The sequence below is a fragment of the Polaromonas sp. YR568 genome, from assembly GCF_943369675.1.
Taxonomy (GTDB): Bacteria; Pseudomonadota; Gammaproteobacteria; order Burkholderiales; family Burkholderiaceae_C; genus Polaromonas.
In genome coordinates this window covers 1-45,962 of sequence record NZ_CALROB020000042.1, presented here as the reverse complement: position 1 = coordinate 45,962, position 45,962 = coordinate 1, and the positions used below count along the sequence as shown (strand labels likewise).

Below are 45,962 nucleotides of genomic sequence, written 5' to 3'. Positions count from 1 at the left end.
GTTTAGCGAGACCCCGCCTGAACCGAGCACCGCAGGTTGCCCCGGAGCGAAGCGCAGGGGACGCAGGAGCCAGGGTCGCCTTTTCTTTGCTTACTTTCTTTTGGCGAAGCAAAAGAAAGTGAGTTGCCGCCGGGCAACCCCCGGCCAGCCGCCCTCAGCAAAGAGCAAGGCGCGCAAGCCGGCGCAAGACCCGGCCCTACCCCCTCAGCTCAACCCAAAAAACACTCCCCCGCCCCGCCCGGGAAGCCAACCCAATCGGATGCCCCAGCGCCTCGCTGAGCCGAGAAACAATCGCCAACCCCAAGCCAAACCCCTCTTCCGTCCCCTGCAAGGGAATCCGGTAAAACTCCTGGAAGATCGCCTGCTGGTGTTCCTTGGCGATGCCCACGCCGGTGTCCCAGATTTCAATGCAGGGTACGCCGCGCCGCCGGCGCACGGCCATCAGCACGCCGCCGCGGTGTGTGTTGCGCAGCGCGTTTGAGAGAAGGTTGCCCACCAGCCGCTGCAGCAGCACCGGGTCCGACCGGATCTGCCCGGTGGCGCCGCGCACCCTGAGGCGCAGGCTGCGCTCACGGGCGAAGGGCGCGTACTGCGCTTCCAGGTCCTGCAGCAGCACGGCCAGGTCGACCTCCTGCGGGTTGACCCGGAGCGGGTCGGCTTCCAGCCCGGCCAGGTCGAACAGGGAGTTGAACAAGTCGTTGACGGCCTTGGTGGAGCGCACGATCTTGGGCGTGATCTGCTCGACGAATTCGGGCTCGGCGGCCAGCCAGCCGGCGTACAGGTCCAGGGCGTGCACGGGCTGGCGCAGGTCGTGGGCGGCGCTGGCGATGAAGCGGTTCTTGATCTCCACCGCCTCCAGCGCGGCGCGGCTCTGCTCGGTCAGCGACTTGATCAGCGTGGAGTTGTCGTACTGCAGCTCCAGGTTGACGCGCTGCACCTCGTGAAAGCGCTGGCCCGAAACGCGGATCACGGCCCAGTAAATCACCACCAGCGCCAGCATGCCGTAGGTGTTGAAGGTCGAAGGCAGGCCGCCCTCCTTCACCAGCTCGTACAGCAGCGCGATCACGACCGATATCCCCAGGCCGTTCACATAACTCCTGAAGCAGGGCAGCCAGGACGAAAACGTGCCCACCGCGAAGCCGGCCATGCCGACCAGCACGACCATGCAGAGGAACTGGTCGTAAATGGGCGCCTTGAGGAAATAGATGAACATGGACGCGCCCCAGGCCATGGCGCTGGCCGGCCAGGTCCAGCCGTAACGCGCCATGAAGGCGCGCAGCGGCGGGCCGCTGACGCCGACCAGGTTGCGCTGGTAAATGCTGATGACCCCGTAGCGCGACAGGGTCACGACGGCGGTCGCCGTCGCCCAGAGGCCCAGGGCCAGCGGGTCCACGTGGCGGTAAAGAATCGCCACCATCACCACCAGCAGCACCAGCGCCGAATGCAGGGCCGGCCGGGCATAACGCATGAAGGTGTGGATCAGCCGCATCTCCACCCACTCCTCGCGGGAGAAGTCCGCAACGCTCTGGGGGGGCCGGATCGTTGGGGAGGCGTTCATGGGGGCGAGTTTACGTCCCCCTGCCGCGCGGCTTCCTGACACGGCGCGCGGGTGTTGCGCGGGGTGGACGAAACCGGTGCCCGGGCCTGCCCGATTGCGTACACTGGGCAATTCCCCGAGGGCCAGGAGCCCGGACTCCCGCCGTGCAGGATGGCGCCGCACGGCAGGGGCATAAAAAATGCAGGATCCGCACATGCAACGCAATGGACAGGCCGAACTCGCCCCCGCGAGCCCGGCGGCACACGCCGCCCGGCGCACGGCGCTGGCCGTGCCGGCCTTGCACAACCCCGCCAACCCGGCCCGGCTGGCGCTGCTGGCCGCGCTGCTGGCCTTTGTCTACGCCATCCTGTCCACGCCGGCCGCCTACACCTCGCGACCCGACACGCTGGCCGCCATCATCTGGCCCGCGCCGGCCCTGGCCGCGGCGCTGCTGTGGAACCTGCCCTACCGCCAGTGGCCGCTGTTCCTCGTCGCGGTCTTCCTGTCCATGATGCTGGTCGGCGACGCCGACCCGCTGTCGGTGAAGGCCGATGCGGCCTTCGCGCTGCTCAATGTCTTCGAGGTGGCGCTGTTCGCCTTCCTGGGCCGGCGCCTGGTCTGCGAAAGAGGCGACATCGACACCACACGCAAGCTGGCGCGCTTCATGTTCTTCCTGCCGCTGCTGGCCACCAGCGTGGTGGCGGCCCTGGGCGCCACGATAGGCGCGCTGACCAAACACACCAGCTGGCTGGAAGAGTGGCGCGTGATCCTGCTCGGCAACGGGCTGGCCGTGCTGGTGTTGCTGCCGGCCCTGCTGGCCTGGTGCTCGCGCCAGGCCCGGGCTTCGGCGCCGCCCACCGACAGGCCGGGCACGGCCCTCGCCGCGGCCGCGCTGGCCGCCGTGCTGATGGCCGCCTCGGCGCTGGTGCCGGGCTTCCCGGCCGAGGTGCTGCGTGTGCTGCTGGCGCTGGTCATGGTGTGGGCGGCCATCAGCGGCGGCCTGCGCGCGGCCTCGCTGGGCGTGCTGGTGGCGGCGAGCGCCGGCATAGGCCTGGCCATCGCGGGCTACGGCCCCTACAGCGCGGCGCGCGGCGGCGATGAAGGCACCTGGGAATTGCAGGTGGACCTCGCGGGCCTGGCCGTGCTGTCCTTCTTCGTTGGCATCGCGATGAACGAACGGCAAAAACTCAACCTGCGGCTGGAGCGCGCCCGGCGCTTTGAAACCATGGGCTTCCTCACCGGCGGCATCGCCCACGACTTCAACAACATCCTGGGCGCCGTCGGCGGTTATGCAGAGCTCGCGGTGGAGCGCGAAAAATCCGGCCTGCCGGTGCGCGCCCCGCTGGGCGAAGTGGCCGCCGCCGTGGCGCGCGGCAAGGACCTGACCGAGCAGATTTTGCTGGCCGGCCGCCAGGGCGCGCGCACGCGCCAGGCCACCGACCTGCGCGACCTGGTCTCCGAAGCCGTGGCGCTGGTGACACCGCTGCTGCCGCCCGGTGTGCGGCTGGGGGTGGAGGTGCCGACGGCGCCCGTGCCGGTGCTGGTGCACCGCGGGCAGCTGACGCGTGCCATCCTGAACCTGCTGCGCAACGCCTCGCAGGCCGCGGCAAGCCGGGTCGAGCTGCGCCTGGCGACATCGGCCGGCGGCGAACCCGCCGGTTATGCGCGCGAAGCCGACACCGGCGTCGGCGACACGCTCAGCGACCACTGCGCCTGGCTCGACGTGCTGGACGACGGCGGCGGCGTCGCGCCCGCGCACGTGCACCAGCTCTTCGACCCCTTCTTTTCCTCGCGCTCCTCGCAGGGCGGCAAGGGCCACGGCAAAGGCCACGGCACCGGCCTGGGCCTGGCCATCGTCGCCGGTGTGGCGGCCGACCACGCCGGCGGCGTGGCGGTGTGGACAGGCCGCGGCGAGCGCACGCGCTTTTGCCTGATGCTCCCGCTGCTGACCGCGCAGGAAGCCGCGCAACTGCCGCTGATCGCGCCGCCCGCGCCGCTGGGCCGGGGCGAAACCGTGCTGGTCGTGGCGCAGGATGAAGCGGCGCGCGAACGCACCGAAGACACGCTGGCCGCGCTGGGCTTTGAGCCCGCGGGCTACGGCCCCGCTGATGCCGCCGGCGGCCCGCAAGGCCTGGGCGAACATGCGCAGCTGCTGGTGTGGCTGGACTCGTCCGGCGCGCAAGGCGCGCCCGACAGCCTGCTGGCCGCGCTGCGCGCCAGCGACCCCGGCCTGCCGCTGGTGCGCTGCACCGGCGCGGCCCCCGGCAAGGGCCGGGAAGCTGTCATCACGCATGAAGCCGGCGTGGTTACCATCACCGGGCCCTTTGACGGCGCGGCCTTGCGCCAGGCCGTCAAAATGGCCGCCGGCCTGTCCGACGCCCCGCCGGCCCGGCCCGGCGGCGATGTTGATGTCCATCCTGATGAAGAAGGCAGGCAGCCATGACGCAGACCCAACCCCAATCCATCCTGGTCGTCGACGACGACGACGCCCTGCGCAAGCTCCTGATCGACTACCTGGGCGGCCACGGCCTCTCGGTGGACGGCGTGGGCACGGCGACCGAAGCGGTGCAGGCCGTTTCCAACAAGGCCTACAGCCTGGTGCTGCTGGACCTGAACCTGCCCGACGGCGACGGCATAGACCTGGCGCGCAAATGGCGCGCCGAGGCCAACATCTCCATCATCTGCCTGACCGGCCGGCTGGAAGAAGCCGACCGCGTCATGGGCCTGGAGCTGGGTGCCGACGACTACATCACCAAGCCTTTTTCGCTGCGCGAAGTGCTGGCCCGCATACGCGCGGTGACGCGCCGCGCCTCGGGCGCGCCTGCCGGTGAGCCGGCCGGCGAGCGCCCCACCCACAGCAGCGTGCAGGTGCCCGTCACGCGCGGCAAACACCCGCGCGCCTACCGCTTCGCAGCCTGGGGGCTCAACCTCAACACGCGGCGGCTGACCTCGCCCGAAGGCAAGCCGGTGTCGCTGACGAATGCCGAGTTCAACCTGCTGGCCGTCTTCCTCGGAACGCCCGGGCGCATCATTTCGCGCGAGCAGTTGCTCGAACGCACGCGCGCCTTCGACGACATCTACGACCGCGCCATCGACGTGCAGATCCTGCGGCTGCGCCGCAAGCTCGAGGCCGACGCGAAAAACCCCAAGCTGCTGTGCACCGAGCGCGGCGTCGGTTATTTCCTGAACGCCGAGGTGGAAGCGCTGTGGGAGTGAGCCTCCCGCGCCTTCTTCCATTTTTCCGCGGCCCCTACCGCATTTCTTTTGTGACGCCCTATGACCACTGACCTGATCACCGAACTCGGCAAGCAGCCCATAGACGGGCCGCTGCCCGCCGGCAACGAGGTGCGCGAAGAGCCCGCCTTCGAATTGCTGGAAGCCGAATTGGCCAAGCTCGCCAGCCCGGTGCACAGCGCGACCATGGACTGGCACAAGGTCACGCAGTGGTCGACCGAATTGCTCTCCACCAAAGGCAAGGACCTGCTGGTGGCCAGCTACCTGACGGGTGGCCTGCTGGAAACCCGCGGCCTCTACGGCCTGGCCGACGGCTTGCAGGTGCTGGCCGACATGCTGCAGACCTACTGGGACACGCTCTACCCCGGGCTCAAGCGCATGCGCGGACGCCGCAACGCGGTGCAGTGGCTGGTCGACCGCGTGCAGCAGCGCGCCACCGAAACCGACTGGGGCGCCCTGCCGCCGCAAGAGGCCGAACTGGTCGCGCGCCTGGTGGCCAGCCTGGCGGCCATCGACGCGGTGCTGGTGGACAAGGACAGCGAAGCGCCGTCCATTCGCGCACTGCAAAGCCTGGTCAACAACCTGACGGTGATCGAAGACACGCCGGCGCCCGCGCAGGCACCCGCGGCGGCCAGCGCCGCGCCCGCCGCCGACAGTACGGCCGCCCCGCCGGCCACGCTGCTGCTGGACTCCGCCGACAACGTCGAACGCGCGCTCGAAGAAGCCTGCACGCGCCTGGGCAGCCTGGCCGAATGGTTCCTGGCCAACGACAGCAGCAACCCGCTGTCCTACCGGCTGAACCGCACGGCCGCCTGGTCGGCACTGGAAGCCCTGCCGCCCGCCGACGGCGGCCAGACCCGCTTGCCGCCGCCCATCTCGCAACTCACCGATGCGCTGGCCCGATTGAAAGACAGCCAGTCCGACGCCGAACTCGTGGCCTTCGCCGAAGCCCAGCTGGTCAACTTCCCCTTCTGGCTGGACCTCAACGGCATCTGCGCCGCCGCGCTGGGCCGCATGGGCAGCGGCTTCGCGGCCGCGCGCCAGGAAGTCTGCAACGAAACGGCCCGCCTGCTGGCGCGCCTGCCCGGCCTGGAAAAATTGTCCTTCTCCAGCGGCATGCCCTTCGCCGCCGGCGACACGCTGGACTGGCTCGCCACACTGATGCCCGGCATCGCCGCGGGCAGCGCGCCTGCGGCAGCCGGAGGCCGCACCAGCGATGCCGTCACCGCCGCCATCGGCAATGCCCGCGCACTGGCGGCCAACGACGACCTCGCCAGCGCCGCAGCCTGCCTGCAGGAGCAACTCGCGCTGCAACCCACGGCGCGCGACCAGCTGCTGCTGCAAATCCGTTTGTGCGAGCTGCTGCTGAAGCACCGCCCCGGCGCCGCCCTCACAGCTTTCGCGCAAGCGGTGGTGCAAGCCATAGACCGCCACCAGTTAGGCGCGTGGGACCCGGCCATGGCGCTGGACGGCCTGCAGGTGGCTTACGGCGTGATGGCCCGCAACGAGGAAGACCGCGGCGCGGCGGACGCGCTGCTGGCGCGCATTGTGGCGCTGGATGCGGCCACCGCGGTCAAGCTCGTGACCTGAGCGGGGCGACTCCTACCGAGCCGGTGTGGCCGCCGGCGTCCCCTGCACCTGCGCCGCGGCCAGTTCCTTGAACATGGCCTGCGTGTCCTGCGGTTTGTGCGGGGTCAGCCGCGTGTCCCAGCACACGCCTATCTGCTTGGGCAGCGAGACTTCGATGGCGGGCACGCTGGTGGCATTGGAGAGCTTGGCCTGGAGGCCGCGCTCTTCGCGGGCGAATTGCGCGTCTTGCAGGCGCTGCTTGTCGGCGGTTTTTTCCTTGTCCAGGCGCTCCAGCTGCTCGAGCTGCTGCGCGCCCTTGAGGATGGCGTCCTGGCCTTCGAAGTTGTAGCGCAGGCCGATCTGGCGCACGCCCAGGGCGTCCAAGCGGGCGCGGGCGGCGGGGAATTCGTCGACGTTGAACTGGCGCGCGCCGTCGCGGAAATCCTGCAGGAAACGCACGACGCCGCCGGCGCCGGGGTATTTCTTGGTGAGCACCACGTCTTCGATCTTGATCTGCAGCGTGACGTCGCCGCACTGGCGGTCGGCCACGGGGAAGCTGTCGGTGACGGGGAAGTTGTAGTTGTTGAGCACGCGCGCGCCGGTGGCGCACTGGATGGACAGCACGCTGACAAAGGGCTTGGCCTTGGCGCCGGGGTTGACGCTGGTGGGCTGCGCGGTGATGGTGAGCTGGTGGACCTGGGCCTTGATGGCATCGGCCTTTTGTTTGATGTCGGCCAGCAGGCGGTCGAGCTGCGCCAGCGCCTGTTGCGACTGCAGCTGCTCTTTCTGGCCGGCGAGCTTGTCGGTCTGGTCCTGGAGGTCTGCGCGCTGCTGCGTCACGAGCTGCTCGACGCGCTTGCCGGCCGCATCATTGAGCATGGGCAAAAACTGCCGCGTGAAGGGCACGCTGTAGCCCAGGGTCTGCACGATGGCAAAGCGGTTGGCGTCGCGCTGCAGGAAGGGCTTGGCCGGGCCGTCGGCAAAGGCCCAGACCGTCCCCTTGGCGCCGTAGAGCTGGTCCAGCATGGCCGTCATGTTGGGCGCGGTCTGCAGCGGCCAATCCACCTTGGAGGCCCATTCGCTCTGCAGGCTGCAGGAAGCCTGCTCTTCGGTGTAGGCCAGCACAAAACGCAGCGGCCCGCCCATGAGCTGCCAGACGATTTCGTCGTTGGGGTTGTTGTAGCCCACCTGGCGGCGCAGCTGCACCAGGCTGTCGGCCGTGGACTGCAGGGCCGAGGCCTTGACGGCCGGGTCGGTCGAGAAGCTGTGGAAGTCGACGGCCGCCTGGTAGGCCTTGCCGGGGCCGACCACCACGTCGGTGGCCACGGCGTTGAGGTCCTTGAAGAACTTTTGCAGCGTGGCCGCGGCGCCCAGGTTGTTCTTGAGGGTGGTCTGGCCCTGGCCGGCGGAGCCCGAGAGGACTTCCTTCATGGCCTTGCCGCCCACGTTGTTGATGGCGCCCACCACGTTGAGCGCGTCGCCTGCGGTGCCGCTGCGGGCCGCCTGCTTGCGCAGCTCGGCCAGCTCGCGCGACAGCTGCAGCCAGCTCGGCAGCTGGGACGCGGGCTGGTTGCCGAACTCGTCGTTGAGGCGGTCCATCACGCGGAAATAAGGGCTGCGCGCGCTGGTGATCAGGCCCATGGCCGAGCGCCATTCGACCTCGCCGGACAGCGTGCGTTCGGTGCCGGGGAAAGCCGCGGCGAACTTCTGCCAGGGCTGCAGGCGGTTGTCCTTGTACCAGACCTCGAAGGCGCTGCGGTGCGCCAAAAACTTGGGGCCGTCGTCTATGCTTTTTTCCATCTCGACGAGGAAGGCGTCGATCTCGCGTTTGCCGGCCAGGGTGAAGGCGGCGGGCACCACGGGTAACTCCGGTGCAGCCGCGGCGCCACGCGCCTGGCTGGTGCCGCCCCAGAACTCCTGCACGGTGACGGGCTTGATCAGCGGGTTGCTGTCGGGCAGGCCGCCCAGCCAGGTGAGCGCCGGGTCGTGCAAGGCCAGCTGGTTGAACAGCTGCTGCTCAAAGCGCAGGCGCACCGCCACGTAAGGGTCGCCGGGCGCCGACCAGGCGATGTTGGAGATGTAGAGATTGTTCAGGCGCGCGTAGAGCTCGGGCGTGTAGCGCGAGATGTGCTGGCGCTGCGGCATGGCCAGCAGCGCCTCGCGGTCGGCGCCGCGCTGGTGCGCCTGCAGCAGGTTGATGTAGCGCACCAGGTTGCGCATCTGGCGCGGGAACTCCTTGTTGGGGTCGTTCTGCAGGATGCGTTCGGAATCTTCCTGGTAGTTGGCGTCGGTGATCGGCAGGATGTATTTGCGGAAGTTGTCGGTGAAGCTACTTTTCAGGCGCAGTTCCAGGTCGTCGATGTTGGTGGTCTCCACCATCCACTGGCTTTTCCAGTTGTCGTTGCGGCGCTCGATGACGGAGATGGTTTCGGACAGGCGTTCCAGCGTGGCCGCGTCGTCCTCGAGCTTGCCGGTGAACTGGGTGTTGAGCCGGTCTTTTTCCTGCAGCAGCGACAGCGTCTGCATGTTGTCCATGAAGCCGATGGTGATGAAGATGCCCGCCGCGGCGCTGAGCAGCACCCAGGCCAGCAGCCCGAGGTTTTGCGTGGCGGTGCGCCAGGGGTTGCGCAGCGAGGCCGGCAGCGAGATGTTGCGGTCCTGCGGCAGCACGCGGCCGAAGAAGTCGTGCAGGAACAGCCCGGCGTTCGAGCTGGAGTGCCGGGGCACGGGCGGCAGCACCTGGCCCAGCAGGGTGGAGACGGCGCCGCCCTCCTGCAGGCCGCTGCTGAAAAACAGGCCCCGCAGGAACGGGGTCTCCAGATACGCGCTGTCGCCGAAGCAGGCGCGCAGGAACACTTCCAGGCCGGGCTTGAGCTGGTTCAGCTCGTTGGGGAACAGCAGCAGCTCGGGCGCTACCGGCGTGCCGCGCGCCACCAGCACCGTGCGCAGCACCTGAAGGCGATCGTGGATGTTGCCGAAGGCCTTGTCGAGGAAGGGGTTCTGGGCGGGCTCGCCGCTGTCGGGTTCGGCCAGGTAGCCCATGGCCTGCTCGAGCGAGTTTTCGCTCAGCTGGCGCGCCCACTCTTCCATGCCGTAGAGGCGGTCGCACTGCGTGACCAGCACATAGACGGGGAAGCGCTTGCCGAAGAGGCGTATCAATTGCTCGATGCGCTCGCGCACCACGCGGCCTTCTTCGAGCAGGTCGTCTTTTTCCGGGTGGGCCAGGCGCTCGGTGCTGATGGCCAGCACCAGGCCGTTGAGGCCTTCCTTGCCGCGGTACTTGGCCAGCAGGTCCAGGCCCAGTTCCCATTCGCTGCGGTCCTGCTCGAGGTCGGCCGCTTCGACGTAACGCCCGGCGCAGTCGATGATGACGGCGCGGTCGAAGTACCACCAGTCGTAGTTCGCGGTCTGCTCGATGCGCGCGCTCTGGCTGACCTTCTGGATCGACGAGGACAGGCGCGTGCGCGTCAGCGCCGTGGTCTTGCCGGTGCCGGAGCGGCCCACGATCATGTACCAGGGCAGCACATAAAGCGGGTTGCCGAAGCGCTTGAGGCTGGAGGCGCGCAGCGTGGCCGCGGCCGTCTTCCATTTGCGGATCAGCACCGCGCGCGGCGAAGCCTGCCTGGCGGCCTTGTCCTGGTTGGCCGAGGACACCTGCGCCATGAGGCTGCGCGAGCGGTAGACCAGCACCAGCCGGATGATGAAACGCGCCAGCAGGTAAAAGCCCAGCACGCCGAAGAACACCGCCAGGGCAGCCCACAGCGGCCAGTCCATGTAGAGGGCCAGGCCCCAGCTCAGCAGCGCCAGCAGCGTGAGGACCAGCAGCCACAGCAGGAATGTGCGCAAGGCTTTCATTTGATCTGCGCCATGATGGAACTGGCCGTCTGCCAGATGATCAGGTGGTAGATGCCGTAGAGCACGGCCAGCACGATCAGCGGCGCCAGCAGCACGCTGAGCGTCAGCGAGGAAATGCGCCAGCGCCAGCGGCCCTCGGCCTGCTGCTTGCCGCGCGTGAGGCTGGCATAGGCCTGCGGAAACATCACCTTGCCCGAATCGCCGTACAGGCCCTCGCCTTCGTGCACCAGCTGTTGCAGGCAGGCCTGCTTGATGTCTTCCAGCGTCTTGGGATTGCGGTCATGGCCGTAGCGCCCGGCAAACCCCATGCTCAGGCAGAAGAAATAGACCTCGCGCACCGCGAGCTGCTGCGCGCCCAGGGCTTCCAGCCGCGTGAAAAATTCGACGCCGGCGCTGGACACGTTGAAATAGCGTTTTTGCAGCAGCAGGCGCTTCCATTCCTCGGCGCCCTGCCAGGCAGTGGCCAGCAGGATTTCGTCGGCCCAGGCGACGACGGCGAACATGCCGTTCATCGTGTCCACCTCGGCGATGCCGGCTTCCTGGGCCTTGCGGCGCGCGTCGGCCAGCAGGCTGTCGAGCTGGTCCTTGACGGACGCCGCGCTTCCCGAGGGCTGGCCCTGTACATGGCGCACGAAGGCCATGAAGGGAATGAAACAGTCAACAAGGCGCACGTTATCTCCGCAACACGACAATTTCGGCCTTGAGGTCGGCCGGCGCATCCATCCAGTACAGCGCAATGGAGCCCTCGCGCTCCACCATTTCCCATTGCTGGCTCATCTGCTCGATACGGAAGTAGTAGGAGTATGACCTGCGCGGCAGCCCCTGCGGCGCCGCCGCCATGTGGATCAGCTCCAGCCCCGGCAGCGCGTGGGAGATCAGCCCCGGCATTTCGTCGGTGGCGGCCAGGCGCGCGTCGCGCTGCACCGAGTCGACCACCCACTCCATGTCTTTTTCGGTGCGTATCACCAGGTAGAAGCGGTTGCGCTGGCCGAAGAAATTGCGCGGCAGCTGGCCCACGTGGTAGTCGCCCTGCTGTTGCAGGATGGCCAGGAACTCGGGGCCCACGGTGATTTCGTTGAGCAGGTGGCTGACCATGCTGCGCACGCGCTCGAAGCACTTGCCCAGGTCGCTGTGGTCGTAGGGCGGCAGGCCGGGCGTGCCGTCTTCGGCCTCGCCGAGCATGTTGAAGCGCTCCGAAAAAGAACTCAGTTCGCCGATCAGCTGGCGCATGGCGCCGTAGGCCAGCCAGGGATGCACCTGGCGCGTCTCGGTCAGGTGGAACAGGTAGGGGCTGGCGCGGTTCAGTGAGCGCAGCGCCAGCAGGAACACCATGTAGCTCGCGTCGAACTCGGCCTTCTGCATCTCGCGCGGGCTTTTGTATTCCTGCAGCTGGCGCGCGCGGCCGGTCAGCTCGTCGCGGATGTCTTTCACCAGGCGCAGCAGCACGTTGGAACCGGAAATCGCATAGCAGGGCGGGATGAAACTCTCGGACACCTTGATGGCGTCGCCGTCGCGCACCAGGCGCGCAATGGGGATCAGGCTGTAGTCCTGCAGCTTGTCGATCTCGCCCTCGAAGAACACCTTGACCACGTGCAACAGCGTGCGCACCTGGGCGGCCGGGCCGTCCGAATACAGGTCGGGCACTTCGGGCGGGTTGGCCAGCGTGGCGTAGCGGGTGCCCGCGCCGCCGGCTTCCGTCAGGTCGGCCGCGATGGTCACGTTGTTTTCGGTGGCGCTGAGCTTTTTGAGGCCCAGGTAGACGGTGAAGGGCTTGTCGCCTTCGACCCAGTCGGCGTCGAAGGGCCTGGCCTTGATGACGGCGTTGCCCGGGTATTCGATGTAGCTGCGGTCGGGGAACAGCAGGCGCGCGGCCTGTACTTCCACCGTGCGGTTGGTGGCGGCCGCGGCGACGAGTTCGAGCTCGCCCACGCCCCAGAAATGCGGCAGGCCGGACTCCTGCAGGGGCTTGTGCTGGAACTGGTTGTGCAGGTCAGCCATCTGGAAATGCTGGGACTGCAGGAACATGCCCTGGTGCCAGTAAATGCCTTGTTTTTCTTCCATGTGCTGCCTGCTGTCCTTATTTGTCCAGTTTTTTCACTGCGCTGCCGGCGTTCATTGCATCGTTGAGCGAATCCGGCGTCAGTTTGATCTCCCGGCCCCCGCCGTCGAGCGGAACCGCCTCACTGGCTTTTTTCCCCAGGTCCCGGTTCAGCCGCTCGGCATTGAGCAGCTCGTCCGGGCCGAAATTCAGGCGCAGCGCCAGGGTCGCCGGGGCCGCCTTGTAGGTTTTGCTGACCATGCCCTCGCTCTCGACCGTCAGCGGCACCTCGAACAGGCGCGCGCTGCGCGCCGCTTCCATCTGGTAATAACCGGCCGTGACGCCCACGAATTTCGCCTTCTGCGCCCGGTCCAGCTGCAGGATGGAATGTTGGCCCGGCGCCACGACGTAGCGCGCGAAATGCACAAACCCCTCACCGCCCTTGCCGCTTTCCAGCGATTTTCCCACCAGCGCCGTGTCGGCGATCAATTTATAGAAGGCTGCGGAATCTTCCATCTGGTAAACACCGAGGACCAGCGTATGGGCCTCGCCGCCGTATTCATTGAGCCGGTTGTCGGCCTCGACCTCCACCAGGATGGCATTGCGCGCGAATTCCCAGGCGATTTCGGCCACGGCTTCCTTGCGCGTGTTGCCGCCCATGAGGGAATTGGCGGTGGCGCAGCCCGACAGGGCCGCCGCCGCCATGCCGGCGGCCAGGCAGGCGCTCACCACCCGCCATGCGCGCACCCCCTGGGACCTTTGTTCAACCAAGTTTTGCCTGCTCGTAATTAAAGGTAATTTTGGTGAATTCATTCGGGAAGATGATAATAAGCCATGCAAATTGGAGCGGCAATTTACCCGGGGCTTGCCTGCATCGCGCTGGCGCTGCCGGCCCTGCCCGCCCTGGGCCAAAGCGCTCCCGTTACTCCGCCTGCTCCCGCCACGGCCACATCCGTACCCGCGCCCGACGACGCCCTGGCCGGTATCGAACTGCCTCCCCCGCCCACGCTGGCGCCGGTGCTCTATGCCTACGCCACGCTGGGCAGCACCCGCACCGTTGAAAACACCTGCTGGCAGGTACTGATCCCCGAACGCCAATACCTGATCCGCCAGGACAACGCCAAACCCTGGCTGCTGCGCAATGCCGTGCCCCTGATAGGCGCGGCCATGGGCGGCTTCACCGGCGGGTTCCTGCTCAAGCGCCACGCCACCGCCGAGGTCTATAAACGCTGGGCCGTGCCTGTCATCGTCGGCAGTGGCGGCGCCGGCTTTGTGCTGGGCCCGGGCGGCGTGACCGGCGCGGTCGTGGGCGGCGCCATCGGCGACAAACTCGGCAAACAGAAAGCGCCCATCACCGCCGTCAGCATGCTGGGCGGCGCGCTGGCCGGCAAGGCGCTGTGGGACATGGTGTTCCCGCCGGCCGTGCCGCCGGCGCCCGGCAACGATCCCGACGACGACATCCCGGTGGAAGTCTTCCTGCGCGACAAAACTTGCGGCAAGCGGCTGCAGACCGCCCACAGCCAGTCGGTCTACCGCGTCGGCTACCGCTTCAACAACGAGGAGCGCGTCGCCGAACTGCCCTACGACCCGGGCGAAGCCCTGCTGGTCAGCGCGGGCGGAGAGATCACCGGCCCGGCCCGCAAACGGCTCGACTGAGCGCCACTCCGGGCCTGGACTGTCCAGGTTCACACCAGCCTCAGGAGGGTGGCTTCCGCATCCGCTTCCTCGGCATAGGGCATGAACAGAATCGAGTCAGGGCAACCCTTGACCTTCACGAAGTAGGAGCTGTTGGCGTCCACCTGGTTGCGCACCGCCCATGCGGTGTATTCGTTGCCGGCGACTTCCAGCTTCAGCCCCTCCTGGGCGAACTCCAGCGTGGTTTTTTCCGGCAGCATGGCCTTGGGACCCACGGCCTGGAACTGGATCTCGGCGCCGCCGCCCTGCACGCCGAACACCACGCCCGGCCACACACCGGCTACCGGGCCGATCTCGAACCACTGGCCCAGGCGTTCGTTGCCCAGCACGTCGAGGCGGAATTCGGCCGCCGCCGCCTTGCCCGGCACATTGGCCTTGGCCACGATTTTGGCGGGCCAGCTCGCGCCCGACTCCAGCAGCCGCTCGGCCTGCGCCATCAGCGCCGGCAGCGGGGCCTCTTCCGGCGGGACGGAGTTCCACAGCGTGAGGAGGGGAAAGTTGCCGCCGCGCGCACTGCGCAGGGCCGAGGCCATCAACGACAGGCCGTAGCGCACCGAGGGCTTTTTCACCTCATCGCCGTCGACCAGCACCAGCCAGGCGTCGGCCTTGGCCTCCAGCATGGCGTCCAGCGCGATGCGCCAGGCCAGCTTGTCGGGCTGGTCGGCCCAGAAGTGGCCCTTGCATTGCAGGCCGTAGCGCTTGAGCACCGCGGTCACGGCGGCGACGCGGGGCTGGTCTTCCTTGAGGGCGGTGATCCAGACGGTTTTCATGGGCATCCTGTTCGGGCTTTAGGGTTGGTGCTCGGCGCGGATACGGCACATGGCGGTCAGGGCGCCAGTATCAGCACCTTGAGCTGGCTGGGCACCAGGCTGACGCCGGGGCAATTGGTGGAGTTCTGCAGGTTCATGCTGGTCATGCGGGTGGCCACCAAGCCCCCCACCAGCACCGTGAAGGCCCCCGTCATGGGCATCGACGGCGCCATCACCGTGCCGGAGGCAACACCGGTCATGAGGCCGGCGTTGTCTCCGTTGGTCAGGGGAATGATGGTGCCCATGTTGTGCGCGGGCGTGCCGCCGTAAAGCACGTTATAGGCGGCCGGGACACCCATCATGCCGGTGGCGATATTGGGATAAGGCAGGGGCGTGGGAATGGGGCCGGCGGGCGACGGAATCGGCGTCAGGCAGACGTCCGGAAAACCCATGTTCATCCCGCCCATTTGTGTGTTGGCAAACATAAAAACTCCTATCCCAGGTGGATTTGTCCGCCGTCCACCTTGACCAGCTCGTCGGCCGTCATCAAGGTGTATTTGGCGTGCAGTTGCAGGCTGGTTTCCGCCTGGTAATCGATCTGCCGAGCCTTGACCTGGTCGAGCTCATCGACATGGCGGTAAGACCGGCTGACGCGTTGGTGGAAACGTTCGAGGATCGAATCGAAGGTCTTGCCCACCGTCTTGACGCGGTCCACACAACTGCGCCAGGCATCACCGACCAGTGAGAGGTCCTGGATCGTGACCTCGCCCTGCAGGGCTTCAACCTTGAGTTTTCCGCCTTGCAGGCCGATCTCCCCCGGCGATTGCAGGCTGATGCCGTCACGCGCCGTCACATTGAGCCTCCCGCTCGCCGCGCGGATCTCGGTGTTGGCGGGCAGGTTCAGCGTGGCGCCCTGGGCCTGCGCGCGCTCCAGCACCGCCAGCACGTAGTCGGCGCCTTCCGTGTCGGTGACCAGCAGGACCTTGTCGCCGACGGACGGCTCAAGCAGGCAGCTCGCGGCGCGGCTGGCGCGGTACACCGCGGCCTCGGTGTGCACGACGAATTGCTCGCCGGCCTCAGTGACGGTGCCATATTGCTGGAAGATGGCCACAAGCTTGGGTTGAATCGCAAGATTTCTCATTGAACACCTCTATGAAATAAATAACATGGTTTTCGTGAACACGGCCGCCGCGTCATGCCGCTCGGCCCCAGTCTTCCGCTTCCGCGAGTTCGGGGTCTGTGCCCAAGGAAGACTCGCGGTTGGCGTTAGTCCATACCGATTTTTCTTCCTGGATGCGGTGAAAGACGGCACGAAAAAGCTGGGTTTTGGAAAGATTCGCCGAAGACAGGTCGGCATGCGAAAAATCGCTGTAGGTCAAATCGGCGCCCTCAAAAACGGCGCCGCGGCAGACGGCTTTGACGAACTGTGCCTGGTACAGGTCGCAGCCCGAAAAATTGGCGCCGGAGACATCAGCCTCCATAAAAATGGCTTGGCGCAGTTGCGCGCCCAGGAGAAAAGTCCCCGCCAATTTAGCGTTTGGGAAGATCGCGTTGCCGGCCCTGCAGTTGTGCAACATGGCGCCGCTGAGGTCGGCATCCTTGAAGTTGCACTGCGTGAGGTCGGATCCGGAGAAGTCGACCTTGGACAGGTCGGCCCCGATGAACTGCGTAGCCTGCAATTGCATTCCCCTGAGCTTCAGGCCCGACATGCGCGACCTGACAAAAATCGTGTTCGAGCAAACCGCGCCCTCCAGCAGGCTTTGCGACAGGTCGACCTCCACCAGCGTGGTCTGCTTGAGCTGGGCGCCGGCGAAGCTCGCGTCCGGCAGCGTGGATTTCAGGATGGCTGCCCGGTCCAGGTTGGCGTTGGAAAAGACGGCTTGGGTCAAGTTGCATTCGATCAGCTTGGTGATGGTCATGTTGGCGCGTGAGAAGTCCGCGCCCGTGAAATCGCCGCGTATAAAACTTGCGCTTGCCAGGTAGCAGTCGTTGAGCTTCGCCCCCGCCAGCGTGGAGTCCACGATGTTGGTCATGTGCAGGTGCGCGCCACCGAAATCGGCGTTGTTGAAGCTGCAATTCAGGAAGGTGCTTTCATCCAGCCTGGCGCCCTGGAGATTGGCGCCGTCGAAGGAAATCTTCTCGAAGATGCCGCCCGACAAATCGGCGCCGGAAAAATCCAGGCCGCGGCAGTCGGCGCCCTGCGCCACTTCACCGCCCTGGATCAGCTCAAGCAATTCGGTTTTTGTCATGATTTTTCAGTGCCCTTGAGTAGGGTTTTTTTCATGTTGGCCCGCTCAAAGACGGTCTTGTCGTCGCGCACCACACGCAGCATGTCGGCCATAAAAAGACTGGCGCCCAGGAATACCGCGCCCGGCAGCTTCGCTTTCTGCAAGGTCGCCCGGCGCAAATTGGCGCCGGACAGGTCCGCCCCTGACAGGTCCGCCTTGGCCAGCCGCAGGTTCGCGGCATCGACCTGCCTGAGGTTGGCATGGGCAAGCCGCGTTTCGGAGAGGTCGGCACCGGTCAGGTTGGCGCCAGCGAAGACGCTGCCGCTCAAATCGGTTCCCCTGAGGTTGGCCTTCATGAGCTTGGCGCCGGTGAAATTGGCTTTGTCCAGCCGGCTGTCCTTCACCACACGCAGGTTCTCGAGGTCGGCGCCGGAGAAATTGACGCCGCTCCCGGCCGCCGTGAGGAAGACCGCCTGGCCGAGCCGCGCGCCGCTGAAGTCGGCGCCGTCGAGCTGGCATTGCAGAAAAATCGCCTTGCTCAAGTCGGCGCCGGCGAATTGCAGGCCGGTCAGGTCCATGTCGGGCATGGCGTCCGGGTTGCCGGGGTTCCCTGGGTCGGGCTTCAGGTCGACCTGGATGAACTTCGCGCCGGCAGCGGAAACACCCGACATATTGGCGCCCGCCAGCCTGGCGCCCAGCAGGTCGCAGCCGGCCAGATTGGCCCGGCTGAAATTCGCTTTGGAGAGATCGGCCCCGGCCAGCACCGCGCCGGAAAAATTGACCTCGGAGGCATCCACCCCGGCCAGTTTCGAAAACCCGAGGTTGGCGCCCGAGAAATTGGCCTGCGCCAGCTTCGCGCCGCCAAAGCACCCCCGGGCCAGCACGGCCTGCGAGAAGTTGGCGCCGCCCAGGTCCGCGCCGGAAAAATCAACGCCCTCCATCAAGGCTTCCGAAAAATCGGCACCCGCCAGCTTCAGCCCGGAAAAATCCGCACCCGTCAGGTCGCGTCCCTTGAAGCTTTCCCCACGGTCCATCGCCGCCTGGATGTCCTGCCTGAGTTGGGCCACATCGCTTTCGGCCAAAGCCGGCGCCTCGGCATGCAAGTGGGCATTCTTGCGGTAGCCGTCCATCATGGCGGTATCCGCCGCCTGGAGTTTCTTGGGCAGCTCCGGGTCCGCCAGCTGCTTTTCCAGGTCTGGGCTGGTCAAATTCTGGGCTTTCAATTCGGCCTGCGTGTCCAGCAGCTGCTGCATGGTTTTTTTGGCAATGGGCTCGGGCGGCCCGCTGCCTTTTCGCCGCGCCGCGGCCACCACCTCGTCGTAATCGAGTTTTTGCTGCTTGCACACTTCGCGCAGCTGGGCTTCGGCTTCGGCCTTTTTCGCCAGCCCTTCCCGCCTGGCCTTCTCCAGCTCCCTCTCCATCTCGGCCTTGAAGGCCGGTATTTCTTCCAGCCTGGGCACGGGGGGATCGGGCGGTATGCTCATCGCCAGGGCACGGTCCATGTCTGTTAAATCCGGCGGCGGCAAGGCATGGGCCTGGTGAATTTCAATCAGTTCCGCCCGGAGTTTCGCGATCTTTTCCTTGCTTTCCGCCAATGTCTTTTCCGCCTTGCGGCGCAGGTTCTGGCGATGCAGACCCTTGGACCTGACCAGCGTGTCCATGCCGTCGTCTTCGGCCGCGGCATCGCCCTCGCTGTTGCTCTCGGGCATGGGAGGCAACAAGGGGCCGTCATTCAGGGCATGCACCGCCCCCTGTTTTTTGTCCAGGCGCAGGGCCAGCAGGTCCTTGTAATACGCCAGGGGCCGGGGCGCCGCGGCTTCTTCCGCACCGATGAGAAGATTGAGGACGTCAGCGCCGTCATCCGTGGTGATTTCCAGCACGCCGCGGAACAGCAAAATGCCCCGCTCCTGGCCGGGGAAGAGCACCAGGGTCTCCGCGCGGGTCAGGATCTCCTCCACCTCTTCCTGGCCATCCTTCTTGCGCGTCACGAGGCAGCGCACCGCGCAGCCGGGAAGCCGGCTTTTGAGCACGGGTTTCCCGGCATGCATGCCCTCGACCTCGAAGCTTTCGTCACCCGCTAGAAAACCCGGCAACCACTGGTCCTCGGGCGCCGCGTTGAACAGCGACCAGTCCATGTCCTGCGCAAAACCGGGAAAACGGGTCTTGAGCCAATGGTCGTCATAAGTCCCGACCTTGGAAAAACGCTGCGGCCAGGTGAAGTCGATGGGTCCGAAGCCGGCGGGATCCGGCCTGTCGTCCGGCAAGGCGACAGGCCGCTGCGGGTTCTCGATATTGGGCAGCAGGTGCGGCTCGCCGTCCTTGGCCGGCGGCATGCCCTTGCCCAGGGGATTGCGGGGGAAGTCCGGCCCGCCGAAAGCCTTGCTGTAATCCAGGTCCATCACCGTAAAGGGTTGCGGCTCACTGATGGTGGAGATGGGTCCGGTCTTCTTCCAGCGCCGGTCGCCCAGCACATGGAGCTTTTTTTCCTGGTCGCCGACTTTCACGCGCACGGCGACCGCGGGGACGGGCTCCCCGCGCGGGGCGTGGCACTTTCCGTAAACCAGGAACTCGCCGCGTTGCTTGGGCATGCCCATGTCGAGCACGGTGTCTTTCCCCATCGCCGTGGCGACGAACTTCCACATCGACACTTCGGACAGCAGGCGCTGCGGCTGCCCGAACGTGAAGAAGGCCGTGGCGTTGACCGCCAGGTAGAACCGGCCCTCGTATTCATAGGTCCGGGTCAGCAGGCCTAGGCGCTGAGGCTTGATGGTTTTCACGTTCAGAGATCCATGTGCAGCGAGGCCATTTCCAGCTTGGTGACCTGTTCACCCAGGTAGAACACCCCTTGCGTGAGGGACAACAGACTCTTGTCCAGGCTGGTCAGGCGGTTGGTGACCTCCAGGACCTTGTTCTCGGCTTTGAGCAGCACGCTGGCATTGACCTCGGCGGCGGCATGGAAGGTGTTCTTGGTACCGAACACCACGTCCGCCGTCGCGCTCAGGGCCACCTTCAACTCGGCGCTCACAGCCGTCGAGATTTTTTCACCCGCGTAGAACTCGTGCTTGCCGCCCACATAGGCGGAGTTGGTGAAGCCGGTCATGAGGTCGCTCTTCATGCCGAAGTACATCGAGGTGCTCATGCCGTAGGTGTGCGTCAGCTCCTTGCCGCGGAACAGGGTCGTCTTGTTGCCGTGCACCACCAGCGAGGCGTCGCCGAAGGTCGCGGTGTTGGTGTTGCCCTTGACGTAAGTGGTCTTGTTCGCCGCGTTGGATTCAACCGTGCCGTCGGTCCGGGTGAGCGTGTCGTTGTCGGTGAAGCTCTGCAACTCGTACAGCTTGCCCAGGTCCCAGGAATCTTCAGGCGTTGGCGTGCTGTCGGTTTCGAGCTTGTACTTGAAGCTGCTGCCGTTGGGCTCCGCGAACATCCTGATGTGCTTGGCATACACATGGTAGGAGCCGGTGGCGGGCGCCGCGGCGGTGGCGGGCTTGGTGCTGTCGATGTCGAGCAGGTGCGATTTCGCATGCACGTTGAGCGAACCCTGCACCGGGTCGCCGGCGAGGTTCAACGTGGTCGGGTCCACCCTCAGCACCATGGTCTTGCCGGCGTTGAAGCTGACGGTTTCGTCCGTGCTGCCGTAAATGCCGGTCTTGTTTTCACCCCAGGTGGTGACGCCGGCCGCCGCAGCGGTGGCGGCGCCGACGCGCCAGTTGCTCTTGGCCGAAGGGCTGTAGAGGTGGGCGCGCTCGCTGCCTTTTTTGTCTTCGAGTTCCAGGAAGTTGCCGCCGGCGCTCTTGATGACGTCCTTGGTGGGGTTCTTGTTGTTGACCACGCTCGGGTTTTCCGAGTTGGGCACGGCATTGACGATCACCGGCTGGTCGGGATCGCCGTCGACGAAAGACAGCAATACCTCTGCGCCTTTGTGCAGCGGGAAATGGATGCCGTGGTTGCTGCCCGAATACGGCGTGGCCATGCGGATGCGGGCCGAGCCCTTATTGGCGGCCTTGCCGGTCCGGCTGAAAGGCAGCTGCACCTTGTACTGGCCCAGCTCGTCCATCTCGGCATATTCGCCCGACCCCTCGGCATCCACGATCGCGCTGACCGTGCCGGCCACATGCGGCCGTATCATGGCCCGCGCCGGGCGGAACTGCACGGCCGAAGGAATGGCCTTGAATTCCAGGTGGTAGTCGGTCTCGCCGGGCTTGCCGCCGTAGGAATTTTCGATGCCGGCCAGCAGCACGCCGGCCTGGGAGCCCCTGTGCTCCACCTCGGTGACCAGGTACTGGCCGTTGAAGTCGGGGCGGTAATGGGCGGCCATGCGCATGAAGTAGCCGCTGCGCAGCCCGACGGCCGTGGCCTCGCCCTTGAAGACCTTGCCGCCGCACAGGATTTCCTGGGCGCGCAGCTTGGCATAGCGCTGGCCTTCGTCCTGCGTCAGGAAGTTTTCACCGTACAGCATCACGTCGCCCGTTCCCGCCGCGGACACCTGCGCCGTCTGCTTGAGCTCGACGTTGGCGCTGCTGTAATTGAATCCCTGGAGGATCACCTGCTTGGGCAGCGGCTTTTGCCGGCAGAGAAAGTTCTGCACGGAGTCTTTGGCGGCGCCGCTGGCCATGTTTTCCACCGGCCGGTAGGTAACCGCGACCACGTCGGCGGGCTGCACCGCGCTGTCGTCCACCATGACCAGCTTTTCGGCATTGCCGCTGTGGTCGAAGTAGAAGTACATGCCTTCCTTTTCCAGCCAGCGGGAAACGAAATCCAGGTTGGTCTCCTGGTACTGGCAGACAAAACTGCGCTTGCGGTAGACGTCTTTCGTCTTCAGCTTCTGCTCGAAGTCGGCCGAAGTAAACCCGCTGTCCTTGATCACCGCCTCGAGGATCTCGGGGATGGTCTGGTCGTTGAGATGCACATCGGACGTGCGGTAAAGGTTCAGGCGCTGAAGCCGAGGCGCGAGCACCGCGCGGTAAAAGACCAGGGAGCCGGCCTGGTGCAGCTGTTCGAACTCGGACAGCACGCCGTGGTAAGGCGTCTCCATGTTGCCGCCCGCGGCGTATAGCGTGAAGGTCGCCGGGTTCGACAACATCTTTTCGAAGTCGATCGCCGTGTCATCCGACACCAGCGTCAGCTCGAAGGAGAAGCTGGCCGAGATGGCTTCGTAGCCCTCCATCTTCACCACCGAGAATTTGTCCGCCGGATAGGCTTTGGAGGCGAACGAAAAACGCTTGTTGCCGGCGTTGAGGTTTTTGTCAAGCGAGGTCATGGTCGGGTTTCCTGTAATGCATGGGGCAGGCGCCGTGGCGCCTTATGCCGCCGCCTCGTCCGCGAACCGGACGGTAAATTCATTCTGGGCGTCGATGTCGAGCGTCACGCCGCCGGGTTGCTCGCCGGTGCTCATGCGCGACAAAATGCCCTGCGACATCAGCGGCATGACGCTGCTGCGCAGGATGAAGTCGACGTTGCGCGCGCCGGTCTCCACTTCGGTGCAGCGCGCGGCGATCTGCTGCACCACCGCGTCGCTGTAGGTGAAGGCCATCTTGTTGTTGTGCGCCAGGCGCTGCACCAGCTTGTTGAGCTTCAGGCGCACGATGCCGGCCAGCGCGTCCTGCGCCAGCGTGAAGTAGGGGATCACCGTCATGCGCGCCAGCAGCGCCGGCTTGAAGTGCGCCGACAGGATGGGCCGGACGGCCGACAGCAGCGTTGCCGCGTCGGGTTTTTCCTCGCCGGCCGTCATTTCGGTGATGACGTCGGTGGCCAGGTTGGAGGTCAAAAAGATCACTGTGTTGGAAAAATCAATCTCCTTGCCTTCGCCGTCGGACAGCATGCCTTTGTCGAAGACCTGGTAGAACAGGTTGAGCACGTCGAGGTGAGCCTTCTCTACCTCATCGAGCAGCACCACCGAATACGGGCGCTGGCGCACCGCCTCGGTCAGCACGCCGCCTTCGCCGTAGCCCACATAACCGGGGGGCGAGCCGATCAGGCGGCTGACGTTGTGCTTTTCCTGGAACTCGCTCATGTTGACGATGACGGTGGATTTCTCGTCGCCGAACAGGATGTCGGCCACCGACAGCGCCGTCTCGGTCTTGCCGACACCCGAGGGGCCGGCCAGCAGGAATACGCCCAGCGGCTGCTGCGGGTCGCGCAGGCCCGACTTCGCGGTCTTGAGCACTTCGGTGATCTGGTGCATGGCGTGGTCCTGGCCGCGAATGCGGGCGGTCAGCACGGACTCCATGCGCATCACGCTTTCAGCCTGGTCGCGCAGCATCTTGCCGACCGGGATGCCGGTCCAGTCCGACACCACCTTGGCGACCACGTCCGGGTCGACGTCGACGCGCACCAGCGGGTTGGCGCCCTGGGCGGCTTCAAAGGCCTTGCCGGCTGCGGCCACTTTTTGCGAGAGTTCTTCCAGCTCGGCCGGCGTGGCGTTGGCGGCCTTGGCGGCCTGGCTGGCGGCGCGCGCGGCCAGCAGCGCATCGGCCGCGCCTTTTTGTTTGTCCCATTCGGCTTTCAGGACCTCGGCCTCGGCGGCCAGCGTCGCGGCCAGGCCGGCGATGGCGGCCAGGCGCTCGGAATCCACCGGCTGGTGGTTGTCGCGGTCGCGCTCCAGGCCGCGCTGCTCGCGCGCCAGGGCCTGCATCTGGCGTTCCTTGTCTTCCAGCACGTCGGGCTTGGCGCTTTGCAGCACCTTGACGCGCGCGCAGGCGGTGTCCAGCAAATCGACGGCCTTGTCGGGCAGCTGGCGGCCGGTGATGTAGCGGCTGGAGAGTTCGGCGGCGGCGACGATGGCGTCGTCGCGCATCACCACGCGGTGCACGTCTTCGTATTTTTCCTTCAGGCCGCGCAGGATGATGATGGCCGTGGCGAGGTCCGGCTCGTCGAGCTTGACCGGCTGGAAGCGGCGGGCCAGCGCCGGGTCTTTCTCAAAATACTTTTTGTACTCGGCCCAGGTGGTGGCGGCGATGGTGCGCAACTCGCCGCGCGCCAGCGCCGGCTTGAGCAGGTTGGCCGCGTCCGAAGTGCCGGCCTGGCCGCCCGCGCCTATCAGCGTGTGGGCTTCGTCGATGAACAGGATGATGGGTTTGGCCGAGCCCTTGACTTCGGTGATCACCCCCTTGAGGCGGTTCTCGAATTCGCCCTTGACGCTGGCGCCGGCCTGCAGCAGCCCCATGTCCAGGCCCAGGATGGTCACGTCCTTGAGCGAGTCGGGCACGTCGCCGTCGACGATGCGCAGCGCCAGGCCCTCGACCACCGCCGTCTTGCCGACGCCGGGGTCGCCCACGCAGATCGGGTTGTTCTTGCGGCGGCGGGCCAGGATGTCCACCATCTGGCGGATTTCCTTGTCGCGGCCGAAGACCGGGTCTATCTTGCCGTTGCGCGCCTTGTCGGTGAAGTTTTCGCAAAAGCGCGCGATGGCGCTGCCTTCGCCGCCGGCCGCCGCCTGGCCGCCGGCCGCGCCGCCTTCAGCGGCACCCGGGGTTTCTTCGATCGAGGCGGCGCAGGTCGCGGCAAAACTTGCCAGCAGGCTTTCGCGGTTGAGCGCGCGCAGCGGGGCGGCATAGTCGCCGGTGGCGTAATAACTGGCGCGCGCCAGGAAGGCCAGCAGCACGGCGCCGGAGCGGATCCGGGCCTCGCCGAGGTTGACCGAAGCGATCAGCCAGGCGTCCTGCATGAGCTCGAGCAGCAACGGCGAAAACGCCGGCTTGCCGGCGTTGCCGGTGCGCATGTCCTCGATGGCGCGGTCGATGTCGCGCTTGACGAGGGCCGCATCGACGCCGTTCTGGCGCAGCAGCAGCGCGACGTCGGCCTGCACGTTGTCGAAGCACTTGACCAGCAGGTGCTCGACGGTGATTTCATAGTGGCTGCGCGAGACGCACAGGCCCACGCCGTCTTCCAGCGCCTGCTTGGTGAAGGCGTTCAGGCGTCCAACCAGGGGTTTCAATTCGACCAGCAGCATGATGTTCTTCTTTCTCTGAGATGAAAGGGATGAAGGGCTGAAAAAACTACAGGGTGAACTGCACGCGGGTGGGCTGGTGCACGCGCTCGGGCGTGAGCCAGGTGTCCAGCCCGAGGCGGGTCCAGTTGGTGGCGGCCGATTCCGGCGCGGCATCCCGCACGTCCAGCGTGCGCGCCGCGCGGGCGTCCTCGTGGCGCAGCTCCAGCACGATGTGCACGTCCAGCGGGTCTATCAAATAAAAGCGCACCAGGAAAGCCAGCCGTTCATGCCCCGGCGTTCCGGGCAGCAGCTGGTGAAAGGAATCCTCGGGCAGGTCGCTGAGCGTGATGGTGATGCTGCCGCTGTAGTCGTCGATCTGGCTGCCCAGGTAGCTGTCTTCCCCGAGCTGGTTGGCCTGCAGGCCCAGGCGAAGCCGCTGGTCGGCCGGGATGGGGACGTACTGCAGCGTGCAGCACTCCACAAACACCTTGGCGGGGTTGAACGCATCGGCCAGCAGTGTGTTCAGGCCCAGCGCCGAGCGCGGGCGCAAATTGAACAGCCCCGCATAACGCAGCAGGCCGTTGCCGGCCGGCAGCTTGCCGCGCAGGTCGCTGGCATGCAGCCCGGTGAAGGCATACAGCTGGTCCAGCACGCCGGCGTCGCCGTCCTCGACCACGCGGTCCTGCAGGCGGTGCTTTCTCCACGCATCGAACAGCAGCGGATACATCGCGTAATGGATGACATCCAGGAAATCGCGCGTGGCGTGCCGCCCTTCGCGCTCTTCCTCAAACAGGTCTTCGGTGTAATACGTGGGCAGAGGGGACGCCACGCCGTACAGGCCGAAGAAATTGGCCGTGACCCGGTAGCCGCCCTCGGGCAGCGCTTCGATGCCGTCGATGTCGTTTTCGGGGAAGCCCAGGCTGAGCCGGGGGCGTATGCGCAGGCTGTCGTTGTCCATGCCGCGCGCCTTGCCGAACAGGCGCAGCAGGCGTATGGCCTGGAAGTAGGAGAAGCGCTCGCCGTGGGCGAGCAGCTGCTCCTCTACAGCAGCGGCTGCTGACCCAATCTTGGCGGCCATTTGAAGACTGCTCCTGTGAAAGCGTCTTCAAGCTCGACGCGGGTGTATGAATTGATGCCGGCATAGTCGGCGATGAAACGGTCCAGCACGCAACCGAAGAGGTACATGTCGCCGATGCTGGCGAAAAAATCCAGCCGGCACTTGATGCGGATCTGCTGGCCGCGCAGCAGGCTGCCGCGCCCCACCAGGCGCGTCTCGCGCGTGGCGGTCACTTCCTGGATGCTGTCGATGCGCCGGCGGTTGGCGGTTTCCTGGCCTTGCTCCTGCCGCTCGGAAAACACATACAGCCCCAGCAGCGCGCGCAGATTTTCTGCGTTGGCGATGGACAAAAAATTCAGCGACACATGCGAGACCAAACGCCACAGCAGCGCTTCACCCGAAGGGGGATTCAGCGGCGCGGTCATGGGCCGGATGTTGCGGAAGGTCATGCGGTCCGGCGAGCTGCTGGTCGGGCGGTTCAGGTCGCCGAGCTTCAGGCTTTCGGGCAGTTGGCGGTTGGTGCAGGTGATCTGCACCGACAGCGTTTCCGGCAGGGGCACGTCGCCCGGCGGGTAGGCCACCGAGAGGAACACGTCGCTGCCGCGGCCCACCGTGGCCGAGCGCAAGGTCGTGCGATAACTCAGCGTGTTGCTGCCGTCGTGGCGCAGCATGCCGAAGGGCACGTAGGCGCGCTCCCGGGAGGCGCCCTGCTGGTAGCCCACGACCTGGTCCACGGAATAGATCTGGTAATGCTGGCGGTTGGCGGCTTCGGGCATCAGCCGGTATTCGCTGGCGCGGTGTTCGTGGTTGACGGGGTCGGCGGCATGCTCGAACAGGTTGACGGCCGGCACGATGTTGAGCATGAAGCTGTCGGCGCGCATATCGGGCATCCAGTCGGGAAGCGAATCCAGCAGGAGCGAGACCTCGAACGACGTGCCCTGCCTTTTTGCCAGCGCCTTGTCCAGGCCCACGATGTCCACGAACAGGAATTTCTCGGGCAGGACAAAGAACTCCTGCAGGGTGCGGTAACCCTGGAAGGCATGGCTGGGGTAAGGCAGCAGTTCGCCGTCAAAGCCGGATTGGCGGATGGCCTTGAGCCCCAGGTCGAAGGGCGCGCCGGACGCGTCCTTGACGCTGACCGCCTTGACGTGATGGGCCAGCAGCAACAGCAGCTTGGAAGCCTCGGCATAGCCGCCGCCCAGGAACAGGCGGACGGTGGGTACGGCCCATTGCGACAGGTCCAGCCCGCCCTGGAGCTCGAACTTCAGGACCAGTTTGGTGGCTTGGCCGGCGCCGCTGGCAAGCCGCGCCTCCGCCAGGGTGAGGGGATGGACCAGGAGTTCGGCGCAGGTGCGGAAGCGGCAGGGCGTGCCGTCCACCGGCACCGAGTCGATCTTGGCGCCCGCCGGGATCTGCACGCTTTCAGCCAGCATGCCTTTGGCGGCAAAACTCACCAGGGTGCAGGCGGGAATAGGCCGCAAGTAATGCGGAAACAGGAGGTTGGCCAGCTCCTGGACAAACTCGGGGAATTCGTCGTCGAGCTTCTGGCGCGTGAGGCCGGTGAGGAAGGCCACGCCTTCGAGCAGGCGCTCGACGTCCGGGTCGGCCGAGGAGCCGGCGAGCATGGGCGCCAGCGCGGGATTGGCCCGCGAGAACTCAACAGCCAGTCCCTTGAGCTTGTTCAATTCATCTTCGTAATACCGATTGAACATGTTGTTCTTCTCTCGCTCGGGGAGCAATGAAAGGGCCGTTTAAAAATCAGGTGATGTTGACCTTGCCGCTTGCGCCAACCGTGGTGGAGAGCTGGAGCGGGATCTCCCGGTCGTCCACCTCCAGCCGGCCTTCCAGCGCGAACCGGATGGACAGCACATCTGCCGATTCGCGGCTCAGCACCACCCTGGGTGACTTGATCCGCGGTTCGTATTTCATGACCATGCGGCGAATCTCTTCTTCAATATCGCCGGTGGAACCGGCCGTGAGGCCGCCGGCGATATTGGTGAAGTCGGGCACGCCGAAGAGGGGATCCAGCTGCACGCTGCCTTGCCGCGTGTTGAGAAGCCGCTGAAGGTGGTCCGTCACCGACCGGATAAGAATGTCGACCTGCGTCTGGTTGGTGCGTTGTTCACCATCCTCCCAGGCCGCGATTCTTTCCAGCAGGCGCCGCTCCTTCACCGGTTCCTCACCATGTGGCCGTTGCGTGCCGCTTGCCCGGCATTACTTCGGAGCGAGCCAGGAATCTTCGGCTTCGATGCCGTCCGGCTCGAAGGTCCAGGTGATCTTCTCGTAGGTGAACGAGAGGTCTTCCATGTGGCCCATCTGCTTGTTGTTGGGGTCCAGGCAGTTCGGCGTCCAGGACTTGGCGCTGGTCAGGATGGCCGAGGACAGCTTGACGGTGTAGTACTTCTCTTCCGTGCCCTTGGGCGAGATGCGGTAGAACTCCAGGCTCACGCTCTTGAGCTGTTCGCCGGAGGTCAGGGCCTGGAACAACTTGGGCGAAGACTTGTCGATTTCCTTGGTGACCGTCATGGGCTGGTGCACGCGCTTGCCGGTAGGCAGGCCGGTTTGCGGGCTCTTCGGGATCTCGATGACGTGGTCCACGGCTTGCACGAGGATCTTGCCTTCGTGGCCCTTGACCTTGACGGAGCCTTCGATTTTTCCCTGTTTTTCGCCTTCGACGATGAGGTAGCATGGCATTGGCATGATGAATTCCTTTTAAGTTGGTACTGTCGTAAAACTGTTTCAGATCCGGTTTCGGTACCGCCACATCCATCGGCGGTGCCTCAACCTCTTCATCACCCCGCCCCCTGGCATCCCGGGTGATCTGCACATCCCTTGAACATCTGCTCTGTGCATGACCTGTATTCTGGAAGGCCCCTGTTTCGGGTCCATGTCAGAAGTCAGGCGCCAAAGTTACAGCCGACATACAGGCGGTTTCCCCGGGGAAACCGCCTGCCGGGGCGTCACTTCTTCTCGAGCTTGCCGACGAGAGACAGGCTGAAGGAAGCGCCCATGTACTTGAAGTGCGGGCGAACCTTGAGGTCGACGCGATACCAGCCTGGATCGCCTTCGACGTCAGCCACGGTGATCTCAGCCTGCCGCAGGGGCCTGCGGCTGCGCACGCCCTCGCCCGGGTTGTCCATGTCCGCCACGTACTGGCGTATCCACATGTTCAACTCGCTTTCGAGGTCCGAGCGCTCTTTCCAGGTGCCGATGTTTTCACGCTGGATCACCTTGATGTAGTGGGCCAGGCGGCTCACCACGAACATGTAAGGCAGTTGCGTGCTGAGCTTGTAGTTGAGCTCGGCTTCCTTGCCTTCCTTGCTGTTGCCGAAGAACTTGGGCTTTTGCGCCGAGTTGGCCGAGAAGAAGGCCGCGTTGTCGCTGTTCTTGCGCATGGTCAGGGCGATGAAGCCCTGCTCCGCGAGTTCGAACTCGCGGCGCTCGGAAATCAGCACCTCGGCGGGGATCTTGTTCTGCATCTCGCCCATGGACTCATAGGTGTACACAGGCAGGTCTTCGACGGCGCCGCCGCCCTGGGGGCCGATGACGTTGGCGCACCAGCGGTAGTCGGCGAAGCTGCCGGTCAGGCGCGAGGCGAAGGCGAAGGCCGCATTGCCCCACAGGAAGCTGTTGTTGCCGCCCGAGACGTCTTCCTTGTAGTTGAACTTCTTGGTCGGCACCGTGTCGGCGCTGTAGGGCACGCGCAGCAGGAAGTGCGGCAAGGTCAGGCCCACGTAGCGCGCGTCTTCCGTCTCGCGGAAGGCGTTCCACTTGACGAACTGCGGGCCTTCGAACACCGAAGCCAGGTCCTTGAGGTTGGGCAGTTGCTCATAGGACTCGACGCCGAAGAACTCGGGCGCGGTGGCGGCGATGAAGGGCGCATGGCCCATGGCCGCCACGCTGGCCATGTATTGCAGCAGCTTGATGTCCTGGCCGCCGGGGCCGAACTCGTAGTTGCCTATCATGGCGCCGAAAGGCTGGCCGCCGAACTGGCCGTATTCGGCCGTGTAGAGGTTTTTGTAGAGGCCCGACTTGGTGATGTCGGCCGCGTCCTGGAAGTCGTCGAGCAGCTTGCTCTTGCTCACGCTGAGCACCTGGATCTTGACGTTTTCGCGGAAGTTGGTGCGGTCCACCAGGAACTTCAGCGAGCGCCAAGCCGATTCGAGCTTCTGGTAGTCGGGGTGGTGCAGGATGGAGTCGACCTGCGCGCAGAGCTTTTTGTCCAGGTCGGCGATCATGTCGTCGACGGTCGCCTGCGTCACGCGCTCGACCGAGCGCTGGGGCTCCAGCAGCTGCGAGACGAAGGCCTGTATGCCCTGGCGGGTGATGGAATAGGCGTCGTCGCCCTGCTTGATGCGCGCGGTGTTGACCAGCTGGTCGAGCAGCGAGCCGCCCGCCTCTTCCGCCGCGCCCGGCGCCGCTTCTGCTTGTTTATTGGTTTCAGCCATGATGTTTCCTTGGGTGCGGTTTCTTATTTGTCTTTGACGCCGAGCTCGGCCATCAGCCGGGCGCGCACGCCTTCGTCCTGCACCAGCTCCTGGACTTTCTTGCGGAAGTCGGGAATGTTGCCCAGCGGCCCCTTGAGCGCCTTCAGCGCGTCGCGCAGCTCGATCATCTGCTTGAGTTCAGGCACCTTGTCGACGATGGCGTCGGGCGAGAAATCGTTGATGGAGTTGAAGTCGATGTTCATCGCCAGCACCGCGTCCTTGTCGGCCTTCGGGTCCAGCTTGTTGGGCACCGACATGCTCAGCGACAGCTTTTGCGCCTTCAGGACGTCGTTGAAGTTGTCCTTGTCGATGTTGATCGGCTTCATTTCCTCCAGCGGCGTGTCGTCTTCACGCAAGGTGTAGTCGCCCATGACCAGCAGCTTGAGCGGCAGCTCAACTTCCGTCTTGGCATCTCCCGTGGCGGGACGATAAACAATGTTGACACGCTCTTTTGGTGCTACTGACCCATCGGTTGCCATGGTGGTTTCCTTGATTTGGTGAAGGTTGAGGGGGAGGCCACACGTCAAGAAACGTCCAGAACGTGTAACAAGTCGAAAACGATAGTACTCGATATCTTTCTATTTAAGTAGCCATGTTTCAGTCGTAATACAGGCGGCGGACGCAAGCCATTGACAGAGGAGAAATCGGTCAAAAATTCTCCAGCTTGGTGCATCCGTTATCTCCGTTTGTCGCATGACAGTGCGACAGGCCGACGACATACACGCACTGGCGCACGTTACGTAACACTGTCATGCGGGGGGCATCAGTGTCCCGCGTACACCGCGACAGGTCATAGGTAACAACCCTAGGCTGAGCCGGAAATGGGATGGAAATAATTGCCGGCGCTGAAAGCGCGGCTGCCGCGGCAAGGCGCGGTGCCCCATCTATATAGAAGATGTCAGTTGAAGGTCACGCCGGCCCAGCGCACCCGGCCCAGCACAGCGAAGTCGCGGTCGGCCGACTCATGGCCCTGGATGTCGAAAGGCTCGTAAGCCGGGTTGTAGCTGCTGACCCGCAGGATTTTCCCCGGCAGCCGCTGCAGCTTTTTCATCAGCAGCGCGCCGTCCAGCCGGATCAGGTGCACGCCCTCGGTCAGCGCATCGCGGTCCCGCAGATCCGCCAGCACCGCATCCTTGGCATGCAGCCACGGCTCCATGGACGCGCCCACCACGCCGAACATCGCCAGGTCGTCATGCGCGATGCCCAGGTCGTAGCGGATGAACTGCGCGTCAAAAGGCCGCATGGCCAGCACCGAGTCGGTGTCGGTGAAGGCCGCGCCTTCCGCCTGCTCCCGCAGGTCAAACAGCGGCACGTAGATCAACGCATCCATCTGCACCGCCCGCACGCCGTGCGGCACCAGCGCGGACCGCACCGCGCCCGGCGGCTCGCCGCCCAGCAACTCCACGGGCGTGGTGTTGTATTCACGGGCCAGCACTTCCAGCTCGAACGCGTCCGGCAGGCTGTCACCGCGCTCCACGTTCCAGATGGTGTTGCGGTGCACGCCGACCGCGGCCGCCACGTCGTGGATCTCGCGGTTGCCGCGCGCCGCCCGGCAGCGCTGGCCGAACTGCTGCATGAAGACGCTGCGCGCCTCCGTCCTCACGGTTTTCACCTCCGCCTTGTCGGCCGCCGCAGCGGCGTGGAAACGGTACCAGGCCACCGGCTCGTCGGCCTTCACCGGCGACACCGAAGGCAGGGAATACGGCTGGTTGCTGTCGTGCGCCGGCGGCGCCGAGGGGTTTGTGCTCATGAACACTATTTTGTGTCAATGAACACACAAAGGCAAACCGATACACCTCGGCCTGCCAAATACGCATAGAAATATGAGTAACGCTCATAACCATGGGCATAAACTGGCTTGACTTCACCGTTTTGCAGCTCAAAATAGTGGACATGAGCACAAATAAAACCAAGAAAATCCAGGAAGATATGCACCCTGCGGACGTCATCGCCGCCCTGCACAAACGCGGCACCAGCCTGCGCAAAATCGCCCATGAGAATGGCTACAGCCACATCCAGCGCGTGCTGACCCGCCGCTGGCTCGCGGCCGAACAGCTCGTCGCCAAAGCCCTGGACACCAGCCCCGAAGCACTGTGGCCGTCGCGCTACCTCGACCCCCAGGACCGGGCCCTGGCCTTCAGGCAGACCCGCAAGATCGCGGTGACCATGCCGCAGGCGCCCGCCAAAACCACGCGGCCGCGCGCCTCCCCCAAAAAACCGCACTGACCCAAGGTCCGCCGGCCGGGGAACAGGCCCTCAGGCCGCGTCCGCCAGCGGCCCGTCGTTGTGGTCTATGTATTTGATCTGTTTGCCCGCGCGCGCCAGTTCGGCGATACGGCGCGCCACGAGTTTGTAAAACTCGCCGGCATCCGTGAGCGGGCCTATGGTGGAGTCGAAACTCATGCCCTGACCCGCTTCCTTGAGGATGTATTCACCTGACGGCTGAAGCTTCACCTTGAGCAGTGCGAGCATCGTGCTCTCCTTTGATGGCCTTGATCGCCCTTGAGGCCTGCGCCACAAAAGCGGCGGCCCCGTTTTGCCGAAGGACCCAATATAGGCCCCGCCACAAGGCAAACGATGTAAGAAAACAGCCCGTTTGCCGGCAAAAGCGGCTCTTTTGTGTATAAAAATGAGAACTTAAGGCCATTTAGGCACTGCAAGGCGCCTTTGAAGCGCCCTTCCGCGCCGGGCAGGCCTTATTGCAGGGGTGCCAGGCCGGTCGTCCCGCGGTCCAGCGGGTCCACCGCCACGTCGTAAATCTCGTTGACGCGCCACACCGGGCTTTCATAGGCCGCCTGGCCCTGCACCTTCACCAGGAACGAGCTGCAGCGTTCGCGGGTTTCCAGCGTCAGCTCGCACGAAAAATCGATATGCCCCGTGTCCATGGAAATCGCACTGATCAGCTCATGCGCGGCCAGCGAGAGCTGCTCCCCGCTGTCGCGCGGCAAGAGTTGCTCCACCTCATAGGTGCGCATCACGATGGCCGTGATGCGGCCTATCAGCTCGTCCACGACCTGGTTCGGATTGGAGACCATCAGGGGATGCATTTTGGGCATTCTCCTACACGCATCCCCACATCGAGAAGTTATATTGATTTGCGGCTTGTCATGAGCCGCTCCCTCCCTCGCTGGCCTTGCCAGCTTCAAGGCCCGGTTTGTCCGGGCTTTTTTTTGGGTTGGGGTAAAACTTCAGCCTGCAAACCCCAATCCCCTACTTATGCTCGAATTCAAACACGATCAGCCCGCACACCGTTACCAGGCGGTCCAGGACGGACACATCGCCGGCACCTGCCAATACGAACTTGACGGTTCCGTCATCACCTTCACGCACACGGTGGTGCAACCCGAATTCAAAGGTACCGGGGTGGGTTCCGCCCTGGCAAGGCATGTGCTCGACGAGAGCCGCGCCCAGGGATTCAAGGTTGTCCCGGCTTGCGAATTCATCAAAGGCTACATCGCAAGGCATAGCGAGTACGCAGACTTGTTAGCCGGGAACAACTGAGCCATCTACCTTTTGCAATGTGTGGATCTGCCTCAAAATGCGCCGCTGTTTCCGCGATTTTGTTGCCTCGATGACCAGCCAGGTGGCCAGCTTCCCGGCGTAGGGATCGAGCTTGCTGGAGCTGACCCGCCTTGGGTACTTGGGCTCGCTCTCCTCTGATCGCAGGTGCCTCTTCAAGGTGTTGCGAGCCAGGCCTGTACGCCTTGTGATCTCGCGGATGGACATCTGATCCCGCAATGCCCAACGCCTGATGACATTCAATGTCGCCACGTCTATCACTCCTAAATTCCCCTGCTTTTAAAACAAGCAGGGTAGTGCCTACGTGGGTCAGTTTTGGATGGAAATTACTGCGCTAAGTGGGTCAGATTTCGACGGAATTCAACAATATCTGGCCCATTCTTCAAAAACTGCACTTCAAGTCCTTTTTGAGCCCGCCGCGCCAATGGAAATATTCGCCATGACGCAGCATAAACCTGAGTTTGATCCCGACCAGGCTAAGTTGCCGTCAACAGGCCATCCAACTCCAGCCATAAATTTTCGCAAAGATTTTCGCGATAAGCTGAATTCCTAAAGCTCACATGCTCAGCAAGATACATTGATAACAAACGCTGGTTTCCATCTGCAATGCAGGCCCTAACATTCGCCAGTCGATCGGCAGTCTTAACAATGAGTGCAAGTTCAGCAGGACCGGCGATCTCACTCAATCTCTGATAGGTCTTCGCCTTCCGTTCTGCACGACTACTGCCGGATGAATCCGTCAGCAAGCCTACGCATTGCGCAACGAGACTTCCAAAACGAAGTTCTATGTCTGAGAGTTTGATATCGGTATCTTCAACCACATCATGAAGATATCCAATTACCTGTGCGGTGCTTCCAAACGGCAAAAGCAGCGCCGCAACCTGATCAAGGTGGTAGCTATAAGGTAGATCGCCGTATCGCTGAGTGTCATGTGCGGCGACCGCAAACGCTCTGGCTTCATCAAGCATGTTTACCCATCAAATATTCGGATGCTGTAATTTCCTCTCCGAAACGCAGAGACTCATTAAACAGCTTGTTTTCATGGGGAACTGATTCAAGCGACTCAGCTTCGCCATAGAACTTCCGGTATATTTTCTTTTCCTTGAAATTCCACCGAAACATCACAGTTTCATACGGGTAATCAATAAAAATATCTTCCCGATTAAAGCGCTCGCCTTTATTAATGCCCATTGGTAGCACTCCTAATTAAGTCGTAGTAAGCCTTACTTTGCGCCGCAATGCTTTGGGCTTGGGCCGAGCCAGAAGGAAGAACACGCCACTGGTCATACAGCAAATGTCCCTGCCCTCCTGGAATCCCGGCTTGCTTAGATATCAAGTTATATGTGTCATTTCCAAGCAAAGCTCGCGCAACACTTTCTGATTCTTTGGCATAGATCATTGCAGGGGTGTTAACCTGAATTTCTGCCGTAATGCCTGATTTCGTAGTTATGGTTGTATTGATCCCGCTATAGCCAAGGGGATCAGTGGAACTATTGATGACCTTTACCGTTGCACCTGAAGACTCAAGCCTGCTAGTAACTGCCGAAAGCATTTCGTCTTTCACAATGATAGTGTTGCGCGCCAGATCTTTGATTTTTGAAGGGTCGCCAGCGTAATCTTCGACTATTTTTTCGATGGCTCTATCCACCGACTTAATAGGTGCCTTCGCAACTTGACCACCGACATCTGCGGCTATCTTTTCTGCCAGCAGGTCAATCTCGATTTTCGCAGCCGGTGCTTTACTGTAAATCGAAGTGAAGGCTTTCAGGTCGATGATTGCCGACATTTCTGCAGTTGCTCCAATTTTCGAGAGCAAGCCCGGACCAATAAGCAACGCGATCTCTGCCGTATTAGATGGCATCAAACTGGCAAGAGTAGTACCTGTTACGGAAATGAACGCCTTGGCAACAGATTGATTGGGATCATCCGCCATACTTTTCCAGAACTCGATCGAATCCTCTTTGGCATCTTGGAGCGCCCGGATAGTGCCGGTCTTTAAATCGGTGTAGCTTTTTATGCACTGCTCAAGCGGAGCACCGGCACATTTGACCTTTGCGTATTGAACAAATTCCTCTGCTTGCTTCTGATAAGTAATGATCCTTTTTTGCTGCGTGTCAACTAGGTTTGACGTACGCTGCATCGCCGCCAGCACTCCCGCGTTTCGCTGGCCATCATCGACAAATCGAAGAATGTCATCCGCAGCCGGCTTGGCTTCAGCGATCCAACGAATATGGTCGTCAAGACAGCTTTGCGTCGTACAAGCAGCGAGTGATGCGTTGTTGGCCTCCGAGATACTGATATAAGCATTCAATATCTTTTGGTAATCGACATCACTACATTTCCTACTCTTACAGTCTTCAATCTCACGCTTTAGACGAAGAACTTCTGAATGTTTTAGATAGTTATTTATGACCTCATTCGCAGCAGCTGCGCCACCTGCAGTACCACCGGCAGCAACACCCACCGCAGTTGAGGCAATAGCCGTCAACGTCTGGGCCAGAGGCCCCGTCACTCCCGCATCAGCAAGCGCCTGCGCGACCATCGGTGCGGTCAGTGTTCCAACCCCCGCGCCAGCCGCGCCGCCGACACCTCCGGTCAGGCCGCCGATGACCGTATGCAACGCCACGCGCAGCACACCGCTGTTGCCCCAGTTGCTTTCGAGTTCTGTAGCTTGGGCTTTCAGTGCGTTCTTGCGCTCTTCATTGGGTTCGTTGTTGGCCTGATCCCTGAGTGCTGCGGCTTCGTTGAGCTTGGTCTGGGCATAGTCACCCACAGCCTTGGTCGCCTGCTGCCCGAAGTACTGAGTTATCTGCGTTTGCGCGGCGATCTCACGCTGCACCCTGTCGGCATCAAAGATCTTCTGCAGCCCGGTCTCCGCATCCGTGCTTCTGACAGCGGTATTGCCCGCAATACCGCTGATACCCGCACTGCTGATGCTGCTGGCATCGCCCTTGTCGCTGCCGATGCCTATGCCTAGGCCGCTCATGTCCAGCTTGCCGGTCGGTTGCTGGCTTGTCCCCATGCTGATACTGACGGACTTTGCTTCGTAGCTGGCGACGTTCTGGATGTCCGCGATGGTCAGGGTGCCGCCGGTGTTGAAGCTGTTGGCGCCATTGGTGACGGCCTTGTCAGTGCTGGCGATCACGCTGCCGGTGAGCGTGGTATTGCCGCCCACATTGACCTGGAAGCCGCCGTCGCCGGCCTTGATGCCGCTTTGCTCGCCGACGCTTTTGAAGTTGCTGTCGATGCTGCTCTCTGAGGCACTAAAGCTGCCGCTCATCTTGCCGTAGCCCACGCTGAGTGAGCCGCCCATGCTCTTTTGTTCGCTGGTGTAGGTACTGGTGTCCTGCAAGCTCTGGATGTTGAGGTTGCCGCCGACATCGGCCTTGACCTGGTTGGCCTTGACGACGGCGCCTTGCAGTGTGGTGTCGCCGCCGCTGGTGATGCTGACCTGGTCGCCGGCCTTGACCTGGGTGTTGGTGTAGGTGCTTTCTTCACCGTCGCCGCGGCCTTTGCCGCCGCTGGCGCTCAGGTTGAGCAGCAGGCCGTCGGTGCCGAAGCTGACGCCTATGCTGCCGGAGCTGTTGCTGTTGGTGCTTTTTTCGCTGGCGGTGTTCTGCGCGGCGAGCAGCTTGACCTGGTTGTCGGCCAGCAGTTGCACGGCGCGGCCGGCTTCTATGTTGCTGCCCTGGATGGTGAGGTTGCTGTCGGCGCCCGCGCCGGTGGCGGCGATGGTGATGGTGCCGCCGGCCGTGACGGCGCTGCCCCGTGCGGTGTTGCTTTGGCTCAGGGAGTTGCTCTGGCTTTCGCTGCTGCCTATGCTGATGGCCAGGTTGATGCCGCCGGCCTGTTCGGCTGCGGTGGCGTCGCGGCTGGTCACGTTGCCGGCGGCATCTTCGCTGACGACCTGGTGGCTCTTGTCGGCAAAGTCGGTGCCCTGCCCTGCCTTGACGGCGTCATACGCGTTCTTGCCTGCAAAGCCCGCGTTGGCCAAGGCCAGGCCTTGCATGCGGGCGTCTTTGGTGTCGCCGGCCGCTTCGCTCATCTTGTCGATGGTTTGCATCGCGCTGATGACGGGAGAGGTGACTTCCAGCGTCAGGCCGGTCTGTTTGAATTTTTGCTCAGTCTCGCTGCGGCTCGTTTCCCGGGCCTCAACAATATCGACCTTCTTCGCCAGGATTGTGATGTCGCCACCCGGGGCCATGACGTCGCTGCCGATTTGCTTGTAAGACTCATTGGCCACCAGGGTGACGTTGCCGGCAATGCTGCCCACCGTGCTGGCCGCGGCGGTGGTGTACTGGTTTTTCTGGTCGGTGGATTGCTCGCGTGTACCGACGGTGATGCCCGCGCCTTCGCCGTCCAACAAACCGGACTCCTTCGTTTCGTAGAAAGAGCTGGCGCTGCCGGTGTTCTGCGCGGCCTCGATGGTGAGGTTGTTGCCGGCCGCCAGGGTGGTACCGGTGTCGCTGATGATGTTGGAGCCCTTGACGTTGATGTCCTTGCCGGCCACCACGGTGACGGTGCTGCCGCCGAGGCTGGAGCCGACGGCGTTGTTTTGCTCGCTGCCGCGGCGTTCCGTGGTGCTGCTGGAGCTGAAAAGGTCACTCTCGGCGGTGGTCAACGCAAAGCCGAAGCTGTTGGTCTGCCGGCCTTCGGTGATGTTGACGTTATTGCCTGCGCTGGCGGTGAGGTCGCCGCCAGCCTGGACGTTGGCGGCCTTGGCATTCAGGTCGTTGCCGGCAATCAGGCTGAGGTTGCCGGCGGTCTGGAGCTGGCTGCCGACGTCTGCCGTCTGACTGTCCTTGAGGAAATGGTCTTCGCCGCGGGACTGCAAGCTGCTGCTGCCCGTTGCGACGGTGCCCAGGTTGATGTTGTTGCCGGCACTGATGACGGTGCTGCCGCCGGTGGCGTTGTTGGAGATGACGCCGGCAATGATGCTGACGTCGCGCCCGGCGCTGGCCACCAGCGTGCCTGTGGCGAGAGGGCCGCCGGTGACGTAAAGGCCCGCCACGCGGTCTATCCCCGTCATGCTAAAGCTGTTGGCGCTGGTGGTGCCGGTCTGGTTGCTGGCGCTGCTGGTGGTGGTGACGATGTTGAGGTCGCGCCCGGCGCTGGCATTGAGGCTGCTGGCGGCGATGATTTGCCCGCCTATGTTGTTCAGGTCGTTGCGCGCGGCCACGGTGATGGCGTCGCCTGTGATGCGCCCGCCCAGGTTCTGCACGTTCTCGGCCGTGAGGTTGACGACGGTTCTGCCGGCCACGCTGCCGGTGTTGGTCATGTCGCCAGCGAGGTTGATGTTGACGCTCTTGCCGGCCAGCAAGGCGCCATTGGGCGCGAGGTCGCCGTCCTTGACGTGCACATAGACCTGGGGCACGAGGGCGCGGGTCTTGCTGCCGTCGGCCAGCGTCACTTCCTGTTCAACCAGCCACACGATATCGCTGGTCAGCTGGGCCATTTGCGCGGCGGTGAGGGCAATGCCGGGGCGCAACTGGTATTGCTGGGCGTAAGTGATGCCGGCATCCATCAGGGCTTTGTACTGGTCTTCGTCGCTGCTGTAGTTGCCCAGGAAGCGCTGGCCGGTCAGCTGCGCCACCTGCTCGTTGACCAGGCGCTGCTCATAAAAGCCGTCGCCCAAGCGCTTCTGGGTGACGCTCGGGTCCAGGCTGAGCTGGGCGAGCATGTAGTCGGAGCCCAGCCAGTTGCGGTAGTTGGCAAAGCGCGGGTCTGTCTCTATGAGGAAGCCGCCGGCCGGATTGGGATTGAGGCGGAACAGGCTGGTGGTGGGAACCCGGATGTTGACGGGCACGGTGCGCACGCCGGCCGCACTGAGCGCACCCGGCGTGTTGGTGTTGGTGCCAACGCTGGTGCCGGCGGCGTTGTGGACCTCAGTCCCTGTAGCCAGACCCAGGCTGGCGGGGGACGTCATGTCTTCCTTGCGGAAAAGGTTCAGCACCACCGTTTGCGGAACATCTTGCGTATAGGGGCCGTCGCGATAGGCGTTGTAGTTGTAGTCGCAGCCGTCGAAACCGCCGCAGCCTTCGTTGTAATTGCTCCAGAAGTAGGCGGTTCCGTTGCGCTGTGCATTGACGCTGATGGTGCGGCCGCGGTTGTCCACGGCCTGGCCGGTGATGTTGAGCGCACCGCCGGCGACGATCTGGCTCTGGTCGTTGACGAGTGAAGTCGCCGCGTGCAGCGTCATGGCGCCGGCACTCAGGATGCGGCCTGGGGCGCTTTGGGTGACGACGGGCGTCTGCGGCGACGAGGTGTAGTCGCGAAAGCCCTCGACGGCGACAGCGTTGGCGACGACGGTCATGCGCATCGCATCGATCTGCGCCTGCAGTGCGATCCAGGGCGTGGGGTCCACATCAGATGTGGCCTGCGGCCGGGCAACCCCGAAATCATCCCACACCGGGCTGCTGGCGTCATAGCCGAAAAATGCCGCGACAGGGGTCGACAGCAGGCTTTCACGGGCGCCTGTCAGCAGGTTGTGTGCAGGCACGTAGGCGCTGGGGCCGAGGAAGTACTTTTGATATTTGAGGTCCGAATATGGCGCGCCCTTGAGCAACAGGCGGCCCTTGCCATCGGTGTTGAGGTGCCCGGTGTAAGGTGGTGGTTCGCTGGTTTCCGACGCCCAGCGTCCGGGGCCGCCATAGATTTGCTGCAGGCCCGTCGTGTCCCAGTAGGCGTAGCCGCCGCCAATACCCGTCTTGTACGTCTCGGCACTGACCACCCAACCCACGTCGTTCGGCGAGTAATTGCCTTGCGCCGTGATGTACTCCCTGCCGCTGCCGCTGCTGGCGCTGCCGGTCTGCACGGTGTACGCGAAATTGGGGTTGGTGTTGTTGATCTGGCCGGCCATGATGCTCAAGCCGCCCAGGGACTCGATGGTGCCGCCGCTGTTGTTGACAACGCCGGCCTGGCCGGTGGCATGGCCGCCGGCATCCAGGCCGCCGCTGATATTGAGCGCATCGGCTGCTGAGCCGCCGCTGAAAATCAACGCGCCTTCGCCGTTGTTGAGTGTCTGCGTGCCGATGTCGAGCCGCTCCCTGGCGGCAATGACCGCATCGGCGCGCGTGCCGTTCACGGTTTCGCTGCTGTTGTTGATGGTGGTGGCGGCAATAGCAAGATGCTTGCCGTAAATGGCGCCGGTGCCGATGTTGGCCAGCGTGGCGGCGTTGATGCGGGTTTCCTGCCCGTCGATCAGGCCGCGGTTGGTCACGCTGTTGGCGGCGGTGACCGTGGTGTTGGTCGCGCTGATCACCGCTTCGTACGCGTTGTCGATGTTGCCGGCCGACAGGGTCAGGCTGCGCCCGGCCTGCAGTTTTCCGCTGGTCAGATCGCCGGCAGTCGGCCTGTTGCTGATGTTTCCGGTCGTCACGATACTGAGGTCGCGGTTGGCGATGACCTGGCCGGTGTTGCTGAAATCGCCGGTCAGCGTGAGGGACAAATCCTGCTGCGACAGCAAGCTGCCGTTGCCACCCAGGCTGGCGGCATTGGCCGCCAGCGAGGTGCCCGCAATGACGGTGCCGCCGGCGTTGGTGATGGCCAGCGTCTTGACGGCGGCCGTGTCTTGCAATGTGGCCGTGTTGCCCGCGCTGATCAGGCCCGCGTTGTTGTTGAGGCTGCCGGAGCTGGTGACGGTGGCATTGGCGCTGGTGCGCATCGCGCCCGAATCGTTGGCAACCGAAGCGGCCGTGATGCTGAGGTTCTTTCCCTCCAGGCCCCGGTCAACACCCGAGGTGTTGCTGTTGACGACGCTGCCGGCCGCGAGAGTGACGGTCTCGCCGCTGCGGACCAGGCCGCCGGTGTTGTTGATGCTGCCCGGCCCCGCGGCTATCGAGACATTGCCCGCAGCCTGTAGCTGGCCGCCGCTGTTGTTGAAACCGGTGGTGGTGAAGTCGGCCGCCGCCTCGCTGACGATCTGCCCGCCGGCGTTGCCGAAGTTGGCGGTGCTGGCGGTCAACGCGCCCTTGGCGCCGATGGAGCCCGCCGCATTGTCCAGGTCGCCGGTGACGAGGCTCACGGCACCCTGGGACGTGATACCGCCCGCCCCACCGCTGTAAGCCGCAGCATTTGTGTTGCTCAGCGTCTGGCCGTGGGTATTGATCGCCAATGCGCCGGTGGACTGGATCAGGCCGGCGGTATTGGCCAGCGCACCGCTGTTGATCGTGGCGGTGGTGCTGGCGGAGACAGTGCCACCGGTGTTGTTGAAGGCCTGCTGGTGGGTGTCGATGTTGATCGCGCCGCCGGTGATGCTGCTGCCGGTGTTGCTCAGTCCCGTGTTGCTCAGGCTGACGGTGCCAGCGGCGCTCATGCGCGCGCCCTGGGCTGCCCCACCGGCGACGGTGTTGCCCGTCGCACCGGTGGTCGTGACGGACAGGTCGGCCGCCACCGAAGCGATCGTGCCGGATGCGTTGGACAGGCTGGCGGCATTGATCGTCACCCCGCCATTGGCGGCCAGCGTGCTTTGGGTGTTCTGGATCGCCCCCGCAGCGTTGGCGGCCAGGGTGCCGGTGGCCACCATCATGGCCCCCGCTTCGTTGGTCAAACCCGCACCCGTCGTGATGCTGGCATTGCCCTGGGCGCTGATGACGGCGCCGGCGCCGCTGTTGCTGATGGGGCCGGCCGTGCTGATCTGGGTGTTGCCGTTGGCCTGGATGCTGCCCCGGTTGGACAGCCAGCCATTGGACTGAAGTGCCACATCGCCGGCCGTTGCGCCGATGACGCCGGAGTTGTTGATGCCGACACCGGCTTCCGTGCCCACCAGAAATATCTTGCCCGCATACATACCGCCCAGCTGGGCGACGTCCAATGCAAAAGTCGGCGCTGCTCCGGTGCCGGCAATCGGCGTGGCGCCGGTTTGGGCAGCGTCGATCTGGTTGGCGCCCGTGGTGACTTTGAGCTCTTTGGCCCAGATGCCTGAGTTGACCTGCACGGCGCGCGCCATGATGCCGGTGTAGTCGGCTGTACTTGTGTCAAGACCGGCGCCGTTGATCGTGATCACTCCACCCTGCACCCGATAGGCATCCAGGCTGCCACCATTGATCACCGGAGTTCCGGTGGTCAGCGTGACACGGTTGGCGTTCAGGAAACCGCCGCCGTCAATATTGATGCCGGCCGGGTTGGCGATGATGACTTCGGCGCGTTGGCCGGCCACTTCAACGTAACCCCTCAGCTGGCTGGGATTGACGGAATTGACTTCGTTGAGGATCACCCTGGCGCTGCCAGTGGCCAGCCAAGGATTGCCCTGCACAAACCCGCCGAGCTGCGTCTGAACATTGGTGCGGCTGTTGTTCAGGACAGCACCGTTGCGCTGTACATCGAACTGGTTGTAGACGTTACGGCTAACGCCGGCGGCGCTGGGCGTCTGAATGTTGACTTGCGGCACGCCATTGGCGGCGTTGAGCACCGTGGGCCGCTGGTTTGCCAGTGCATTGGGGTCGGCCACGATTTGCGCGTGGGCCAGCGGAGATACGGTCAACACCATGCCGAGTGCAGCCAGCACGGCAAAACGCACAGGATGCAGCGCGACCATCAGGCCGTCCGCCAAACCGCCACACCGGGTTTCGCCGCTGGCGGTCTTGCCCTGAGCGCTGGCTGTTTCGGCGACGGCCATCAATTGCCCTCGCTTGGCATTGAAAACGATGCGGTGCAGGTTCTTGTTCATCGTGGACTCTGATTTAGAAGCTGTAATTCAGGCTGATTCCGACGGTAGCGTCGGCGGTCTGGAAGGCCTCGGGTTTCTTCAGTGGCCTGCCAACAAAGATGTCGTACTGCAATCCCTTGAGCACGCCGCGCAGACCGAGCACCGCGCCTGTCAAATGCTTGCCTGCGAGAAACTCGCTGCTGGGGCCGCCCACTTCACCGTGGTCCAGGCCGACGTAGAGCTCCTGGCCGGACTCGCCCAGCGCTGTGCTCAGTTCATTGCGGATCAGCCAGCCGCGCTCGGCCGAAAGGCTGCTTTCGCCGTCAAAGCCACGCACGGTATAGCGCCCGCCAATGGCAAAGCGGTCCTGCGGCGTCAGCGGCGTGCGGTTGCGCTGGAAGCGCCAGGTCGCGGTGTAGCGCAGTTTTTGCTCGGCGATCTTGAACGGCCAGCTCAAATTGGCATCGGCCGTGACCAGCGCAAAGCGTGAAGTTCCTTCGCCGAACGCTTCTTCAGGCGCTGGAAGAGAGCCGAATGCACCCGTGCCGCGCTTGTAGGCCAGGCTGCCTTCCAGCGTGGCGTCACCGATGAATTCTTTGTGGCCGACGCCGAATTCCCAGCCGCCGACGACGCGGCGTTGCACTTCGATCTCGGTGTCGTCAATAAAGTTATTTGACTTGCGCTGCCATGCCTTGAGGCTGGCGGTTGTCTTGCGGCTGGCATCACGGTAGACCAGGCGCGACAGCTTGACCTCGGCGTTGTCGCTGGTGCCGCTATAGACATAGTCCTGATTGGCACCGGCCACGCTTTGGTAATAGCGATTCCTGCTGGCGGTAAGGCCCAGCAGCCAGTAGCCGAAAGGCACGCTGTAATGCACCGCGCCGCCATACGTTCCCCGAGAACCGGCATCTCCACCGCCCAGGTCCCGGTTCAACGCGACATAGAACAGGTCATTCACCGTCCACCAGTTGTCATAGCTGAAGGTGGCGCTTCCCTGGTACTTGCCGGTGGCTTTCGTACCACTGTCGTCGGCGGACAGGGACAGCCGGAAGGGCAGCCCTTGCTTGTACGTGATCACCAAATCGCTTTGGTCGGGACCAACGCCCTCCCCCGCGGCTGGTTCAATCTTGATATCGGCCTCCGCGGTGGGCACGCGCTTGAAGTTTTCCAGGGCCTGCTCAATATCGCGCAAATTCAGGATGTCTCCGGGCTGGGCCGGCACAGCGTTCCAGGCGGTCGCACGCGGGTTGCCGGGTTCGGCAAACCGGATCGCATGAATACGCCCGGGCAACACGGTCAGTACCAGGGTGCCCGAACTCAGGTCTTGCGGCTCGGCAAGGGCACGGCTGGTGATAAAACCTCTGGCCACAAGGGCATCCTGAGCACGCGTGAGGACCACGTCGATGCCTTTGGCGCCCAGGCATTTGTCCCGGGGCGAATCATCGTTCGCACCGCCTGCCAGCGTCTGGCTTAGCCAGGCAAAGCGATCTGCGTCGCCTGGAGAAAGCGTGCGCAATTGGACGAGATTGATCCGAAAGCAGGGAGACTCGCCTTCCGGCAATCGCTGGGAAGCAGCACTGCTTGGCGCCGGTATGCGCACATCCGGGCCGCGCTCCTGCTGCTCGCGAATTTTTGATTCACGCTCCTGGGCGCGGCGCTGCTCTTGCTCAGCGCTGGTTTGTGGCGCGGGTTGGGCAAAAACGGTGCAGGTTATGACGGCCGTGGCCAAGCCGGCACACAGCGTGTGCAGGCTTGATGTTGGTTTTGCAGATTTTGAGGTGCGTGCTTGCACCGCCCCGGGTGATACACCCCAGTCATCGTGTGGCTTGGCCAATCACGCCTCCCTTGATACTTTTTGGAATTCGCCTTTTCAGACGAAGGCTAAATTTATTGTGGGGGATGGTCGCATGGGGAACTGCCCTTGGCAGTGGCGCCCCCTGTCAATGCTGACAGGGTTGGCGACAAATAATTGCCAAGACCGTGACTAAATGCCGGGTTTTGTCCGATCGGGTTTGCACAAATGCCACACATACCAGGCCCGCGCGGTTTTCATTCGCAGCGTTCCTGGACTTTTACGGAGCTCTGTGTGTTGAATTGCAACTCGCTCAGGAGGCGGCTTGGTTCTGATGAACCCGGTGGTCCAACCTGAGGGGTTCACTCCATAAGTGGGTCAGGGGGAATTCCCCTCGCCGTTCCCCAAAGTGCCCCGATGTCAAAAGACCAGCTGGACGGCTGAAACGAAAAAGCCCCGGCTAGCGGGGCTTTCAAGGCATCTCAGATCAACCTGGATTTCTCTGGATGCAATTTTGGCGGAGAGGGTGGGATTCGAACCCACGGTACCTTGCGGTACGCCTGATTTCGAGTCAGGTACATTCGGCCACTCTGCCACCTCTCCAGTGTGTGTGGAGCCGATATTCTATC

Annotated in this window: 31 protein-coding genes, 1 tRNA gene and 1 pseudogene; 6 read left to right on the top strand and 27 right to left on the bottom strand. The window is 63.9% G+C overall.

Going from position 1 to position 45,962, the window contains the following annotated elements; genetic code table 11:
• Window positions 1–196: 196 nt before the first annotated feature.
• Window positions 197–1,558 (bottom strand): sensor histidine kinase, encoded by a 1,362-nt coding sequence (locus ACLV8F_RS19765; protein ID WP_411885907.1) that lies wholly within the window; start codon window positions 1,556–1,558, stop codon window positions 197–199.
• Between the two features lie 193 nt (window positions 1,559–1,751).
• Between ACLV8F_RS19765 and ACLV8F_RS19760 the strand changes: the two genes are divergently transcribed.
• From ACLV8F_RS19760 to tssA, 3 genes are read left to right on the top strand one after another with little or no spacing between them, the layout of a single operon-like run.
• Entirely contained in the window at window positions 1,752–3,980 is a 2,229-nt protein-coding gene (locus ACLV8F_RS19760; protein WP_411885906.1) for an MASE1 domain-containing protein, read from the top strand.
• Entirely contained in the window at window positions 3,977–4,753 is a 777-nt protein-coding gene (locus ACLV8F_RS19755; protein WP_411885905.1) for a response regulator, read from the top strand. Before ACLV8F_RS19760 ends, ACLV8F_RS19755 begins: the two co-directional genes overlap by 4 nt.
• A gap of 60 nt (window positions 4,754–4,813) precedes the next feature.
• On the top strand, window positions 4,814–6,361 hold the full coding sequence (tssA, locus tag ACLV8F_RS19750; RefSeq protein ID WP_411885904.1) for a type VI secretion system protein TssA: 1,548 nt from the start codon (window positions 4,814–4,816) through the stop codon (window positions 6,359–6,361).
• A 12-nt stretch (window positions 6,362–6,373) separates the two neighbouring features.
• On the opposite strand, the gene ACLV8F_RS19745 is transcribed toward tssA, so the two are convergent.
• From ACLV8F_RS19745 to tssJ, 4 genes are read right to left on the bottom strand one after another with little or no spacing between them, the layout of a single operon-like run.
• Window positions 6,374–10,195 carry a type VI secretion protein IcmF/TssM N-terminal domain-containing protein gene (locus tag ACLV8F_RS19745; RefSeq protein ID WP_411885903.1) on the bottom strand — a complete coding sequence of 1,274 codons (3,822 nt, stop codon included), beginning with the start codon at window positions 10,193–10,195 and terminating at the stop codon, window positions 6,374–6,376.
• Window positions 10,192–10,866: a DotU family type IV/VI secretion system protein gene (locus ACLV8F_RS19740; protein WP_411885902.1), complete on the bottom strand. Its 675-nt coding sequence runs from the start codon at window positions 10,864–10,866 to the stop codon at window positions 10,192–10,194. The genes ACLV8F_RS19745 and ACLV8F_RS19740 overlap by 4 nt, the downstream gene beginning before the upstream one ends.
• Window position 10,867: 1 nt before the next feature.
• Window positions 10,868–12,256, bottom strand: coding sequence for a type VI secretion system baseplate subunit TssK (tssK, locus tag ACLV8F_RS19735; protein ID WP_411885901.1), 1,389 nt, complete (start codon window positions 12,254–12,256; stop codon window positions 10,868–10,870).
• A gap of 16 nt (window positions 12,257–12,272) precedes the next feature.
• On the bottom strand, window positions 12,273–12,962 hold the full coding sequence (gene tssJ, locus ACLV8F_RS19730; protein ID WP_411885900.1) for a type VI secretion system lipoprotein TssJ: 690 nt from the start codon (window positions 12,960–12,962) through the stop codon (window positions 12,273–12,275).
• Between the two features lie 105 nt (window positions 12,963–13,067).
• On the opposite strand from tssJ, the gene ACLV8F_RS19725 reads away from it, so the two are divergent.
• Complete coding sequence (locus ACLV8F_RS19725; protein ID WP_411885899.1) at window positions 13,068–13,889, top strand: hypothetical protein; 822 nt, start codon at window positions 13,068–13,070, stop codon at window positions 13,887–13,889.
• 29 nt (window positions 13,890–13,918) lie between these two features.
• Here ACLV8F_RS19725 and ACLV8F_RS19720 read toward each other — a convergent pair whose 3' ends face one another.
• The 14 genes from ACLV8F_RS19720 to ACLV8F_RS19655 all read right to left on the bottom strand — a co-directional run bounded on the left by ACLV8F_RS19720 (window position 13,919) and on the right by ACLV8F_RS19655 (window position 32,126).
• Window positions 13,919–14,698 carry a hypothetical protein gene (locus ACLV8F_RS19720; RefSeq protein WP_411885898.1) on the bottom strand — a complete coding sequence of 260 codons (780 nt, stop codon included), beginning with the start codon at window positions 14,696–14,698 and terminating at the stop codon, window positions 13,919–13,921.
• 56 nt (window positions 14,699–14,754) lie between these two features.
• Complete coding sequence (locus tag ACLV8F_RS19715) at window positions 14,755–15,162, bottom strand: DUF4150 domain-containing protein (protein WP_411885897.1); 408 nt, start codon at window positions 15,160–15,162, stop codon at window positions 14,755–14,757.
• 8 nt (window positions 15,163–15,170) lie between these two features.
• Window positions 15,171–15,818, bottom strand: coding sequence for a DUF3540 domain-containing protein (locus ACLV8F_RS19710; RefSeq protein ID WP_411885896.1), 648 nt, complete (start codon window positions 15,816–15,818; stop codon window positions 15,171–15,173).
• 52 nt (window positions 15,819–15,870) lie between these two features.
• Window positions 15,871–16,926: a pentapeptide repeat-containing protein gene (locus tag ACLV8F_RS19705; protein WP_411885895.1), complete on the bottom strand. Its 1,056-nt coding sequence runs from the start codon at window positions 16,924–16,926 to the stop codon at window positions 15,871–15,873.
• Window positions 16,923–19,682, bottom strand: a complete 2,760-nt coding sequence (locus tag ACLV8F_RS19700) for a DUF2169 domain-containing protein (RefSeq protein WP_411885894.1) — start codon at window positions 19,680–19,682, stop codon at window positions 16,923–16,925. Before ACLV8F_RS19700 ends, ACLV8F_RS19705 begins: the two co-directional genes overlap by 4 nt.
• A 2-nt stretch (window positions 19,683–19,684) precedes the next feature.
• A complete protein-coding gene (locus ACLV8F_RS19695) occupies window positions 19,685–22,162 on the bottom strand; it encodes a type VI secretion system Vgr family protein (protein WP_411885893.1) in 2,478 nt (825 codons plus the stop codon).
• Window positions 22,163–22,204: 42 nt separating this feature from the next.
• Complete coding sequence (tssH, locus tag ACLV8F_RS19690; protein WP_411885892.1) at window positions 22,205–24,853, bottom strand: type VI secretion system ATPase TssH; 2,649 nt, start codon at window positions 24,851–24,853, stop codon at window positions 22,205–22,207.
• 46 nt (window positions 24,854–24,899) lie between these two features.
• Window positions 24,900–25,910: a type VI secretion system baseplate subunit TssG gene (gene tssG / locus ACLV8F_RS19685; protein WP_411885891.1), complete on the bottom strand. Its 1,011-nt coding sequence runs from the start codon at window positions 25,908–25,910 to the stop codon at window positions 24,900–24,902.
• Window positions 25,874–27,601, bottom strand: coding sequence for a type VI secretion system baseplate subunit TssF (gene tssF, locus ACLV8F_RS19680; RefSeq protein ID WP_411885890.1), 1,728 nt, complete (start codon window positions 27,599–27,601; stop codon window positions 25,874–25,876). Before tssF ends, tssG begins: the two co-directional genes overlap by 37 nt.
• A 46-nt stretch (window positions 27,602–27,647) precedes the next feature.
• Window positions 27,648–28,061: a type VI secretion system baseplate subunit TssE gene (gene tssE, locus ACLV8F_RS19675; protein WP_411881776.1), complete on the bottom strand. Its 414-nt coding sequence runs from the start codon at window positions 28,059–28,061 to the stop codon at window positions 27,648–27,650.
• Window positions 28,062–28,103: 42 nt separating this feature from the next.
• Window positions 28,104–28,589, bottom strand: coding sequence for an Hcp family type VI secretion system effector (locus tag ACLV8F_RS19670; protein WP_411881775.1), 486 nt, complete (start codon window positions 28,587–28,589; stop codon window positions 28,104–28,106).
• 260 nt (window positions 28,590–28,849) lie between these two features.
• Window positions 28,850–30,337 carry a type VI secretion system contractile sheath large subunit gene (gene tssC / locus ACLV8F_RS19665; RefSeq protein ID WP_411885889.1) on the bottom strand — a complete coding sequence of 496 codons (1,488 nt, stop codon included), beginning with the start codon at window positions 30,335–30,337 and terminating at the stop codon, window positions 28,850–28,852.
• A 23-nt stretch (window positions 30,338–30,360) separates the two neighbouring features.
• On the bottom strand, window positions 30,361–30,855 hold the full coding sequence (gene tssB / locus ACLV8F_RS19660) for a type VI secretion system contractile sheath small subunit (protein ID WP_411881773.1): 495 nt from the start codon (window positions 30,853–30,855) through the stop codon (window positions 30,361–30,363).
• Between the two features lie 419 nt (window positions 30,856–31,274).
• The gene (locus ACLV8F_RS19655) at window positions 31,275–32,126 is read right to left on the bottom strand and encodes an XRE family transcriptional regulator (protein WP_411885888.1); all 852 of its coding nucleotides are present in this window, start codon (window positions 32,124–32,126) and stop codon (window positions 31,275–31,277) included.
• A 143-nt stretch (window positions 32,127–32,269) separates the two neighbouring features.
• Here ACLV8F_RS19655 and ACLV8F_RS19650 point away from each other — a divergent pair, with 143 nt between their 5' ends.
• Window positions 32,270–32,602, top strand: coding sequence for a helix-turn-helix domain-containing protein (locus ACLV8F_RS19650; protein ID WP_411885887.1), 333 nt, complete (start codon window positions 32,270–32,272; stop codon window positions 32,600–32,602).
• Between the two features lie 30 nt (window positions 32,603–32,632).
• On the opposite strand, the gene ACLV8F_RS19645 is transcribed toward ACLV8F_RS19650, so the two are convergent.
• Window positions 32,633–32,848, bottom strand: a complete 216-nt coding sequence (locus ACLV8F_RS19645; protein ID WP_411885886.1) for a hypothetical protein — start codon at window positions 32,846–32,848, stop codon at window positions 32,633–32,635.
• 224 nt (window positions 32,849–33,072) lie between these two features.
• Window positions 33,073–33,423, bottom strand: coding sequence for a hypothetical protein (locus ACLV8F_RS19640; protein ID WP_411885885.1), 351 nt, complete (start codon window positions 33,421–33,423; stop codon window positions 33,073–33,075).
• A 169-nt stretch (window positions 33,424–33,592) separates the two neighbouring features.
• Between ACLV8F_RS19640 and ACLV8F_RS19635 the strand changes: the two genes are divergently transcribed.
• Window positions 33,593–33,877: a GNAT family N-acetyltransferase gene (locus tag ACLV8F_RS19635; RefSeq protein ID WP_411885884.1), complete on the top strand. Its 285-nt coding sequence runs from the start codon at window positions 33,593–33,595 to the stop codon at window positions 33,875–33,877.
• A 21-nt stretch (window positions 33,878–33,898) separates the two neighbouring features.
• Here ACLV8F_RS19635 and ACLV8F_RS19630 read toward each other — a convergent pair.
• The 6 genes and pseudogenes from ACLV8F_RS19630 to ACLV8F_RS19605 form a co-directional block, all read right to left on the bottom strand.
• Window positions 33,899–34,156 (bottom strand): annotated as a pseudogene (locus ACLV8F_RS19630) (IS21 family transposase); the annotation flags it as partial.
• Between the two features lie 215 nt (window positions 34,157–34,371).
• Window positions 34,372–34,863, bottom strand: a complete 492-nt coding sequence (locus ACLV8F_RS19625) for an HD domain-containing protein (protein ID WP_411885883.1) — start codon at window positions 34,861–34,863, stop codon at window positions 34,372–34,374.
• Window positions 34,856–35,086, bottom strand: coding sequence for a hypothetical protein (locus tag ACLV8F_RS19620; RefSeq protein WP_411885882.1), 231 nt, complete (start codon window positions 35,084–35,086; stop codon window positions 34,856–34,858). The genes ACLV8F_RS19625 and ACLV8F_RS19620 overlap by 8 nt, the downstream gene beginning before the upstream one ends.
• A complete protein-coding gene (locus ACLV8F_RS19615) occupies window positions 35,076–43,562 on the bottom strand; it encodes a hemagglutinin repeat-containing protein (protein ID WP_411885881.1) in 8,487 nt (2,828 codons plus the stop codon). The genes ACLV8F_RS19620 and ACLV8F_RS19615 overlap by 11 nt, the downstream gene beginning before the upstream one ends.
• Before the next feature lie 13 nt (window positions 43,563–43,575).
• Window positions 43,576–45,291, bottom strand: a complete 1,716-nt coding sequence (locus tag ACLV8F_RS19610) for a ShlB/FhaC/HecB family hemolysin secretion/activation protein (protein WP_411885908.1) — start codon at window positions 45,289–45,291, stop codon at window positions 43,576–43,578.
• Window positions 45,292–45,848: 557 nt separating this feature from the next.
• Window positions 45,849–45,936: transfer RNA gene (locus tag ACLV8F_RS19605), tRNA-Ser, on the bottom strand.
• Window positions 45,937–45,962: the final 26 nt, after the last annotated feature.

Excerpts from the sequence above, each read along its gene's own strand:
- ACLV8F_RS19765 (WP_411885907.1), bottom strand. The coding sequence starts at position 1,558 with ATGAACGCCTCCCCAACGATCCGGCCCCCCCAGAGCGTTGCGGACTTC.
- ACLV8F_RS19760 (WP_411885906.1), top strand. The coding sequence starts at position 1,752 with ATGCAACGCAATGGACAGGCCGAACTCGCCCCCGCGAGCCCGGCGGCA.
- ACLV8F_RS19755 (WP_411885905.1), top strand. The coding sequence starts at position 3,977 with ATGACGCAGACCCAACCCCAATCCATCCTGGTCGTCGACGACGACGAC.
- tssA (WP_411885904.1), top strand. The coding sequence starts at position 4,814 with ATGACCACTGACCTGATCACCGAACTCGGCAAGCAGCCCATAGACGGG.
- ACLV8F_RS19745 (WP_411885903.1), bottom strand. The coding sequence starts at position 10,195 with ATGAAAGCCTTGCGCACATTCCTGCTGTGGCTGCTGGTCCTCACGCTG.
- tssK (WP_411885901.1), bottom strand. The coding sequence starts at position 12,256 with ATGGAAGAAAAACAAGGCATTTACTGGCACCAGGGCATGTTCCTGCAG.
- ACLV8F_RS19725 (WP_411885899.1), top strand. The coding sequence starts at position 13,068 with ATGCAAATTGGAGCGGCAATTTACCCGGGGCTTGCCTGCATCGCGCTG.
- ACLV8F_RS19720 (WP_411885898.1), bottom strand. The coding sequence starts at position 14,698 with ATGAAAACCGTCTGGATCACCGCCCTCAAGGAAGACCAGCCCCGCGTC.
- ACLV8F_RS19715 (WP_411885897.1), bottom strand. The coding sequence starts at position 15,162 with ATGTTTGCCAACACACAAATGGGCGGGATGAACATGGGTTTTCCGGAC.
- ACLV8F_RS19710 (WP_411885896.1), bottom strand. The coding sequence starts at position 15,818 with ATGAGAAATCTTGCGATTCAACCCAAGCTTGTGGCCATCTTCCAGCAA.
- ACLV8F_RS19705 (WP_411885895.1), bottom strand. The coding sequence starts at position 16,926 with ATGACAAAAACCGAATTGCTTGAGCTGATCCAGGGCGGTGAAGTGGCG.
- ACLV8F_RS19695 (WP_411885893.1), bottom strand. The coding sequence starts at position 22,162 with ATGACCTCGCTTGACAAAAACCTCAACGCCGGCAACAAGCGTTTTTCG.
- tssH (WP_411885892.1), bottom strand. The coding sequence starts at position 24,853 with ATGCTGCTGGTCGAATTGAAACCCCTGGTTGGACGCCTGAACGCCTTC.
- tssG (WP_411885891.1), bottom strand. The coding sequence starts at position 25,910 with ATGGCCGCCAAGATTGGGTCAGCAGCCGCTGCTGTAGAGGAGCAGCTG.
- tssF (WP_411885890.1), bottom strand. The coding sequence starts at position 27,601 with ATGTTCAATCGGTATTACGAAGATGAATTGAACAAGCTCAAGGGACTG.
- ACLV8F_RS19670 (WP_411881775.1), bottom strand. The coding sequence starts at position 28,589 with ATGCCAATGCCATGCTACCTCATCGTCGAAGGCGAAAAACAGGGAAAA.
- tssC (WP_411885889.1), bottom strand. The coding sequence starts at position 30,337 with ATGGCTGAAACCAATAAACAAGCAGAAGCGGCGCCGGGCGCGGCGGAA.
- tssB (WP_411881773.1), bottom strand. The coding sequence starts at position 30,855 with ATGGCAACCGATGGGTCAGTAGCACCAAAAGAGCGTGTCAACATTGTT.
- ACLV8F_RS19655 (WP_411885888.1), bottom strand. The coding sequence starts at position 32,126 with ATGAGCACAAACCCCTCGGCGCCGCCGGCGCACGACAGCAACCAGCCG.
- ACLV8F_RS19650 (WP_411885887.1), top strand. The coding sequence starts at position 32,270 with ATGAGCACAAATAAAACCAAGAAAATCCAGGAAGATATGCACCCTGCG.
- ACLV8F_RS19645 (WP_411885886.1), bottom strand. The coding sequence starts at position 32,848 with ATGCTCGCACTGCTCAAGGTGAAGCTTCAGCCGTCAGGTGAATACATC.
- ACLV8F_RS19640 (WP_411885885.1), bottom strand. The coding sequence starts at position 33,423 with ATGCATCCCCTGATGGTCTCCAATCCGAACCAGGTCGTGGACGAGCTG.
- ACLV8F_RS19635 (WP_411885884.1), top strand. The coding sequence starts at position 33,593 with ATGCTCGAATTCAAACACGATCAGCCCGCACACCGTTACCAGGCGGTC.
- ACLV8F_RS19625 (WP_411885883.1), bottom strand. The coding sequence starts at position 34,863 with ATGCTTGATGAAGCCAGAGCGTTTGCGGTCGCCGCACATGACACTCAG.
- ACLV8F_RS19620 (WP_411885882.1), bottom strand. The coding sequence starts at position 35,086 with ATGGGCATTAATAAAGGCGAGCGCTTTAATCGGGAAGATATTTTTATT.
- ACLV8F_RS19615 (WP_411885881.1), bottom strand. The coding sequence starts at position 43,562 with ATGAACAAGAACCTGCACCGCATCGTTTTCAATGCCAAGCGAGGGCAA.